We start from the raw sequence: 41328 nt of genomic DNA on the forward strand, positions 1-41328 counted from the left end.
CCCGCGATCACGTGGAACGCTGCCCGCCATCAGCGTGGAATGGTGCCCGCGATGGCGTGGAATACGCACCTGTTGACGCACGATACGGGCTTCCGCGGGTACTGGGTTGCTGAGGGCAAGCCGCTGCCCATGAGCCCGGGCGGCTTCGATGTTCAGAACCTGGAACGCCGGAAGGTCGGCGCCCTGACCGTCTCATCGAATGAGATTGTGCGTTCTGACCTGCTCGACGTTGAAAAGGCTCTCCTCGCCGATCTGCTCGCCGCATGCCGTGAAGCAGCAGACCGAGCGCTCATCGATCCCGCCAATGGAGGCGAACCCGGCGAACGGCCGGCAAGCCTCACGCATCCGAGTTCCGGCGGCGTCGTGCTCACGTCGAGCGGTGCCACGACGAGCGCAATCGACAACGACCTGAAGGCGGCTGCGCAAGCTCTCATCACCGCCGGCTCCAGCCTGCAGGGCGCGCAGTGGGTCATGCACCCGGCCCTCGCCCTGAAGATGAGCCTGATGCGCGGCAGCGGCGGCCAGTTGATCTACCCGGGCTTGCACCTGGGCGGCGGCGTGTTAGCCGGGCTCCCAGTGCTTACCACTGCTGGTGCTCCTGCAAACATCATCTCGCTCGTAGATCCGGCACAAGCCAGCTACTCGGAAGACCAGCCGCTTTTCGTCGTGTCGCAGGAAGCGATGATTGATGTGAACTCGCTGCCGGGCGAAGAAAAGGCGGTCACGCCGATGAGCTGCTATCAGACCGATTCGACCGTCTTGATGGTGGTGCTGTACCTGAACTTTTTGGCCAGGCGCACGGCCGCCGCCAGCATCACGGGGGTGACGCTGTGAGCCAGTCCGAAAGCGAAGTCCTGGCCGACGCGGTCTTCCAGGCCGTCACGCAGTACATCCGCAATGCGCTGGCATCGCACACCGGCAAGGAACGCGAGGTCGTGGAGCGAATGATCCGCGACAGCCTGGGCGACCTCAAGGACAACCTCCGCAACAAAGAGGATCTGAGAGAACTCCGCGATCTGCAGGCCAAGGGCGAGACCGATCGTCGCATCGCGGACCTCGGCAAGTCGCTGTCGAAGATGCTCGACCGGCGCATCGAGCAGACGAAAGCAGAGGCCGCGAAGGAAGCCGCCCGGCACGCAGCGGTCAAGGCGCGCGAGGTGAAGAAGGAGCTGCTGGCCACGGTGCAGATCCACAGCGACGAAGTCCAGGTCGTGGGCTGGACGCCCGGCCATCAGTGGGACGGCACCAAGATCCGATTCGAGCAGGAACCCGGCGTCTGGGGCCCGTGGGTCGATGTCGAAGGCCCACGCGGCCGCGACGGCATGAACGGCGGCGGCGGTGGCATGCCGCGCAACCTGATCCTGGACGGCGGCGGCGCCTTCGATGAGCACACGACCCTCAACGGCGGCACCGCCAGCACGGTCAACCAATTCGCGGTCGGCGGCGGCAGCGCGAACACCAGGTACGACGCCCGCGTCTTCAACGGTGGCCGGGCGATCTGACATGGACCCGTCCGACCTGTCCACCGTCCGGCCCCTCACGCTCGCTGCGTGGATGGTCATCCGCCAGGCTCACGACCTGCCCATCTTGGAAGCAGTTCGAAAGATGTTGGACGACATCGACGCCGGACACGTCGCCGCAGTGGAAAGGCAATTCGGTGGTCTTTCCCTGCACTGAACCCGCCCGCGTTCGGGCACATGGGGCCGGCAGTCTGCCGGCGGTGGGCAGCCGCGATCGGCACCAGGCCCACAGCTCGCGCGGCACAGCCGGTGGCGAGCACCTTTTCTCTCACGCCATGACCACGACACATCCCGACTTCGAGGACACGCGCCAACTGGCTGAATGGGTCGGCCTGCAGCTGGTCCGCCAGCACGATGCCCGCAACGGCCGATTCCGGCTGCTCAGTGGCCCGCGCATCGTCGCGCACAGCGACAGCTTGCACGAGCTGCAGCTGTTTGCACTTGCCTGGAGGTATGTCCGATGAACCGCGCTTTCTCCATCGTCGCCCTGAAGTCGCTGAGCAACCAGTCGGATGCCGTGACCATCGAGGGCATCGCGTCCACTCCCACGCCCGACAAGGTTGGCGACATCGTGGTGCCCACGGGTGCCAAGTTCTCGCTGCCGCTGCCCTTGCTGCTGCACCACCGCCATGACAAGCCGGTGGGCCACGTGACGTACGCAGCACCCACGGCGCGCGGCATCCCCTTTACCGCTCGCATCCCTCGCATCAAGTCGCCTGGTGTGCTCAAGGACCGTGTGGACGAGGCGATCCACAGCCTGGAGCAAGGCCTCATCGCCGCGGTATCCGTCGGGTTCAGCCCGCTGCCCGGCAAGGTCAAGAGCCTGGCCGGAGGTGGTGCCCAGTTTCTCGAGTGGTCCTGGCATGAGTTGAGCCTCTGCACGATCCCGATGAACAGCGAGGCGTTGATCCATACCGTGAAGGGCATGGGCCCTGCCGGCCTGGCTGACCCGCTGTCGCCCGAGCTGATCCACCGCATCAAGGTAGCCAACTTCCGCATGCTGCGCGGTGGTGTGCCGCTGGCCAGCCAGGCACCGCGCAAGGGCGTGAAGCTGCTGGAGGCGCAGCGATGAAGCACGACAACAACGACAGCCGGCTCCGCGGGCGCAAGGGCACTGCCCGTCGTCTGCGCATCTGGGCACTCGATCCCACCTGCGCCGCATGCCAGCGCGTGACCGACTACCCCGACGGCTTCCAGCTGGACCACATCAAGGCACTCGTGAACGGTGGCGCTGATGAAGACCACAACCTGCAGGTGCTGTGCCACGCATGCCATCGCGACAAGACCGCCAAGGACCTGGGCCACACCGTCAAGGTGCAGGTGGGGCTGGATGGCTGGCCTGTCTAGGCGGGGGGAGGTGCAGGCGTGTACCCCTTTGCCCTGGCCACCGCGCTGTCCCCACTCGTTTCCTAAACGTCCAGAAAAAAGGTCACAGCGATGAGCGAGCTGCCGCAGCCTGCAGACGATGGCACCGGGGGGAGCCGATGACCGTGCACCCGATCCACCTGGAAGCCGCACCGTTCACCGCATTTCCAGGCCCGCGAAATATGGAAATCAGCCCGTCACGCGCAGCACACCCGTGGGGGGCGCCCTCAGACGCGCGGGACAGCGAATCTGGACACCCCCAGTACTCGCACGCGCAGAACTTTTCCCCCGTATGAATTTATTCAGCAGCAAATCAAATGAATCAAACGCCCCGCAAACCCGCATGGATGCTGGCTTTCCGGGCTCCGACCGGTGCGTTTGGTTTGCTGATTACCCCCTAGTTCAAGACCGAGAAGGCACCACCCATGGCAAGCACTGACCTTCACTCCAACATCGTCCTCGGCGCGGATGTGTCCGGCGTCGAATCGGGCATGGCCCGTGGCAAGCGAGCCGTCGAAGACCTCGGCAATGTCGCGGAACGCGCGGGCCGGCGGGCCAGCGAGGGCCTGTCCTCTGTCGGCCGCGGCGGTGACAACGCCGCCCGCACCGTCGAGCGTGCCACGCGCAGCCTTGAGCAGCAGATCCAGCGGCAGATCGCGTCCATGCAGGCCGGCTCGCGCGAGAGCCGGCAGTACTGGGAGAGCCTGGCCAACCAACGCGGCATCAGCTCGCAAGCCTTGCGCCCGGTGCTCGACCAACTGGAGGCCGCCCGCGCCAAGACCGCCCAGGCCACCGAAGCCACCACGAACTGGCGGACGGAGATCACCAAGGTGGGCCCGGTGCTGGCCAGCGTGTTCGCAGCGGTGTCGTTCACCGCCTTCGCCGCCAAGCTGATCTCTGTTCAGCGTGAGATCGACGTACTGAACTCCAGCCTGGTGACCGTCACCGGCAGCAGCGCGGCGGCAGAACGCGAGCTGGCATGGCTCAAGGACTTCGCTTCCGAAACCCCGTTCGGCCTGGCCCAGGCAACGGAAGGCTTCATCAAAATGAAGTCGTTGGGCCTGGACCCCACCCGCGCAGCGCTCACGAGCTTCGGCAACACCTCGGCGGCCATGGGCAAGAGCCTGAACCAGATGATCGAGGCCGTCGCGGACGCTTCGACCGGCGAGTTCGAGCGGCTCAAGGAGTTCGGCATCAAGGCCAAGCAGGAAGGTGCGCAGGTGTCGCTGACCTTCCAGGGCGTGACCACCACCATCGGCAACAACGCCAAGGAGATCACGAAGTACCTGCAGGCCATCGGCGACACCCAGTTCGCCGGCGCCATGGAGACCCGGGCCAAGACCTTGGACGGTGCGATCTCCGAGCTGGGCGACACGTGGGACGAGCTGTTCCGCACGATCAACACCAACAACACCGGCAGTCTGATCTATGACTCGGTGCTGCTCGCCTCGGGCGCCGTCAAGGATCTCACCACGATCTTGGCAGCCATGAACAGCGCCACGGACGAGAACACCCGCGCCACCGGCGCCATGAAGACGGTGCAGGAAGGCATCGCGGTGGTGCTGGAGACTGTCGCGGTTGTCGGGGTGACGGTCGCGTCCACCTTGACCGGCGTGGGCCGGGAGATCGGGGCGCTGGCCGCGCAGGTGGTCGCCCTCGCCACGCTGGACATCTCCGGCTTCAAAGCGATCGGCCAGGCGGTCAAGGAAGACGCCATTGCCGCTCGCAAGGAGTGGGAAGCGACCGTCGATCGCATCCTCAACGCCCGCAACGTGGCAGCGAATCGGCCCAAAGCGCAGGAGCCGGACAGGCCAGCCCCGAAGCCGGCGCCACGCACCGACGACACCGACAACAAGGCCGCAGCGAACGCCTATAAGACCTTCATCGAGAGCATCAAGGAAAAGATCGCGCTCGAGCAGGCCGAGCTGGCCAGCGGCGCCAAGCTGACCGAAAGCCAGCGCCTGCGGGTCAAGGTCGAGCAGGAGCTCACCGGCGCGCGCAAGGCCAACGCCCTGCAGCTGGTGGACCAGCTGGCCAACATCGAGCGCATCCAGAAGACCGCGCAGACCGAAGCCGCCGAAGCTGGTGAAGCAGCAAAGGCCTATGCCGACCTGATCGAGGCGCGGCAAAACTCCATCGCTGGCCTGGCCAACCAGATCCAGCGCGAACGCGAGGCGGCGGCCGCCATCGGCCTGTCACGCACCGAGGTGGCCGGCCTGGAGGTTGCCAAGTTGGAGGAGGCAGCAGCCGACAAGGAGCGCCGCGCGTCGATGCTGGAGAGCACCGTCGCCGACAAGGAAGCCGCCAAGCTGTACCGCGAGGAAGCCAAGGCGCTGCGCGACCTGGCAGCCGCCAAGCGCGGCACCGCCGAGAAGGAAGAGGCCGAGGAGACCGCCAAGGCCGCGGGCGAAGCCGCGAAGAAGGCTTCCGAGGAGTGGCAGCGCTACACCGACGACATCAACAAGTCGCTGACCGATGCCCTGCTGCGCGGCTTCGAGGACGGCAAGGGCTTCGCGCAGAACCTGCGCGACACCACAGAGAACATGTTCAAGACGCTGATCTTGCGGCCCACGATCAGCGCCATCATGGAGCCGGTCAGCGGCACGATCTCCAGCGTCCTGGGCACGGGCAGCAGCACCGGCGGCGGCATCCTGGGCATGATCAAGGACGGCAAGTCCCTGTACGACATGGGCACCAAGGCCTACAGCTGGTTCACTGGGGCCAATGCGGCATCGGGTGTCACCAGCAGCCTGGGTGCTGCGTTCTACACCGCGCCCGCCCTTTATGCGGGCTCGGCAGCCCTCGCGGGCACGGCGACGACTGCGCTAGCCGGTGGTGCACTTGGGTCCGGTACTGCATTGGGCACTGGGGCCCTGCTTGGTAGTTCCGGTGGCGTTCTAGGGACCGGAACCGCCCTGCTCGGAACTGGGGGGACGGGCGTAGCCATCGGAAGCGCCGGCACCGCTTCCGCTCTGACCAGCGTAGGCAGCGCAGCAGCAAGCAGCGCTCCCGCTACGAGCGCACTCGCCGGGATGGGCCCCTACGGCTGGATCGCGGCCGCCGCCATCCTGGCTGTCATGGCATTCGCCGGGAAGGGCGAGAAGCGCTACGGCGGGCAGTACGGCGTCAACTTCGAGGGTGACGAGGTCATCAACGGCCGGCGCGGAACCACCGTCAGCGCAGAGCGCGGAACCATTGCCTTCCTGGAGGGCCCCAGCGGCGGCGACTATGCGGGCGAGACCGCGCGCAAGCTCATCACCGGCACCACGCAGGGTATCAACACCTTGCTCAAGGATCTTGGCTCGGGCATGGCTCTCACAGGCTTCCAGGCGGGCCTGGAAACCTCCACCAAGGGACGCGGCGGCGTGTACTCGGGCGGAACGCTGACGGGCGGCATCACCTTCGGCGAGTCGGGCACCGGAGACAACTATCGGGGCACGCTGTTCGAGAAGACCAGCACGCGCAGCCCGAATGCCGAAGAGGCGGTGAAGAACTTCGCGACCGACATGCTGCAGGTGACCATCCAGGCCCTGCAAGCGGCGACCGATCTTCCCAAGGCCATCAAAGCCCAGCTGACCGGCATCGATGCCGAGAAACTGACCGACGAAGCGGCAACTGAGCTGCTGAACAGCATCCAGGCGCAGATCGACTACGTGAAGTCCCTCCGCGATACGCTCAACCAGCTGCCCTTCGCCAACCTCAAGGACGTGGCATTCGACACCGCGGCCGGGCTGACCGCCGCCGCCGGTGGCATCGAGGCGCTGAACCAGAACATCACGGGGTACTTCTCCAACTACTTCACGGAGCAGGAGCAGCGCACCGCGGCGATCGCCCGGGTGTCGTCGGCCTTCACTGCGCTGGGCCTGGTGATGCCCGATGTGGCCGGCGATGCAGAAGCGGCGCGCGCATCCTTCCGCGCCATGGCCGAAGGGATCAACGTCAGCACCGAGGCCGGCCAGAAGCAGTACGCCGGCATCCTGGCCCTGCAGGGGGCCTTCGCCGAGCTGACCCCGGTCATTGACAAGACCGCAGAGGCTGCCCGGCAAGCCGAGTCGGTGCTGCAGCAACGCCAGCAACTGGAGATGCAGCTGCTTCAACTGCAGGGCAACACGGCCGAGATCCGCAGCCGCGAGCTGGCGGCGTTGCTCACCGACGAGAACCGGGCGATCCAGCAGGCCATCTATGCACTGCAGGACAAGCAGACCGCAGACGCGGCAGCAAAGGCAGCGCAGGACGCCGCGGACCGCGTAAAAGCGGCCTGGCAGTCAGTGGGGGACACCCTGGTCGATGAGATCAAGCGCATTCGCGGCGAGGCGGCCACCTCTGGCACCGAGGGACTGGCCTACGCTCAGAGCGCCTTCGCGGTGGCCACCGCCCAGGCCCGGGCCGGCGATCAGGAGGCGGCATCCTCGCTGCCCGAACTCAGCCGCACGGTGCTGGAGCTGGCCGAGAAGACCGCCAGCAGCGCGGTGGACCTGAAGATCTTCCAGGCCCAGATCGCGGCCAGCCTCATGGAGACCACCAAGGCCATCGCGGCATCGCAAGGCACCACGGTCCCGGCCTTCGCTGCCGGTGGCGCGCACAGCGGCGGATGGGCGATGGTCGGCGAGCAAGGCCCCGAGCTGGCCTACATGCCGCCCGCGCGCATCTACACCGCCAGCCAGTCGGCGGGCATGCTGGGCGACGTGCAGGGGCTGCAGGACGAGATGCGGCGCATGCGAGAAGACCTGCGACATCTGGGCGACAGCCTGGCCACCCTCCAGCTTCGCAACGCACGCGCCGCGGAGGCCTCGCAGCGACTGCTGGAGGATGTCACTGAAGGCGGCGCCGCGATGCGCACCACGGAGGTGACGCCGTGAAGATCGATGAGGAGATCGCCCTGGAGCTGGCCCTGGCCCTCCACGCGGCCGAGGGCGGGCCGCCTGGCCCAGCGCTGTCGGCCTTCAGCGCCGGCATGGCGCTGGGCGTGCTGGCCAAGCACATCGCCGACCTGCACAAGCGCATTGAGCAGATGGAGGCGGAGCAACCGGGGGGCCGGCCGTGCTAGTGCGGCCGAGCGTTCTCGATAAGCCGAGTCATCGGCATCGCCCTCGTGAGCGACGTCAGGATCGCGATCTCGTGATTTGCCTTATCCGGCTCTGCTCGATCGTCCACGATGATCAGTGGAAAAAGGTCAAGACCGGCAGGACCATTCTGAACATCACCAGCCTTGCGCAATGACGCCCCGGTGCGCGCAGGCTTCGGTGGGATCACATCGATCAAGTCACTTCCGTGTTGGAACGCGAACTCATGCATCGAGTTGGAGGCGCCCAGCACCGATCTCCTCCGAATGAGGATAGCTCCTGGATCGCGTGCCAAGATGAAAGGCTCGGCCTCCGCTGCCAAGTCGTGCGGCTCCGGTCGCTCATTCAAAGTGGCGCTTGCCCACGATGACACAGCAAGTAGGCCGCTTACCGCTTGTGCAAAGTGGTAAGGCGCCTCGCTCTGCGATGCGAGCGCCGAAAAATCGCCGCGAGTCGTCAGCGTCAGGCCAAAGGGTTTGACAAGGTCGCGAAGCTTGTTGAACCGGTTGCCGTGAGACAAATCAACGCCGCAGCCAGCAAGGTGTGACAGCATGTCCCCGTTGTCCGAGATCAACACTTTATCGGGTTGCTGTTCCGCGAGGTACAGAACGATCGGTGAGTCGCCGAGCGTGGTGAAAGGCGTCCCGATTTGAAGCGCAGCGCTACCGTGCAGATCCCTGACGGGGCTGCATTCATATTGTGAAAGGCGACTAGCCCAACTGCAATCGATCATGGCTGCGGAACGGTATAAGGACCATTGTTGCTCACCTTCGTTCGCATCAGGAACCAAGTCAGAGCGAAATCCCAGTTGGAACAGTCCATTCCTAGGCCGGCCATTCCTGCCAGCGAGGCCGTCTCGTCGCCAACATGTTCATGCGGTCCATATAAGAAGCCCTCAGGACCACGATGACTAGGCTTGTTCACAGGGCACACTTCCAGTTGGTACAGGCGCGGCTCGTGGGGCGTGCCGCGTTGCATGAGGGAAAAAAGGAAGAGGCATGAATCAACGACTGCAGGGGCCCGCACCTCCAACAGCATCGACAAGCCCGGAATCGTAATCCCCTCTTCATCGACGAACTGAGCAACGAGAATTTTGCTCCCAGCATGGTTTTGGCGCACTGTCCAACTAGGCGCACCTAGAAGGTTTTTGGGGCGCTCCATGACCAGCATCGCCGCGTCCTTCGTAAATTTCGACATCGCCTTTTTGAGCTGAGCACGTCGGCACATCCGCGCGCCAATTGTGTGGACGGCATCGTAGCTTTTTGTTGCAGGCCCTCCTTCACAGACTCCATCAAGTTTGTGGACCGAAGCCGCCACTGGACCCGAGCCGAGCAGCAGCACCCGACGCATGCAAGCCCTTGATCTGGAAGCAGAACGCGGAATCGCGCTGTGCGAAATAGCCCTTCCGGGCAGCACCTGGGCCTAGGCAGCTGGCCAGTCTTCCGCATCAGTCGGCTGGTGGTTCGCCCAGCAGCCGGCTACGTAGTGCGGCCTCTGCCGAAGCGAGCTCGTCGAGAAGATCTCTAGGAACGTCCTTGCCGGCGATCAACAAGGCGTGTGCCTTCGCGGTCAACTCGCTTGCGTGCCGTGCGGCCTCCTCCCATTGCTTGATCAGCTCGTCCATGCTGGCCAGTGTGCGAAGGGCGCCGTGCGTGGTTTGTCAGCCTGGGCGCCGCCCCCGTGTCCCCGAGACTGGAGGTTTGTTCGCTTTGTTTGCGGCCTCGCTTAGCCACGGTAGCCAGGTTAGCCGGATTAGCCGGGTAGCCACCTATGCGCTAGGACTGCGCGTCTAGCAGCCTTTCGCCGTCGGGCACCGATCGCCTCGCACGGAGCGCTTCAGCGTCAAGCGCCTCCGATTCGTAGAGCATTGCCTTGAGGCAGTACTGCTCGCGCCGCCGAGCCTCTCTCACGCGCGCGATAGTGTCTGCCTTGGCAACGCCGGCAAGGCCTGCGGTCTCCTTGGCCAGGACTGCTTCAGCGTTTTGACGTGCAGCGACGCTGGCATTGAACGCTTGGAAGATGGATGAGAACTCGGCCATGAGGTCCCCCGGGTGGCGAAGAGGTGCACTCAGGCGACAGGGGCGACCAAGGCACAAAGAAGGTCGCGGACGCAGTGTAGGACCGTTCGCACGAAGCGCAACACTGTCAGTTTTGGCAGTGCCTACCCAGAGCCTTTCTGAAAAACACAAGGCACAGCATCACGGTCGTCATCCAAGCTTCCACAATCTTGAGAATGGATGTACCATATCAACATGGAAGCAAAGAAACCTCACGGCGGCTCACGCACAGGCAGCGGGCGGAAGCCGCTCGACGCTGATGCACCTACCGTCTCGTTCCCTGTGAAGATGAGCACCGCTCAGCGGGACAAGCTCAAGCGCCTGGGTGGCGCGCCCTGGGTGCGCCAGAAGATCGACAAGGAGCCCGAACCGAAGGAATGACCGCCGCGCCTCAGGGCGGCCGAAGCCGGCATCACGGCATCGGGATCTGAGGCAAAAAAGGCGAGCCCGCGAAGGACGGCAATCCAACGCGGGCTCTCACCACAACGTGCACCGTCTTGGAGGACCGCACATCATGGCTACCCGCATTGTCGCCCCGGGAGGGGCACCCACGCATCCGCAAGGCGCAGGAAAGGCGCCGCGCGCCGTCTACAGCCCCGAGCAGACCCGCCAGGCCCTGCGGTACATCACCGCCAAGGCCGACACGCTGAGCCACCTGCTGATGCAGATGACTCAAGAGGTCGAGAACATCCAGCACGAGTACCGGCTCCATGCCTGCGAGGCGCTGGCCGAGATGATCGCTGCGGCCGCGGACACCGCCCTTAATGGCGAGTGCAAGGGCGGTTTCGAAGACTGGATCTACGGCGCCGACTTCGGCAAGGCAGGTGCAGCATGAAGGCCGCTCAACACGTGCCGTTCGCGAAGATCCTGCGCGATGCACCCGGGGCGGTTGTCTTTGACACCCGGGACCAGCTGGAGAAGTACGTGCTCGAGCGCACGTCGATGCTGGCCAGCCTCGCGGCCATCATGCCCCACCTGATCGACACCGGTCCGAGCGGGCCGGAGTTTGGCTACGTCGAGGACTTCGCTTTGCTGATTCAGGACCACGCCTATCAGCTGGAGCAGGCCACCGCCCTGCTGTTCCGTGGGCCGAAGCAGGCCGGAAAAGAGGGTTTCGCAACTGGTGGGTGCAATGGTGGGTAGAAATGAAAAACGGGCCCGAAGGCCCGTCTTTGCTTGCTGTTTGGCGGAAACGGAGGGATTCGAACCCTCGATGAGGCTCTACACCCCATACTCCCTTAGCAGGGGAGCACCTTCGGCCACTCGGTCACGTTTCCTGGAAAACCCGCGCATTATGGCACGGATTTGAGGCGAATCAGGCCGCAGCCGGCTGATCCAGATCGAAAACACGGTGCAGTGCGCGCACCGCGAGTTCCATGTACTTCTCGTCCAGCACGACCGAGGTCTTGATCTCGCTGGTGGAGATCATCTGGATGTTGATGCCCTCTTCCGACAGGCAGCGGAACATCTTGCTGGCCACGCCCACATGGCTGCGCATGCCGATGCCGACGATGCTGACCTTGCAGATCTTGGCGTCGCCCACGACCTCCTGCGCACCCAGGCCGGGCAGGACCTTTTCTTTGAGCAGATCGATCGTCTTGGCGTAATCGTTGCGGTGGACGGTGAAGCTGAAATCGGTCCGGCCGTCCTTGCTGACGTTCTGGATGATGACGTCGACCTCGATGTTGGCGTCGGCCACGGCACCCAGGATCTGGTAGGCGATGCCCGGCTTGTCCGGCACACCCAGGATGGAGATCTTGGCTTCGTCGCGGTTGAACGCGATGCCCGACACGATGGCTTGTTCCATTTGCTCGTCTTCCTCGAAAGTGATCAGCGTGCCCGACTTGGCTTCCTCGTCCAGGTCGATGTCCCAGGGCGTGAAGCTGGACAGCACGCGCAGCGGCACCTTGTACTTGCCGGCGAATTCCACGGAGCGGATCTGCAGCACCTTGGAGCCCATGGAGGCCATCTCCAGCATCTCCTCGAAGCTGACGGTCTGCAGGCGGCGGGCTTCCGGCACGACGCGCGGGTCGGTGGTGTAGACACCGTCCACGTCGGTGTAGATCAGGCACTCGGACGCCTTCAGCGCTGCGGCCACGGCCACCGCCGAGGTGTCGCTGCCGCCGCGGCCCAGCGTGGTGATGTTGTCGTCCTCGTCCACGCCCTGGAAGCCCGTCACGATGACGACCTTGCCGGCCTTGAGGTCGGCGCGCACGCGCTCGTCCTCGATGGATTCGATGCGGGCCTTGGTGTAGGCGCTGTTGGTACGGATCGGCACCTGCCAGCCAGCGTAGCTGACCGACTCCATGCCCTCGGCCTGCAGCGCGATCGCCAGCAGCGCCGATGAGGCCTGCTCGCCCGTGGCGGCCAGCATGTCGAGTTCGCGGTTGTAGGCGGCGCTGGTCTTGGACGGGGCCAGCTCCTTGGCCAGGCCCAGCAGGCGGTTGGTCTCCCCGCTCATGGCGCTGGGGACCACCACCATCTGGTGACCGGCGCGGGCCCACTTGGCCACGCGCTTGGCAACGTTGCGGATGCGCTCGGTCGAGCCCATCGACGTGCCGCCGTATTTATGAACGATGAGTGCCATGGATAGTGGCAGGTAGCGGCTTGCCCGGGCTCGGCTGTCGGCCGGCGACGCTCCTGCGGTGTGTCAACTCGAAAGCGCGGGATTGTACCAACCGAGCAACGCGCCGCTGCGCCGCACGAAACCGGCTCCTACCTTGAGGTGCAGGCGGTGGCCGCGCGTGCGGCAGGCATCGATCTGGTCCAGCAGTTCGGCCAGCTGCACGGCACTGGGCGCCGTGCCGTGGGCTTCTGCCAGCCAGTGGCGCAGTGCATTGGCCTGGCGGGCGCGCGGCAGGGCCTGCAAGGCCGCAATGGCGGGCGGGATGCCGGTCGCCTGCAGGTCCTGATCGGCCAGGCCACGCAGCAGTTGCTGGGCTTCGGCCGCGTGGGCGGCGCTGCGCGCGAAGGTGCTGCGAAAGGCCGGAAACAGCCGCTCCAGCACGGGCAGCAACTCGGCGCGGATGCGGTTGCGCAGGTAAGCCGTGTCGGCATTGCTCGGGTCTTCGATCCAGGCCGCGCCCTGCGCGGCCAGCCAGGCCCGCAGGGCCGCGCCCGGCACCTGCAGCAGCGGCCGGTGAAAGCGCAGGCCGCCCTGCTCCCACTGCGCCGGCATGGCCGCCAGGCCTGGCAGGCCGGCGCCGCGCGACAGCGCCAGCACGATGGTCTCGACCTGGTCGTCGGCATGCTGGGCCAGCGCCACATCGCGCGGGCCGCCGTCGCCCCATTCGCGCAGCGCGACCTCGGCGATGGCCGCGTAGCGCGCACGGCGGGCCGCGTCTTCGGGACTCTGCCCGCGTGCGTGGCGCGCCTGCACGTGGGCGACCACCAGCGGCACGCCGAGCGCAGCGCAGGTGCTGCGGCAATGGGCTTCGAAACCGTCGGCCGCGGCCTGCAGACCATGGTGCACATGCACGGCATGCACCTGGCCGGGCCAGCGCGCCGCGCAGGCGCGCAACAGGGCCGAGGAATCGGCGCCGCCGCTGTAGGCCACGGCCAGCGGCAGACGCGGCGCGAAGGCGGCGATCGCCTCGGTGAACAAGTTCAGATGAGCTTGACGCCGGTCTTGGCCTGCAGCGACTCGCGCGTGACCCCAGGCGCCATCTCCACGACCTTCAGGCCCTCGGGCGTCACGTCCATGACGGCCAGGTCGGTGATGATGCGGTCGACCACGCCCACGCCGGTCAGCGGCAAGGTGCACTTGGGCAGGATCTTGAGGTCCTCGGTGCCGTCCTTCTTCTTCGCGACATGCTCCATCAGGACGATCACGCGCTTGACGCCGGCCACCAGGTCCATGGCGCCGCCCATGCCCTTGACCATCTTGCCCGGGATCATCCAGTTGGCCAGGTCACCGCGTTCGCTGACCTGCATCGCACCCAGGATGGACAGGTTGATCTTGCCGCCGCGGATCATCGCGAAGCTCTCGTGGCTGCCGAAGATCGAGGTGCCCGGCAGCGTGGTCACGGTCTGCTTGCCGGCGTTGATCAGGTCGGCGTCGACCTCGTCCTCGGTCGGGAACGGGCCGATGCCCATCATGCCGTTCTCGCTCTGCAGCCAGACTTCCTTGTCGGCCGGCACGAAGTTGGCCACCAGGGTCGGGATGCCGATGCCCAGGTTCACGTAGAAGCCGTCTTCCAGCTCCTGCGCCGCGCGCGCGGCCATCTGGTCTTGGGTCCACGGCATGTCAGGCTCCTTTGCTTTCGTTCTTGACAGGTGCATCGCTGGCAGCGGCCTGGGCGATCACGGCCTGGGCCTCGACCTTGGCGGCGGCCACGTCGACGGGTGCGGCGGCGCGCACGGTGCGCTTCTCGATGCGCTTTTCGGGCGTGGCGTTCAGCACGATGCGGTGCACGTAGATGCCGGGCAAGTGCACGGCGTCCGGGTCCATCTCACCGGTCTCGACGATCTTCTCGACCTCGACCACGCAGATCTTGCCGGCCATCGCGGCGGCGGGGTTGAAGTTGCGCGCCGTGCGGCGGAACTGCAGGTTGCCCGACTTGTCGGCCGCATAGGCCTTGACCAGCGCGACCTCGGGCACCAGCGCGCGTTCCATCACATAGGTCTCGCCGTCGAACTCGCGCAGCTCCTTGCCCTCGGCCACTTGGGTGCCGACACCGGTCTTGGTGAAGAAGGCCGGGATGCCGGCGCCGCCAGCGCGCAGCTTCTCGGCCAGCGTGCCCTGCGGCGTGAACTCCAGCTCCAGCTCGCCCGCCAGGTACTGGCGCTCGAACTCCTTGTTCTCGCCCACGTAGCTGGCGATCATCTTCTTGATCTGGCGCGTCTCCAGCAGCTTGCCCAGGCCGAAGCCGTCGACACCGGCGTTGTTGGAGATCACGGTCAGGTTCTTCACGCCGGAGTCCTTGAGCGCATCGATCAGCGCCTCGGGGATGCCGCACAGGCCGAAACCGCCCACGGCCAGCAGCTGGCCGTCCTTCACGATGCCCTTCAGCGCCGCGTCGGCGGAAGGATAGATTTTGTTCACGGGAGCCTCCTTGGGATTCGGATGGGCAGACGATACTACGTAGCCAGATACGTAGTTTTTCCTACAGGGAATCCCGATGGACATCGACTACCGGTTGGCCTTCGATCTGGCCCCCATCGGGCTCGTGGTGTCGCGCGAGCGCCAGATTGTGGACTGCAACCGCCACCTGTGCGAGATGTTCGGCGCTGCGCGCGAGCAGCTCGTGGGCCAGTCCTTCCGCGTGCTCTATCCCAGCGCCGACGAGTACGAGCGCACCGGTGAGCGCATCACGCCCATCATGAACGCCAAGGGCTTGTACGCCGACGACCGCATCATGCGGCGCGTGGACGGCCGCTTCAAGGGCGAGCCCTTCTGGTGCCATGTGACGGGCCGCGCCTTCGACCGCACGGCGCCGCACGCGGCCGGCATCTGGAGCTTCGAGGACTTGAGCGCGCGCCGCAGCGTGCATGCCAGCCTGACACCGCGCGAGCGCGAGATCGCGGCCCAGGTCATGCAGGGCCTCACGGCCAAGGAGATCGGCCGCGTGCTGGGCATCAGCCACCGCACGGTGGAGATCTACCGCGCACGCGTGATGCGCAAGTACGGCGCCGGCTCTACGGCCGAACTGGTGCATCGGCTCGTCACGCGCTGAGCGGCGCGGCCTGGCGCGACAGCCGCAGCGTCTGCGAGGGCAGCTCGCCGAACAGCTCCTTGTAGGCCTGCGCGAAGCGGCCCATGTGGAAGAAGCCCCATTGCGCCGCCACGTCCTGCACATGCAGTTGCTCGGCGCACGTGCCGCGCAGCCGGCGCCGGCAGGCATTGAGCCGCACCGAGCGCAGGAACTCCGCCGGCGGGACGCCCACGCTGCCGAGGAAGTGGTTGTGCAGCGTGCGCGGCGTCAGGTGCAGCCGCGCGCACAGGTCCTCCACCGACAGCAGGTGGTTGAACGGGTCGGCCGCCATGTCGCGCGCGGCCATGACCTGGGCCAGCCGCCGCTGCGCGCTGGCCGGCGGGCCTTGCAAGGCGGCGTCGTCGCCGCACCGGGCCAGCAGTTGCATCAGTTGCCCGCCCAGGATGTGCATGGCGCGCAGGCCCCAGGGCTGCGCCGCCTCGTCGCTGGCGCCCAGCGCCAGCATGGACTCGATGGTCTGGCACAGCGCCACGTGCCGGTGCGGCGACAGCGTGGCCGCACAGACCTCGGCCCTCCCCTGCAGCAGCGGTTCCAGCCCCAGCGCATCGCTGCGCGCGGCCAGCCAGTCTTCGTCCAGCACCACGCCGTAGATGCCGAAGCGCTGCGGCGTGCGCAGCACGAAGCCGGCATCCGCCCGCGCGGCCATCAGGGTGCGCGGCCGCTCGCCGGGCTGCAGCCGGCCGCAGAAATGCACCAGGCCTTCGCCCAGCCCATCGGGAATGCCGAACCAGACGGAGCCCGGCCAGGGCCGGCAACGCTGGCTGGTCTGCTGGTCCGTGAACTCGTGGAACACCTGCAGGCGCGGCGCATGCAACCAGAGCTCGCGCACCGTTCCGGTGAAGTGACCGCACGACAGCTGGTCGTACTCCTGGCGCCAGGAGGACAGGTGGCCGGCGTGCTCGTCCACGTCGGCGCTGTGGCGGACGCAGTAGGTGGCATCCATGGCGGGTCGGCTTGGCTGCATCCGCGCTTCTCCCAGGCAATCCATGCAGCCTACATGCAAGACGGATGCCACGCCAGCGCCGCGCCGTGGCCGACCGACAGCGGATTTTCCGAAAACGGATAGCCGCGGCGCGGGGGCGCGGTTGCAATCGGCGCATTGCCTTCACTGCTCCGCGCGAGCCCCATTGCGATGAGTGCCCTTCCCTCCTCCGCCGTATCCGCCCCCGCCACGGGCCATCTCAAAAAGGTCCTGGGACCGCTGCAGCTCTGGGGCATCGCCGTCGGCCTGGTCATCTCCGGCGAGTACTTCGGCTGGAGCTACGGCTGGAACACGGCCGGCACGCTGGGCTTCCTGGTCGCCACCGTGCTGGTGGCAGCCATGTACACCACCTTCATCTTCAGCTTCACCGAACTGTCCACGGCCATCCCGCATGCCGGTGGGCCCTTTGCCTATGCGCGGCGCGCGTTCGGCCCCACCGGTGGCTTCATCGCGGGCTTCGCCACGCTGGTGGAGTTCGTGTTCGCGCCGCCGGCCATCGCGCTGGCCATCGGCGCCTACCTCAACGTGCAGTTTCCGGGCGTCGACCCCAAGATGATCGCGCTGGGTGCCTACGTGGTCTTCATCGCGCTGAACTGGGTGGGCGTCAGCATCGCCGCCACCTTCGAGCTGTTCGTGACCCTGCTGGCCATCTTCGAGCTGCTGGTGTTCATGGGCGTGGTCGCACCGGGCTGGTCCATGGCCAACTTCGTCGCCAACGGCTGGGCCGGCGGCAGCGTGCTGGGCGGCAAGGCCGTCGCGGGCATCTTCGCCTCGATCCCGTTCGCGATCTGGTTCTTCCTGGCCATCGAGGGCGCGGCCATGGCGGCCGAGGAGGCGCGCGACCCGCACCGCACCATTCCCCTGGCCTACACCACGGGCATCGTCACGCTGGTGGTGCTGGCCTTCGGCGTGATGGTGTTCGCGGGCGGCGTGGGCGACTGGCGCCAGTTGGCCAACATCAACGACCCGCTGCCGCAGGCCATGAAGGCCGTGGTCGGCGCCTCCAGCGGCTGGCTGCACATGATGGTGTGGATCGGGCTGTTCGGGCTGATCGCCTCCTTCCACGGCATCATCATGGGCTACTCGCGCCAGATCTTCGCGCTGGCCCGCGCGGGCTACCTGCCGCGCTACTTCGCCGCGCTGAGCCCGCGCTTCGACACGCCGCACCGCGCGCTGCTGGCCGGAGGCGTGGTCGGGGTGGCCGCCATCTTCAGCGACGAGTGGATCAGCTTCGGCGGCCAGACGCTGACGGCCAACATCGTCACCATGGCTGTGCTGGGCGCCATCGTCATGTACCTCGTGTCCATGGCCGCACTGTTCAAGCTGCGCGCCAGCGAGCCGAACCTGCACCGGCCCTACCGCGCGCCGTTCTACCCGGTGTTCCCGGCCATCGCCCTCGTGCTGGGGCTGGTCTGCCTGGGCGCCATGGTCTGGTTCAACACCTTGCTCACGGTGCTGTTCGCCGTGCTGATGGTGTTGGCCTACGCCTACTTCCGGCTGACGGCCGACCAGCGCGCCAAGGCGGGGCACGATACGCTGCTGTCCGGGAACACCTGACGATGCGCTACCGCACCACCCTCGCCGACCAGGTCTTCGCCTTCGACGACCTGCGCCAGGTGCTGGCCTGCGCCAGCCCCGCGCGCTCGGGCGACTACCTGGCCGGCATCGGCGCGGCCACGGCCCAGCAGCGCATGGCCGCGCGCCACGTGCTGGCCGACACGCCGCTCACGCAGTTCCTGAACGAGGCGCTGGTGCCCTATGAGGACGACAACATCACGCGTCTGATCCTCGACACCCACGACGCCGCCGCATTCGCCCCGGTCGCCGCGCTGACGGTGGGGGAACTGCGCAACTGGCTGCTGTCCGACGCCGCCGACGGCGCGACCCTGGCCGCGCTGGCCCCCGGCCTCACGCCCGAGATGGTGGCCGCGGTCTCCAAGCTCATGCGCAACCAGGACCTGATCGCCGTGGCGCGCAAGTGCCACGTCGTCACGCGCTTTCGCGACACCATCGGCCTGCCGGGCCGGCTGGCCGTGCGGCTGCAACCCAACCACCCCACGGACGACCTGCGCGGCGTCGCGGCGTCCACGCTGGACGGCCTGCTCTACGGCGCCGGCGACGCCGTGATCGGCCTGAACCCGGCCTCCGACAGCCTGCCGGTGCTGGGCCGCCTGCTGCACCTGCTGGACGAGGTCATCGCGCGCTTCCAGATCCCCACGCAGAGCTGCGTGCTCACGCACGTGACCAACACGTTGCGGCTCATGGAGGCCGGCGCGCCGGTCGATCTCGTGTTCCAGTCCATCGCCGGCACCGAGAAGGCCAACCTGTCTTTCGGCGTCACGCCCGAACTGCTGGACGAGGCCTGCGCCGCCGCGCGCGCGCTGGGCCGCGGCACGCTAGGGGACAACGTCATGTACTTCGAGACCGGCCAGGGCAGCGCGCTGTCGGCCGGCGCCCACCATGGCGTGGACCAGCAGACCTGCGAGGCGCGCGCCTACGCGCTCGCGCGCCGCTACCGGCCGCTGCTGGTCAACACCGTGGTCGGCTTCATCGGTCCGGAGTACCTGTACGACGGCAAGCAGATCATCCGCGCCGGCCTGGAAGACCACTTCTGCGGCAAGCTGCTGGGCCTGCCGCTGGGCGTGGACGTCTGCTACACCAACCATGCCGAGGCCGACCAGGACGACATGGACACGCTGCTCGTGCTGCTGGCCGCCGCCGGCGTGAACTTCGTGATCGGTGTGCCGGGCGCGGACGACGTCATGCTGAACTACCAGAGCACCTCGTTCCACGATGCGCTGTTCGTGCGCGAGACCATGGGCCTGAAGCGCGCGCCCGAGTTCGAGGCCTGGCTCGCGCGCATGCAGCTGGCCGATGGCGACGGGCGGCTCCTGCCCGGCGCCGCCGAGCGCCTGCTGCAGGGCATGGGCGGCCTTGCGGCGCTGGAGGCGCAGGCATGAATGCACCCATCGGCGTGACCGACGACCCCTGGCGCAACTGGCGCGCCGCCACGCCCGCACGCCTGGCGCTGGGCCGCGCCGGCCAGGGCATGCCCACGGACGAAACCTTGCGCTTCGGCTGGGCCCATGCCATGGCGCGCGACGCCATCCACGCGGCGCTCGACACCGCAGCCCTGTCCGGCGCCTTGCAGGCCGAGGGCTGGGAGACCCGCAGCGTGCGCAGCAGCGCCAGCGACCGCGCCACCTACCTGCGCCGGCCCGACCTGGGCCGCCAGCTGGCTGCGGACGATGCGCAGCGCCTGCGCGCCGAAGCCGGCGCCGGCTGCGACCTGTGCCTCGTGGTCGGCGACGGCCTGTCCTCGCTGGCCGTGGCGCGCCATGCCGTGCCCTTGCTCGGCGCCCTGCGCCCACTGCTGCCGGCCGGGCTGCGGCTGGCGCCCGTGGTCATCGCCACGCAGGCACGCGTCGCGCTCGCCGACGAGATCGGCGAGGCCTGCGGGGCACGCCTGGCCGCCATCCTGATCGGCGAGCGGCCGGGCCTGTCCTCACCCGACAGCCTGGGCATCTATCTCACGCATGGCCCGCGCCGTGGGCGCCACGACGCCCAGCGCAACTGCATCTCCAACGTGCGGCCCCAGGGGCTGTCCTATGGCGCAGCGGCCTTCAGGCTGGCCTGGCTGTTGCGCGAGTCGTTGCGCCGCGGGCTCAGCGGCGTGGAGCTCAAGGACGAGAGCGACCTGGCCGTGCTCGACAGCGGTGCGGCGCCAGCGCCGCCGTTGCCGGGCTGAAGCGCTCCGCGGGTGGTACAACCGGGCTCGATTCCAACGACGCCCCAGGAGACCCGCCATGCCCCCGCGCTACCCGCTGCCCGACCTGAACACCCTGCCCGACGACCTGCGCGCCAAGATCCTCGCAGTGCAGGAGAAGGCCGGTTTCATCCCCAACGTGTTCCTCGCGCTGGCGCGCCGGCCGGCCGAGTGGCGCGCCTTCTTCGCCTACCACGACGCCTTGATGGACCCCGAGAGCGTGGGCCGCAGCAGCCCCTTGACCAAGGGCGACCGCGAGATGATCGTCACCGCCACCAGCGCGGCCAACCGGTGCCTGTACTGCGTGGTCGCGCACGGCGCGCTGCTGCGCATCTACGAGAAAAAGCCGCTGGTGGCCGACCAGGTGGCCGTGAACTGGCGCAAGGCCGACATCCCACCGCGCCAACGCGCCATGCTCGACTTCGCGATGAAGGTCTGCGAGCGTTCGCACGAGATCGACGACGCCGATTTCGCCGCGCTGGCCGCGCATGGCTTCAGCGACGAGGACGCCTGGGACATCGCCGCCATCACGGCCTTCTTCGGCCTGTCCAACCGCATGGCCAGCTTCTCCGGCATGCTGCCGAACGACGAGTTCTACCTGATGGGCCGCGTGCCCAAGGCCAAGAACTAGCTCACGCGGCGACGAGCGCGCGCATCCAGTCCGGCAGCGCCGTCGCCCTGCCCACCTCGTAGTCCACCCACATGGTGGTGCCACCGCCTTCGGCGCAGACCACCTCGGGCGCGTCGCCCCGCGCCAGCGTCGCCCAGCTCTCGAAGGTGGTACGGCCCGGGTCGCTGGCATAGAGCTTGACGAGCACCTCGCCCGGGTACTGCAGCTGCGCGTAGAAGTTGCAAAAGGCGTTGACGATCAGGGGCCCCGCGCCGCGGCCATTGGCCATGCAGCCCAGCGACTGGAACCAGTCCACGCGCGCGGTCTCGATGTAGCGGAAGTAGTTGGCGTTGTTGAGGTGGCCCATGGCGTCCATGTCGCCCCAGCGCATCGCGATGCGCGTCTCGTAGACCAGCTTCTTGCGTTCGGGGATGGCGATCTTCATGCGGCGAATCCGTCGTCGGCCGCGATCACGGCACCGTTCACGAAATGGCTCTGGTCGCTGGCCAGCAGCACGATCAGCGCGTCCAGGTCCTCGGGCTTGCCCACGCGCTTGCGCGGCAGCGCCTGCACCAGCTTTCTGCCCTGCTCGGTCTGCCAGTGCGCGTGGTTGAGCTCGGTGTCGATGTAGCCCGGGCACAGCGCGTTCACGTTGATGCCGAAGCGGCCCCACTCCTGCGCCATGGCCCGCGTCATGTGCACCACGGCTGCCTTGGTCATGCTGTACACGCCGATCTGCGGCATGGCCTTGATGCCCGCCATGGAGGCCACGTTGACGATGCGCCCGCCCGTGAAGCTGCCCGGCGCCGCGCCGCGCGCCCTGGCCAGCATGCGCTTGCCGACCTCCTGCGCCACGAAGAAGGCGCCCTTGACGTTGGTGTCGAACATCTCGTCGTAGTCCTCCTCCTGCACGTCCTGCAGCCGCTGCATGGTGCTGACGCCGGAGTTGTTGACCAGGATGTCGATGGAGCCGACCTCGGTTTCGGCGTGCGCCACGGCCGCCCGGATGGAATGCAGGTCGGTCACGTCCAGTGCGACCACGTGCGCATCGCCGCCCTCGCCCTCGATGCGCGCACGCAGCTGCTTGAGCCGCTCCAGGCGCCGGCTGGCCAGCACCACGGCCGCGCCGGCGCGGGCCAGCACCTGCGCGAACTGCATGCCGAGCCCGCTCGACGCCCCGGTGACCAGGGCCACGCGGCCCGACAGATCGATGCTGTATGCCATGGATGCCTCTTGTGATGCACTGCTGGGATGCCCTGCATTGTGACTGTCGCGCAGGTGAGCGGGCACGCAGTCACCAATGCATAGAATCCCCGGGTTATCCCGCGCGCGCCCGGCCCGCCTGCCTGCGCGCACCGGGCTCCCCCCATCCACGAACGAGACAGTCCCACATGACGAACGAAGAGATCCTGGCCCAGTACGGTCCGCGCGAGGCCATGGAGTACGACGTGGTCGTCGTCGGCGGCGGCCCCGGCGGCCTGGCCACGGCGATCCGCCTGAAGCAGCTGGCCGCGGAAAAGGGCAACGACATTTCCGTCGTCGTGCTCGAGAAGGGTTCCGAGCCCGGTGCCCATATCCTGTCGGGCGCCATCATGGATCCCAAGGCGCTGACCGAGCTGATCCCCGACTGGAAGGAAAAAGGTGCGCCGCTGACCCAGCCCGTCACCGACGACGCCTTCATGTTCCTGTCCGAGCGGGGCGGCGTGCGCACGCCCAACTTCCTGCTGCCCGAGTGCTTCCAGAACCACGGCAACTACATCGTGCGCCTGGGCTTCGTGGTCAAGTGGCTGGGCGAGCAGGCCGAGGCCCTGGGCGTGGAGATCTTCCCGGGCTTCGCCGCGGCCGAAGTGCTCTACAACGACGATGGCTCCGTCAAGGGCGTGGCCACCGGCAACCTGGGCGTGGGCAAGGACGGCCAGCCCACCGACGAGTTCCAGCTCGGCATGGAGTTGCACGCCAAGTACACGGTGTTCGCCGAAGGCGCGCGCGGCCACCTGGGCCGCCAGCTCATCGCGCGCTACAAGCTCGACGAAGGCCGCGACCCGCCGAGCTTCGGCCTGGGCGTCAAGGAACTCTGGGAGATCGACCCGGCCCGCCACCAGCCCGGCCTGGTGCTGCACAGCGCCGGCTGGCCGCTGGACAACAACACCTATGGCGGCGCCTTCCTCTACCACCTGGACAACAACCAGGTCGCGCTGGGCTTCATCACGGGCCTGGGCTACAGCAACCCCTACCTGAGCCCGTTCGAGGAGATGCAGCGCTGGAAGACGCACCCGAACATCCGCTGGTACCTGGAGGGCGACGAGTCCAAGGGCATCAAGCACGGCAAGCGCCTGGCCTACGGCGCGCGCGCCATCAACGCCAGCGGCCTGCTGTCCCTGCCCAAGACCGTGTTCCCGGGCGGCGCGCTGATCGGCTGCGAGGCCGGCTACCTCAACGTGGGCCGCATCAAGGGCAGCCACGCCGCGATCAAGACCGGCATGCTGGCGGCCGAGGCCGCCTACGATGCCGTGCAGGCCGGCCGCCAGCACGACGAACTGACGGCCTACCCCGAGGCCTTCGAGAAGAGCTGGCTCTACACCGAGCTCAACAAGGACCGCAACTTCAAGAACTGGTTCAAGAAGGGCCTCACCGTGGCCACGGTCATGAACGGCTTCGAGCAGTTCGTGCTCAAGGGCAAGATGCCCTGGACACTGCACCGCACCCAGCCCGACCACGCCATGCTCAAGCCGGCGGCCGAATGCAAGCCCATCGTCTACCCCAAGCCCGATGGCAAGCTGACCTTCGACCGGCTGTCCAGCGTGTTCATCAGCAACACCAACCACAACGAGCACCAGCCGGCCCACCTCACGCTCAAGGACGCCAGCGTGCCGGTCAACGTGAACCTGGCCAAGTACGCCGGGCCCGAGGCGCGCTACTGCCCGGCCGGGGTCTACGAGTTCGTGAAGGACGAGGGCACGCAGAAGGACCGGTTGCAGATCAACGCGCAGAACTGCGTGCACTGCAAGACCTGCGACATCAAGGACCCGACGCAGAACATCGTCTGGGTCACGCCCGAAGGCGGCGGCGGGCCGAACTACGCGGGCATGTGAGCCCGGCCTGCGCGGTGCACAGCATCGCGCAGCACACCAAACCGGTGCAAACGCGTATACCGTTCTGGCACTTGAATTGCTAAGGTCCAGGCCTCCGCAATCAAAACTGCATGTCATGACAGAAATCGTCAGCACCTTGAACGGCTACGTCTGGAGCAAGGCACTCATCTACCTGTGCCTGGGCGTTGGCTTGTACTTCTCGATCCGCACACGCTTCATGCAAGTGCGCGGCTTCAAGGAAATGATCCGGCTCATGTTCAAGGGCGAGAAGTCGCCGGCCGGCGTCTCTTCTTTCCAGGCCTTGGCCATGTCGCTGTCAGGCCGCGTGGGCACTGGCAACATCGCCGGCGTGGCCACCGCCATCACCTTCGGCGGCCCTGGCGCGGTGTTCTGGATGTGGATGGTCGCCTTCCTCGGCGCCTCCACAGCCTATGTCGAATCGACGCTGGGACAGATCTACAAGGAGAAGGACGAATCCGGCCAGTACCGTGGCGGCCCGGCCTACTACATCGAGAAGGCCATGGGCCAGAAGTGGTACGCCTGGATCTTCGCCGTCGCCACGGTGATCGCCACAGGCCTGCTGCTGCCGGGCGTGCAGGCCAACAGCATCGCCTCGAGCGTGGACAACGCGTGGGGCGTGGCACCGGCCGTCACGGCTGGGGTGCTGGCCATCGCGCTGGGCTTCATCATCTTCGGCGGCGTCAAGCGCATCGCGGCATTCGCCGAGGTGGTCGTGCCCTTCATGGCGCTGGGCTACATCCTGATCGCGCTGGTCATCGTGACCATCAATGCCGACCAGATCCCTTCGATGGTCGCGCTGATCTTCAAGAGCGCCTTCGGCCTGGAAGCCGGCTTCGGCGCCGTGCTGGGCCTGGCGGTGGAATGGGGCGTCAAGCGCGGCGTGTACTCCAACGAGGCCGGCCAGGGCACGGGCCCCCACCCCGCGGCAGCCGCCGAAGTCTCGCACCCGGCCAAGCAGGGCTATGTGCAGGCGTTCTCCGTCTACATCGACACGCTGTTCGTCTGCTCGGCCACGGCCTTCATGGTGCTGTCCACTGGCATGTACAACGTCAAGGCCCCTGACGGCGCCATGCTCGTCGACAAACTTCCCGGCATGGCCGCCGGCCCGGGCTATACGCAGGCCGCCGTCGAGTCGGTGATGCCCGGCTTCGGTGCGAGTTTCGTCGCACTGGCGCTGATGTTCTTCGCCTTCACGACCATCATCGCTTACTACTACATGGCCGAGACCAACCTCAGCTACATCAACCGGCAGGCGCACAAGCCCTGGATGAGCTTCGTGCTCAAAATCGTGCTGATCGTCGCCGTGGTCTACGGTGCCATCCGAAGCGCCGGCGTCGCCTGGGACCTCGGCGACCTGGGCGTGGGCATCATGGCCTGGCTCAACATCGTGGCCATCCTGATCCTGCAGAAGCCGGCCCTGGCCTGTCTGCGTGACTACGAGGCGCAGAAGAAGGCCGGCAAGGACCCGATCTTCGACCCCGATGCCCTGGGCATCAAGAACGCCGACCTGTGGCGCGAGATCCGCCAGCGCCAGATCACGGCCGCAGGCAAGTCCAAGTCGTAGTACAAATCCCGAGGCGCGGCAGCGCGCTTCTGAGGCATATTCCCTCCCGTTCGTGAACGCGGCGCCATCGGGGCGCCGCTTTTTTTGCACATCAGGGAGATACAAGAGCATGCAACTGACCCGCATCGCTGCCGGCCTCGTGCTGGGAATGGGCCTGGCCTGCGCCGCCTTCGCGCAGACCACCATGAAGATCAGCATCTCGACCGCGCAGAACTCGCACCAGGGCATCGCCATCGACACCTTCGCCAAGGAAGTCGAGAAGCGCACCAATGGCCGCTACAAGGTGCAGACCTTCTACAACGGCGCGCTGGGCGGCGAGCGCGAGTCCATCGAGGCCGTGCAGCTCGGCACGCAGGAACTGGCCTTCTCCTCGAGCGGCCCGGTGCCCAATTTCGTGCCCGAGACCAAGATCCTGGACGTGCCCTTCCTGTTCCGCGACAAGGCCCACGCGCGCGCCGTGCTCGATGGCCCCATCGGCCAGGAGCTGCTGGCCAAGTTCGACGCCAAGGGTTTCAAGGCCCTGGCCTGGGCCGAGAACGGCTTTCGCCACATGACCAACTCCAAGCGCGACATCAAGGGCCCCGAAGACCTCAAGGGCCTGAAGATGCGCACCATGGAGAACCCGGTCCACATCGCGGCCTACAAGAGCTTCGGCATCATCACCACGCCCATGGCCTTCCCCGAGGTCTTCACGGCCCTGCAGCAGGGCACGGTGGACGGCCAGGAGAACCCGCTGTCGGTCATCATCTCGGCCAAGTTCGAGCAGGTGCAAAAGCACCTCTCGCTGACCGGCCATGTCTACTCGCCGGCCATCTTCGTGATGAATAAGGCCGCCTTCGACAAGCTCAGCGCGGCCGACAAGCAGGCCTTCATCGACGCCGCCAAGGAAGGCACCAAGGCCAACCGCGCACGCGTGGACGAGGACGACGCCAAGGGCGTGGCCGACCTGCGCGCCAAGGGCATGACCGTCATCGACAACCTGGACAAGGCCAAGTTCGTGAACGCGCTGGCCACGGCCAATGCGCAGTTCGAGAAGGACTTCGGCAAGGCCAACCTGGACAAGATCCGCGCCGTCCAGTAACGGCCGGCCCTCCACGTCCACGCCCGCAGCCGCGGGCTTTTTTTGTTTTGTCGGGACCGCCATGCGACAACTGTTCCTGCGCGTCGAGCGCACCACCACCTTCATCGCCCTGGCCGGCGCCTGCGCCATGCTGGCCATCGCCGCCGCACTGGGCGTGTTCCAGATCCTCACGCGCTTCGTGCTCGAGCAGCCGGCCGAGTGGACCGAAGTCCTGATCCGCTTCGCGCTGATCTGGATGGTGTTCCTGGGCATCCCGCTGGCCTTCCGCCAGGGCGCCATGGTCAGCGTGGACGTGCTGTACCGCTGGAGCCCGCCGCGGGTGCGGCGCTGGCTCGACGCCGTCGTGGCACTGGCCGCCCTGGCGCTGGTCGGCGTGATCGTCTGGTGGGGCTGGGACTACGCGCAGCGCGGCAGCGTGCAGACCATGGCAGGGCTGGAGAGCCTGTCCATGTTCTGGGCCTACCTGGCCATGCCGGTCGGCGGGCTGTTCTGCGCGCTGGGCATCATCGGCAACTGGCTCGATCCGCAGCGCAACGAGCTCGAGACGGCGCAGTAAGCACCACGACAGGAACAAAGAACAAGGACCGCCATGACCCCCGTCATGATCTCCACCATGGTGCTGTGCTTCGCGCTCACCATCTCGGTGGCCGTCTCCATCGGCCTGGCCTCGGTGCTTGGCATCCAGGTCGCCAACATCAACATGCTGATCTCCGTGAAGGAGATGTTCGGCGCCATCAACAAGTTCCCGCTCGCGGCCATCCCCTTCTTCATCCTGGCGGGCAACCTCATGGAAACCGGCGGCATCTCGCGCCGCCTGGTCGAGTTCGCCAAGAGCCTGGTCGGCGGCGTGCAGGGCGGCCTGCCCATGACTTGCGTGCTGACCTGCATGATCTTCGCGGCCGTGTCGGGCTCCTCGGTGGCGACCACCTTCGCCATCGGCGCCATCCTGATCCCGGCGCTGATCAAGCACGGCTACCCGACCAGCTACGCGGCCGCGCTGCAGGCCACGAGCGCGGAGCTGGGCGTGGTCATCCCGCCCTCCATCCCGCTGATCCTGTACGGCGTCAGCGCCGAGGTGTCGATCGGCGAACTGTTCGTCGCCGGCTTCGGTCCCGGCATCCTGATCAGCGGCGCGCTGATGCTGTTCGTCTGGCTCTACTGCAAGTGGAAGGGCTGGGGCAAGCAGGACGGCGAAGGCCGGCTCGGCGTGGTGGCCGCCACCTGGCAGGCGGGCTGGGCGCTGCTGATGCCCGTCATCATCCTGGGCGGCATCTACGGCGGCGTGTTCACGCCCACCGAGGCCTCGGCCGTCGCGGTGCTCTACGCGCTGGTCGTGGGCATGCTGATCTACCGCGAGATCGGCCTGCGCGACCTGTTCCCCATCCTGCGCAAGTCGGTGGTGTCCTCGGCCGTGATCATGTTCATCATCGCCAACGCCGGGCTGTTCGCCTTCCTGATCACGCGGGCCGGGGTGCCGGACGCCATCGGCCGCTGGCTGGAAGCCGTGCTGCAGTCGCCCGCGCTGTTCCTGCTGGGCGTGAACGCGGCGCTGTTCGTGATCGGCATGTTCATCGAGACCAGCGCGGCCATCATCGTGCTGGCGCCCATCCTCGCGCCCGTGGCCGTGCACTTCGGTGTCGACCCGGTGCACTTCGGGCTCATCATGGTGGTCAACCTGGCACTGGGCATGATCACGCCGCCCTTCGGCGTGAACCTGTTCGCGGCCTGCACGGTGGCGCGCATCCCGCTGGACCGCATCATCGGGCACCTGATCCCCTTCGTGCTCGTGATCCTGGCCTGCCTGCTGGTGATCACCTACGTGCCGAGCGTTTCGCTGGCCTTGCGCGACCTGGCCTTCGCGAAATAGCCCTGGCCCGTGGTTAGAATCCCCGCCGTCAGGAGAGAGCCCTTCTCGCAAGGGCCGCCGACGGCGCAGGCTCACCCCCGAACGCTCAGGCAAAAAGACTGACCCAGGTCTTGTGAAGACCTTCCTCACTGGAGAGAGGCCCGCCCCGAGCGGGCCCACCGAAGGGGCAAACCGCGCAAGCGGCGAATCTCTCAGGTAAAGCGGACAGCGAGGCAGCCCATGGCGCTTGTCGTGCCATGCCGTGTATCTGCCTCCGGGAAGCCCGCCATGTCCTCCGACGCCTTGCTGCACACCCCCCTGCACGCCCTGCACCTCGAACTGGGCGCGCGCATGGTTCCTTTCGCCGGCTACAGCATGCCGGTGCAATACCCCAAGGGCCTGATGGCCGAGCACCTACACGTGCGGGCCGCGGCCGGCCTGTTCGACGTCTCGCACATGGGGCAGCTGAGGCTGGAGGGACCCGATGCAGCCGCCGCGTTCGAAACACTCGTTCCGGTCGACGTGCTGGGCCTCGGGCTCGACAAGCAGCGCTATGGCCTGCTGCTGCTTGAGAACGGCGGCATCCTCGACGACTTGATGTTCGTGAACCGCGGCGAGCACCTGTTCGTGATCGTCAACGGTGCCTGCAAGGTGGCGGACACCGCGCACATCCAGGCCCGCATCGGCCAGCGCTGCGCCGTGGTTCCGATCCCCGAGCACGGCCTGCTCGCGCTGCAGGGCCCCAAGGCTGTCGATGCCCTGGCCCGCGTGGTGCCGGGCGTCGACAAGCTGGTCTTCATGACCGGCGCCGCATTCGACTGGAACGGCGCCGCGCTCTACATCACGCGCAGCGGCTACACGGGCGAAGACGGCTTCGAGATCTCCGTGCCCGGCCCCTGGGCCGAATCCCTGGCCCGCGCGCTCTTGGCCCAGCCCGAGGTGCTGCCCATCGGCCTGGGCGCACGCAACTCGCTGCGCCTGGAAGCCGGCCTGTGCCTGTACGGCAACGACATCGACACCACCACCACGCCGGTCGAGGCCGGTCTGAACTGGGCCCTGCAGAAGGTGCGCCGCACGGGCGGCGCTCGCGCGGGTGGCTTCGCCGGTGCCGACAAGGTGCTGGCGCAACTCGATGGCGGCGCGCCCGTGCAGCGCAAGCGCGTGGGCCTGGTTGCGCTGGAGCGCGTGCCCGTGCGCGAGCACACGGCGTTGCAGTCCACGGACGGCCAGGCCATCGGCGAAGTCACGAGCGGTCTGCTCGCCCCCAGCGTCGACAAGCCCATCGCCATGGCCTACGTGCGCACGGAATTTGCTGCACCGGGCACCAGGCTCAACGCCATCGTGCGCGGCAAGCCCGTGCCCATGGAAGTCGTGACCATGCCCTTCACCCCGCCGCGCTACCACCGCGGCTGAACGATTCCCCCAACCCGAGGACAACCCATGATCAAGTACACCGAAGACCACGAATGGCTCGAGGTCGATGGCGACACCGCCACCGTCGGCATCACCGTGCACGCGCAGGACGCGCTGGGCGATGTGGTGTTCGTCGACCTGCCGGCCGTCGGCGCCACGCTGGCGCAAAAGGACGTGGCCGGCGTCGTCGAATCGGTCAAGGCCGCGGCCGACGTCTACATGCCGGTCGACGGCGAGATCGTGGAGGTCAACGAAGCCTTGCGCGCCGACCCGGCGCTGGCCAACAGCGACCCGCTGGGCGCCGGCTGGTTCTTCAAGGTCAAGCTGTCGAACGCCGCGCAACTGGACGCGCTGCTCGACGAGACCGCCTACAACGCCTTCGCTGCAAATAGCTAACTGATACCGGATCCTGCGCGCCATGGCCGAGACCACGCCTTCCCTCGCCGAACTAGAGAACCCCTCGGAGTTCATCGCCCGCCACATCGGCATCACGCCAGCCGACGAAGCCCGCATGCTGGCCGTGGTCGAGGCCTCCTCGCGCCAGGAACTCGTGGCCGGCATCGTGCCGGCCAGCATCGCGCGCGCCGCACCCATGCAGCTGCCGCCCGCCGCGAGCGAAGCCGCGGCGCTGGCCGAGCTGCGCGCCATCGCGGCGCAGAACCGCGTGTTCAAGAGCTACATCGGCCAGGGCTACCACGGCACGCTGACGCCGGGCGTGATCCTGCGCAACATCCTGGAGAATCCGGCCTGGTACACGGCCTACACGCCCTACCAGGCCGAGATCAGCCAGGGCCGCATGGAGGCGCTGGTCAACTTCCAGACCATGGTCACGGACCTGACCGGCATGGACATCGCCAACGCCTCCATGCTGGACGAGGCCACGGCCGCTGCCGAGGCGATGACGCTGGCCAGGCGCAGCGTCAAGAGCAAGAGCAATGTGTTCCTGGTGGCCAGCGACTGCCATCCGCAGACCATCGAGGTGGTGCGCACGCGCGCCGAGCCGCTGGGCATCGAGGTCGTGGTCGCGCCGCTGGCCGAACTGCGCACGCAGGCCGGCTTCGGCCTGCTGCTGCAGTACCCGGGCACCGACGGCGCGCTGCCCGAGGTGCAAGGCCTGGCCGACGCGCTGCACGCGCAGGACGCCGCGCTGTGCGTGGCGGCCGACCTGCTGGCCCTGGTGCTGCTGGCACCGCCCGGCAGCTGGGGCGCCGACATCGTGGTCGGCACCACGCAGCGCTTCGGCATGCCCATGGGCAACGGCGGCCCGCACGCGGCGTTCATGGCCTGCCGCGACGCCTACAAGCGCTCGCTGCCGGGCCGCCTGGTGGGCGTCAGCGTGGACGTGGAAGGCCGGCCGGCCTACCGGCTCGCGCTGCAGACGCGCGAGCAGCACATCCGCCGCGAGAAGGCCACCTCCAACATCTGCACGGCCCAGGTGCTGCCGGCCGTGGTCGCCAGCATGTACGCGGTCTACCACGGCCCGCAGGGCCTGACCCGCATCGCCCAGCGCACGGCGCGCCTCGCAGCGATCCTCGCCCGCGGGTTGGAGCAGATGGGCTTCGCACTCGTGCACGGCGCCGGCTTCGACACGCTGGCCGTGCGCACGGGTGGCGAGACCTCCGCCATCCTCGACCGCGCCCAGCGCGGCCAGGCCAACCTGCGGCTGCTGGCCGAGGACTGCCTGGGCGTGGCGCTGGACGAGACCACCACGCGCGAGGACATCGTCTCGCTGTGGACCTGGTTCGCCGACGACGCGTCCAAGGTGCCGGCCTTCGCCGCCTTGGAGGCCGGCGCGCCCGACCGCATCCCGGCCGCACTGCGCCGCAGCACGCCCTTTCTCGCGCACCCGGTGTTCAACACCCACCACAGCGAGACCGGCATGCTGCGCTACATCCGCGCGCTGTCGGACAAGGACCTCGCGCTGGACCGCAGCATGATCCCGCTGGGCAGCTGCACCATGAAGCTCAACGCGACCAGCGAGATGATCCCCATCACCTGGCCGGGCTTCGCCGAGATCCACCCCTTCGCGCCCGCCGACCAGCTGCAGGGCTACGCCACGCTGAACCGCCAGCTCTGCGACTGGCTCAGCCAGGCCACGGGATACGCCGGCATCAGCCTGCAGCCCAACGCCGGCTCGCAAGGCGAGTACGCAGGCCTCCTGGCCATCCGCGCCTGGCACAAGGCACGCGGCCAGGGCCAGCGCGACATCTGCCTGATCCCCTCCTCCGCCCACGGCACCAACCCCGCGAGCGCGCAGATGGTCGGCCTCACGGTGGTGGTGACGGCCTGCGACGCCCAGGGCAACGTGGACCTGGCCGACCTCGCCGCCAAGTGCGAGAAGCACGCCGACCGGCTGGCCTGCGTGATGATCACCTACCCCAGCACGCACGGCGTGTTCGAGACGCAGGTCAAGGAGCTTTGCGCGCTGGTCCACCGGCATGGCGGCCGCGTCTACGTGGACGGCGCCAACATGAACGCGCTGGTCGGCGTGGCCGCGCCGGGCGAGTTCGGCGGCGACGTGAGCCACCTGAACCTGCACAAGACCTTCTGCATCCCGCACGGCGGCGGCGGCCCCGGCGTCGGCCCGGTCTGTGTGGTCGAGGACCTTGTGCCCTACCTGCCCGGCCACGACGCGGCCGGCCTGGACCATGGCGGCGTGGGCGCGGTCTCGGCCGCTCCCTTGGGCAATGCGGCCGTGCTGCCGATCAGCTGGATGTACATCCGCATGATGGGCGCAGCCGGCCTCACGCAGGCCACCGAGACCGCCATCCTGTCGGCCAACTACGTGAGCGCGCGGCTCAAGGACCACTTCCCCACGCTGTACGCCTCGGCCAACGGCCACGTGGCGCACGAGTGCATCCTGGACCTGCGCGCCATCACCAAGGCCAGCGGCGTGACGGCCGAGGACGTGGCCAAGCGCCTCATCGACTACGGCTTCCACGCGCCCACGCTTTCCTTCCCGGTGGCCGGCACGCTGATGGTCGAGCCGACCGAGAGCGAGACGCTGTTCGAACTGGACCGTTTCATCGATGCGATGATCGCGATCCGCGCCGAGATCCGGCAGGTCGAAAACGGAACATGGCCCACTGGCGACAACCCGCTCAAGAACGCTCCCCACACCGCCGCCACGCTGCTGCAGGCCGAGTGGTCGCGCCCCTATGCGCGCGAACTCGGCGCCGTGGCCAAGCCGGGCCAGGCCCTGGCCAAGTACTGGCCGCCGGTGGCGCGGGTGGACAACGTCTACGGCGACCGCAACCTGTTCTGCAGCTGCGTGCCCGTCGAGGCCTACGCCTGATGGCGACCGCGGGCGGCGCGCGATGAACACGCCCGCCCGCCCGCCACTGGACGTGCCGGCCGATGCGCCGGCCATCGAGAGCTACCAGCTGCCGCAGCTGATCCGCGACCTGCGCACCTACCAGGCCGAGCTGGAGAGCCAGAACAAGGTCCTGCGCTACAGCCAGTCCATGGCCGAGGCGGCATCCGAGCGCTTCGAGACCCTGTTCTCGAGCGTGCCGCTGGCGCTGATGGTCGTCGACGAGCACGACCTCGTGGTGCAGAGCAATTCGATGGCGCAGCGCTCGTTCCAGCCGACCGAGCGCGACCGGCCGCTCAACTTCCTGATGCCCTTCGTGAGCGCGGGCAGCGCCCAGGCCGTGCAGGCGGCCTTCGCCCAGGCCCGCACGGAGGGCCATGCCGAAGCCAAGGAGGTGCTGTTCCAGATCGGCGACGACGGCGCCATCACGGGCGACCTGCACATCGCGCGGCTGGACAACGCGCACGAACCCGTCGTGCACTTCATTTGCGCCGTGATCGACCAGGGCCCGCTGCTGGCCGAGCGCCGCGCACTGCTGCAGAGCGGTGCCGAGCTGCAGCAGCGCAACGAGCAGCTGCGCCTGAGCGAGGCACGGCTGGCCGACATCATCAATTCCTCGCTGGACGCGATCGTCTGCGTGGACCGTGAGCGCCGCATCACCGTGTTCAACCCCACGGCCGCCGCGCTGTTCCAGTGCCCGCCGGCCGATGCGCTGGGCAGCCCGCTGGAGCGCTTCTTCCCCGATGCGGCCGAGGTGCTGGCCATGCACCAGATCTCCACCGAACTGCCGGCCACCGAGATGCAGGCCCTGACCGCGCTGGGCGGCGCCGTGCCGGTGGAGGTCAGCATGGCCTTCGGCGACACCACCACCGTGTTCGCACGCGACCTGACCGCGCGCAAGCGCGAGGAGGCGCAGCGCAATGCGCTGGAGGCGCAGCTGCGCGAGTCGCAGAAGATGCAGGCCGTGGGCACCATGGCCGGCGGCATCGCGCACGATTTCAACAACATCCTGCACGCCATCCTGGGCAACGTGGAGCTGGCCAAGGAAGACAGTGCGCTCAACAGCACGGCGCAGGAAAGCCTGCGCGAGATCGAGAAGGCCGGCCGGCGCGCGCGCGACCTGGTGCGCCAGATCCTGACCTTCAGCCGCAACGAGGCACCACGCCGCGTGCCGACCGACCTGGCCGAGGTTGCCAGCGAGACCGAGCGGCTGCTGCGCGTGACGCTGCCGCCGCAGGTGGAACTGCTGCTGCGCGTGCACCCCGGCGTGCCCGCGGTGCTGGCCGACCCCACCCAGGTCGAGCAGGCCGTGCTGAACCTGTGCACGAACGCGATCCAGGCGATCCAGGCCACGCCCGAGGCGCGCGGCACGGTCTGGATCGAACTGCAGAGCGAGGCGCCCTCCTCCGCCCGCTGCGCGCGGCTGGGCCTCGCGCCAGGCCACTACGCGCGGCTCAGCGTGCGCGACAACGGGCCGGGCATGGACCCGGCCACGCGCGAGCGCATCTTCGAGCCCTTCTTCACGACCAAGGAGGTCGGCCAGGGCACGGGCCTGGGCCTGGCGGTGGTGCACGGCGTCATGCGCAGCAACGGCGGCGCGGTGGACGTGCACAGCGAGCCCGGCCGCGGCAGCCACTTCATGCTGTACTTCCCGGCCACCAGCGAAGCGGCCGAGGCCGCCACCGGCGCGCCGCCACCGCCCGACAGCGTGCAGGGCGCCGGCCAGCACGTGATGTACGTGGACGACGACCAGGCCCTGGTGTTCCTCGTCGAGCGGCTGCTGCGCCGGCGCGGCTTTCGCGTCAGCGGCTTCACGGACCCTTACGAGGCCACCGAGGCCCTGCGCGCCGAACCGCAGGGCTACGACCTGGTCGTGACCGACTACAACATGCCCGGCTACTGCGGCGTGGACCTGGTGCGCGAGGCGCGCGGCATCCGCGCCGACCTGCCCGTCGCGCTGGCCTCGGGCTACGTCACGGCCGAGATCGAGCGCGAGGCCATGGCCGAAGGTGCACGCGCGCTGATCCACAAGCCCAACGACGTGCAGGAGCTGTGCGCCACGGTGCAGCGGCTGCTGCAGGAGAACGCCTGAACGTGGACTTGCAGGTCGTCCACGCCGACGACGCATTGCTGGTGTTCGACAAGCCCGCCGGCCTGCTGTGCGTGCCGGGCCGCGGCCCCGACAAACACGATTGCCTGGCCACACGCGCCCAGGCCCTCTACCCGGACGCGCTGGTCGTGCACCGGCTCGACATGGCGACCTCGGGCCTGGTGCTCATGGGCCGGGGACCGGCGGCGCAGCGTGCGCTTTCGATGGCCTTCGAGCAGCGCCGCATCGGCAAGCGCTACGAGGCCGTGGTCGATGGCGCCTGGGGCCTGCCCGCCGATGCCGACGGCTGGGGCCTGATCGACCTGCCGATCCGCCTGGACTGGGCACGCCGGCCGCTGTCCATCGTCGACCCAGCGGCCGGCAAGCCCAGCCGCACGCGCTGGCAGTTGCTGGCGCGCGACGCGCAGAGCAGCCGGCTCGCGCTGGAACCGGTGACCGGGCGTTCGCACCAGCTGCGGCTGCACCTGGCCGCGCAAGGCCATGCCATCCTGGGTGATCCGCTGTACGCCAGCGCGGCCGTGCAGGCGCGCGCGCCGCGGCTGCTGCTGCATGCCTGCTGGCTCCAGCTGCAGCACCCGGCCGACGGGCGCGCGCTGGAGTTCGCCAGCCCCGCCCCGTTCTGAAGCCCAGACGCGCAGGCGACAGCCCTGGCTGCTGGAACACGGCCGCAGGACTATGCTCGGCCGCTCCCCACGAGCAAGAAGAGACAAGCGATGTCCCGCTGGACCGCCCTGCGCCCCGTTCTCCCCATCCTCCTTGGCGCCTCGCTGCTGTTGAGCCTGGCCATGGGCCTGCGCCAGAGCCTGGGCCTGTTCATGCCGCCGCTCACGCGCGACATCGGCATCTCGGTGTCGGACTTCACGATCGCGATCTCGGTGCAGAACCTGGCCTGGGGCATCTTCCAGCCCTTCGCCGGCGCGCTGGCCGTGCGCGTGGGCTACCGGCCGTTGCTGGCAGGCGGCGCCGTGCTGTACCTGCTCGGCCTGGTGCTGCTGGCCACGGCCCACGGCTTCCTGGGCGTGCTGCTGGGCGCCGGCGTCCTGATCGGCGCGGCCATGGCCTGCACCGGCAGCGCGCTCGCCATGGCCGTGGCCGCACGCGCCGTGCCGCCCGTGCTGCGCAGCAGCGTGCTGGGCATGGTCTCGGCCGCCGGCTCGCTGGGCGCCTTGATCGCCGCGCCGCTGGGCCAGGCCATCAGCCAGCACGCAGGCTGGCGCATGGGTGTCGTGGCCTTCGCGGTGCTCGCGCTGGCCATGCTGCCGGCGGCCTGGTGGGCCGGCCGCGTGGACCGCCTGCCAGCGCCTGCGCTGCCCGTTGGCGGTGCGCAGCAAGGCGCAGGCAGCGCGCTGCGCCTGGCGCTCGCGCACCGGCCTTTCGTCGTGATGGCGCTGGCCTACTTCGTCTGCGGCATGCAGCTGGTGTTCCTGACCACCCACCTGCCGGCCTACCTGGACCTGTGCGGCATGGACCCCATGCTCAGCGCCCAGGCCCTGGGGCTCATCGGCGGCTTCAACGTGCTGGGCAGCCTGTTCTTCGGCTGGGCCGGCGGGCGCTGGCCCAAGCAGGTGCTGCTGGGCATGATCTACGTGCTGCGCTCGGTCGTCGTGGTCTGGTACTTCCACACCCTGCCGACGGTCGAAAGCACCCTGGTGTTCGCCTCCGTCATGGGCTTCCTGTGGCTGGGGGTGGCGCCGCTGGTCTCGGGCTGGATCGCCGACACCTTCGGCCTGCGCTGGCAGGCCATGCTGGCCGGCGTCGCCTTCTGCAGCCACCAGTTGGGCAGCTTCCTGGGCGCGTTCGGCGGCGGCCTGGTCTACGACCTGCTCGGCAACTACCAGCTGGCCTGGCAGGTCGCGGCCGCGATGGGCTTGGCGGCCGGCATCACGCAGATCGCCTTCGCGTTTGCCGCCAAGGGCCCGCCCGGCCCGCAGCCCGCACCCGGTTGATCAGGAATGCAGCCGGCCCAGCGCCGGCAGCCACTGCGTGAGCCAGGGCTCGAGCTGGCGCGCCAGCAGCAGGCCCGCCAGTCCGGCAGCCGCCACGCCCAGCATGGCCGCGCCCAGGCGCAGGATCAGCCCGCGCTCGCGCGTGCGCAGCACGAAGGACAGGCTGAAGGCCATGCTCGTGAACGAGGCCAGCACCGCACCCGTGCCGGCCACGCCGGGCGCAAGACTCCCCTGCGCGGCCAGCGTGGCGGCGGCCGCCACCGCGCTCGCGCTGGACATCAGCCCGCCGACCACGCTCACGAAGTAAAAGCCCGCATCGCCGAACTGGCGCTGCGTGAGCGCGCCCACCACGTGCAGCAGCAGGAACACCACGCCGTACTTGAGCGCCTGCGGCAGCGAGAACGGCAGGTCCAGCGTGATGGCCGGCGCCTGCACCGGCGGCAGGCCGCGGCGCCCGCGCAGGCTGGCCAGCACGAGCACCACACAGCGCAACAGCATCAGGCCGAAGGCGCCCAGCGAGCCCAGCAGCGCCAGCGGCGCCAGGATGGCCAGCAGCGCGGCATTGCGCAGCAGCATGGCGGCCGTGGCCAGCAGGATGCCGCGAAAGGCCGTGCCCTGCAGCGCGCCGGCCGACTGGCGCACGCGCGAGGCCATCTCGATCACCGTGAAGTTGCTGTTGACCAAGCCGCCCAGGAAGCCCGACAGCTCGGCGCCGCGCGTGCCATACATCTTCCACAGGATGTAGTTCACGAAGCCGATGCCCGCGATCAGGATCACCGTGACCCAGGCCGCGCGCGGCTCCACCAGGCCCAGCGGCCCGATGGGGCCGGCCGGCAGCGCCGGGTAGATCACGATGGCCAGGATGGCCAGCAGCAGCGCCGAGCGCAGCTCGCCTTCCGACAGGCCCATGGAGAAGCCGGCCAGCCGCTCCTTCCAGGCCAGCAGCGCGGTGGCGATGACCATCACCGCTGCCGGCGAGATGGTGTGGCCCAGGCCGCACAGGATGCCGGCCATGCAGGTCACCAGCATCGCGGCCGAGGTGGTGAGTTCGGCGCCCTGGTTCGCGCGCAGCGTCTGCACGTTGAGCACCACGGTCAGCATGCCGGTCAATGCCATCGTGGCAAGCGCAAAGGGCGTGCCCAGCGAGCCACCCAGCGCGCCCAGCAGGGCCACGAAGCCGAAGGTGCGCAGGCCGGCCTCCTTGCCGCGGCGCTCGCGCTCCAGGCCGATCAACAGGCCCAGCGCAAGGGCCAGCGCCAGCCGCACGAGAATTTGCACATAGGGCCAGCTCTCGGCCGGCAGGGGGGAAGACGGTTCGGGCATCGCGGCCCAGTGTAAGACCCTGTTTCCGGGGCCGCAGTCCTTGGCTTGCTGGCCTACAGTGGGGCCGGCCACGCACTGCTAGCATGGCCCGCAGCCGCCCGTGCCGTCCCGGCGCGCGCCCGACCCGGGAGATGACCCTGAGCGCTGTTCCCCTACCGCATGCCGGCGCCGCCGCGCAGGCCGGCATCGATGCCCTGTGGCCCATCTGCCTGGCGCTCGCGCAACAGCGGCGCGAAGGCCGCCCCCCGCTCGCCGACGGCGTGCCGTTGCGCTGGACCGAGGCCGGCGGCTATGCCTTGCGCCCGGGCTGGGACACCCAGGCCGAGCAGCTGTTCGCGCTGCTCAAGCCGCTGCTGGACCGCCAGGGCGCCGGGGCCGACTGGACCATCGCCCAGCTCGGCCAGAGCCTGGACGGCTGCATCGCCACGCACTGCGGCGACGCCTTCTACGTGAACGGGCCCGAGGGCCTCACCCACCTGCACCGGCTGCGCGCGCTCAGCGACGCCGTGGTCGTGGGCGCCAGCACCGCGAGCCTGGACGACCCGCAGCTGACCGTGCGCCACGTGGCCGGCCCCCATCCCGTGCGCGTGGTGCTGGACCCGCGGCTGCGCGTGCGCGCCGACGCGCGCGTGTTCCGCGATGGCGCAGCGCCCACGCTGCTGGTCTGCGAGGCCGCCCACCGCGCGCAGGCGCAGGCGCGGCTCGGTGCCGACCAGGTCATCGCGCTTGCGCCCGACGCCGATGGCCGGCTGCCGCTGCCGGCCCTGCGCCAGGCGTTGGCCGAGCGCGGCCTGCGCACGCTGTTCGTCGAGGGCGGTGGCGTCACGGTGTCGCAGTTCGCGCAGCAGGGCTGCCTAGACCGGCTGCACCTGATCGTCGCGCCCGTGGTCATCGGCGCGGGCCGGCCCGGCCTGCAGGTGCGGCGCGCCGACGCCATGGCCCAGGCGCTGCGCCCGCCCACGCGCACCTTCGCCATGGGCGGCGACGTGTTGTGGGACATGGACCTGCGCGGCTGAATCAGCCCGCAAGGCGCATGCGCCAGATCAGCTGCACCTCGTCCGGCAGCTCGGGATAGGCGCCCGGGCGGGCCGCGGTCAGCCGCAAGCCGGCACGCGCGTAGAGCCGGCAGGCGGCCGGGTTGTTGTTCTGCGTCTCGATCTTGAGTTCGCGACAGCCCGCGCGGCGGGCCCAGGCCTGGGTCGCGCCGACCAAGGCCATGGCCAGCCCACGCCTGCGCCAGCCGGGCGCGACGCGCAGGTCCCACAGCACCGCGAGGTCGTCGCGGCCTTCCAGCAGGTCGACGCCGGGCGTGGCGACGGCCACGAGCGCGCCGCCCACGCGCACCGGGCCGTCGTAGGCCGCGAGCAAGGCCCAGGCACGCGTGTCGAAGTCATGCGGCCAACGCAGCGGGTCCTCCAAGGCGTCGTAGTCCTTGGTGAAGGCGGCGACGGGCTGCTCCTGCAGCGTCCAGCCCGCGGGCGCCGCATGCACGCTGCAGACGGTGCGCGCGGTGAACACGCTGGGAATGCTGGCGTGGCCGTCGAGCGCGAGGGCACTCTCCTCGCGCAGCCGCAGTGGGGGTGGCATGGTGTTCATGGCGTCGGCCAGGCCAGCAGGTCGGCGTGGCCCACGCGCAGATGGCTGCCGGGCGGCGGCGCGGCGCGGCGTGCCCGCCAGGCCTGCACGGTGGCTGCCGCCTGCGGCGCCTGCTCGGTGGCGGCCCGGGCCATGCCCTCCAGCAGGGCCTGCAGCATGGCGTCGTCGCGCGCACTGCGGCCGGCCTCGACCAGCCAGTCGCTGGCCAGCACCTGCGTGCGGTAGCCGGCCGCCTGCAACAAGGCAGTGGCGCGTGCCGTGGCCGTGGGCCCCAGCGCGGGGCCGAAGCCCTTGTCGCGGCGCTGGTGGGCGCCGAACCAGGCCTGGACCTGCGCGTCGCCGGCATCCTGCGCAGACCACGCGATCCGGCCGTCCACATCGAGCGCCCAGCACACCGCCGCGCGCGCGGCCCGGCAGTGGCCGACCAGCGCGGCCAGCCAGGGGTCGGACACGAGGTCGAGCAGGGCCGATGCCGTCACGAGCGCGCTGCCCGCGAACGGCAGCCCGTCCAGTTGCGTCGCGAGGTCGGCCTGCGTGCGCACGATGTCCACGCGCAGCTGCGGGCCTTCGAGCTGCAGCAGCCCGGGCGCGGTGTGCAGGCGCAGCCCCTCCTGCGCGGCCCAGTCCGCCAGCAGCGCGGGCAGCGCGTCCAGCAGCGCGCGGTCGTGGTCGACCAGGTGCCAGTGCTGCACCCCGCCCAGGCGCGGCGCCAGCGCGCGCAGGCTGGCCCCCGTGCCGCAACCCAGGTCCAGCACACGCAGCGGGCCGGCAGGCCGCCAGGCCGCCAGCGCGGCGTCGCTGGCGGCACGCGCGGCCCGGTCGAAGGGCTCGCGCAGGGCCAGCCAGTCGCGGCTGAAGCCGCTCATGCGACGCGCTCCAGCACGGCCGCGAAGCGCGCGGCGGACTGCTCCCAGCGCGGCAGCTGCAGGCCGGCCGCGCGGGCGGC

41 protein-coding genes, 1 tRNA gene and 2 riboswitches are annotated in these 41328 nt (G+C 68.6%); of the genes, 27 read left to right on the top strand and 15 right to left on the bottom strand.

The genetic code is table 11. The features are described 5' to 3' along the window. The 8 genes from IE209_RS30695 to IE209_RS30730 form a co-directional block, all read left to right on the top strand. The coding region (locus IE209_RS30695; protein WP_229883145.1) for a phage major capsid protein at window positions 1-834 on the top strand (834 nt) is incomplete at its 5' end. Beyond that, window positions 831-1502 carry a hypothetical protein gene (locus IE209_RS30700; protein WP_189690661.1) on the top strand — a complete coding sequence of 224 codons (672 nt, stop codon included), beginning with the start codon at window positions 831-833 and terminating at the stop codon, window positions 1500-1502. The genes IE209_RS30695 and IE209_RS30700, both read left to right, overlap by 4 nt. Before the next feature lies 1 nt (window position 1503). After that, on the top strand, window positions 1504-1677 hold the full coding sequence (locus IE209_RS30705) for a hypothetical protein (protein WP_189690662.1): 174 nt from the start codon (window positions 1504-1506) through the stop codon (window positions 1675-1677). A gap of 118 nt (window positions 1678-1795) precedes the next feature. Continuing rightward, entirely contained in the window at window positions 1796-1984 is a 189-nt protein-coding gene (locus tag IE209_RS30710; RefSeq protein WP_189690663.1) for a hypothetical protein, read from the top strand. Next, window positions 1981-2592, top strand: coding sequence for an HK97 family phage prohead protease (locus IE209_RS30715; RefSeq protein WP_189690664.1), 612 nt, complete (start codon window positions 1981-1983; stop codon window positions 2590-2592). The genes IE209_RS30710 and IE209_RS30715 overlap by 4 nt, the downstream gene beginning before the upstream one ends. Continuing rightward, a complete protein-coding gene (locus IE209_RS30720; RefSeq protein ID WP_189690665.1) occupies window positions 2589-2867 on the top strand; it encodes an HNH endonuclease in 279 nt (92 codons plus the stop codon). Before IE209_RS30715 ends, IE209_RS30720 begins: the two co-directional genes overlap by 4 nt. Window positions 2868-3310: 443 nt before the next feature. Continuing rightward, window positions 3311-7744 (top strand): tape measure protein, encoded by a 4434-nt coding sequence (locus IE209_RS30725; RefSeq protein ID WP_189690666.1) that lies wholly within the window; start codon window positions 3311-3313, stop codon window positions 7742-7744. Then, on the top strand, window positions 7741-7932 hold the full coding sequence (locus tag IE209_RS30730) for a hypothetical protein (RefSeq protein WP_189690667.1): 192 nt from the start codon (window positions 7741-7743) through the stop codon (window positions 7930-7932). The genes IE209_RS30725 and IE209_RS30730 overlap by 4 nt, the downstream gene beginning before the upstream one ends. Here the strand turns inward: IE209_RS30730 and IE209_RS30735 are convergent. The 4 genes from IE209_RS30735 to IE209_RS30750 all read right to left on the bottom strand — a co-directional run bounded on the left by IE209_RS30735 (window position 7929) and on the right by IE209_RS30750 (window position 9987). Continuing rightward, window positions 7929-8681, bottom strand: coding sequence for a DUF1828 domain-containing protein (locus IE209_RS30735; protein ID WP_189690668.1), 753 nt, complete (start codon window positions 8679-8681; stop codon window positions 7929-7931). The two genes, IE209_RS30730 and IE209_RS30735, sit on opposite strands and share 4 nt — an antisense overlap. Next, complete coding sequence (locus IE209_RS30740; RefSeq protein WP_189690669.1) at window positions 8678-9298, bottom strand: hypothetical protein; 621 nt, start codon at window positions 9296-9298, stop codon at window positions 8678-8680. Before IE209_RS30740 ends, IE209_RS30735 begins: the two co-directional genes overlap by 4 nt. 97 nt (window positions 9299-9395) lie before the next feature. Beyond that, on the bottom strand, window positions 9396-9572 hold the full coding sequence (locus tag IE209_RS30745) for a hypothetical protein (RefSeq protein ID WP_189690670.1): 177 nt from the start codon (window positions 9570-9572) through the stop codon (window positions 9396-9398). A 151-nt stretch (window positions 9573-9723) separates the two neighbouring features. After that, complete coding sequence (locus IE209_RS30750) at window positions 9724-9987, bottom strand: hypothetical protein (RefSeq protein ID WP_189690671.1); 264 nt, start codon at window positions 9985-9987, stop codon at window positions 9724-9726. 532 nt (window positions 9988-10519) lie between these two features. Between IE209_RS30750 and IE209_RS30755 the strand changes: the two genes are divergently transcribed. Then, entirely contained in the window at window positions 10520-10840 is a 321-nt protein-coding gene (locus IE209_RS30755) for a hypothetical protein (protein WP_189690672.1), read from the top strand. Next, entirely contained in the window at window positions 10837-11148 is a 312-nt protein-coding gene (locus IE209_RS30760; RefSeq protein WP_189690673.1) for a hypothetical protein, read from the top strand. Before IE209_RS30755 ends, IE209_RS30760 begins: the two co-directional genes overlap by 4 nt. Window positions 11149-11189: 41 nt before the next feature. Here the strand turns inward: IE209_RS30760 and IE209_RS30765 are convergent. From IE209_RS30765 to IE209_RS30785, 5 genes are all read right to left on the bottom strand, one after another. After that, window positions 11190-11282: transfer RNA gene (locus tag IE209_RS30765), tRNA-Ser, on the bottom strand. A gap of 38 nt (window positions 11283-11320) precedes the next feature. Beyond that, on the bottom strand, window positions 11321-12592 hold the full coding sequence (locus tag IE209_RS30770; protein WP_145545758.1) for an aspartate kinase: 1272 nt from the start codon (window positions 12590-12592) through the stop codon (window positions 11321-11323). Window positions 12593-12655: 63 nt separating this feature from the next. Then, window positions 12656-13609, bottom strand: coding sequence for a tRNA lysidine(34) synthetase TilS (gene tilS, locus IE209_RS30775; RefSeq protein WP_229883146.1), 954 nt, complete (start codon window positions 13607-13609; stop codon window positions 12656-12658). A 2-nt stretch (window positions 13610-13611) separates the two neighbouring features. Further along, the gene (locus IE209_RS30780; protein ID WP_189690674.1) at window positions 13612-14250 is read right to left on the bottom strand and encodes a CoA transferase subunit B; all 639 of its coding nucleotides are present in this window, start codon (window positions 14248-14250) and stop codon (window positions 13612-13614) included. A gap of 1 nt (window position 14251) precedes the next feature. Next, window positions 14252-15049, bottom strand: a complete 798-nt coding sequence (locus IE209_RS30785; RefSeq protein WP_189690675.1) for a CoA transferase subunit A — start codon at window positions 15047-15049, stop codon at window positions 14252-14254. A gap of 76 nt (window positions 15050-15125) precedes the next feature. On the opposite strand from IE209_RS30785, the gene IE209_RS30790 reads away from it, so the two are divergent. Further along, complete coding sequence (locus tag IE209_RS30790) at window positions 15126-15680, top strand: PAS and helix-turn-helix domain-containing protein (RefSeq protein WP_189690676.1); 555 nt, start codon at window positions 15126-15128, stop codon at window positions 15678-15680. Here IE209_RS30790 and IE209_RS34400 read toward each other — a convergent pair. Further along, window positions 15670-16662, bottom strand: coding sequence for a helix-turn-helix domain-containing protein (locus IE209_RS34400; RefSeq protein ID WP_189690677.1), 993 nt, complete (start codon window positions 16660-16662; stop codon window positions 15670-15672). The genes IE209_RS30790 and IE209_RS34400 overlap by 11 nt on opposite strands. Before the next feature lie 189 nt (window positions 16663-16851). Here IE209_RS34400 and eat point away from each other — a divergent pair, with 189 nt between their 5' ends. From eat to IE209_RS30815, 4 genes are read left to right on the top strand one after another with little or no spacing between them, the layout of a single operon-like run. Continuing rightward, window positions 16852-18258 carry an ethanolamine permease gene (gene eat / locus IE209_RS30800; RefSeq protein WP_189690678.1) on the top strand — a complete coding sequence of 469 codons (1407 nt, stop codon included), beginning with the start codon at window positions 16852-16854 and terminating at the stop codon, window positions 18256-18258. 2 nt (window positions 18259-18260) lie between these two features. Then, entirely contained in the window at window positions 18261-19661 is a 1401-nt protein-coding gene (locus IE209_RS30805) for an ethanolamine ammonia-lyase subunit EutB (RefSeq protein WP_189690679.1), read from the top strand. After that, complete coding sequence (eutC, locus tag IE209_RS30810; protein WP_189690680.1) at window positions 19658-20449, top strand: ethanolamine ammonia-lyase subunit EutC; 792 nt, start codon at window positions 19658-19660, stop codon at window positions 20447-20449. Before IE209_RS30805 ends, eutC begins: the two co-directional genes overlap by 4 nt. A gap of 58 nt (window positions 20450-20507) precedes the next feature. Next, the gene (locus IE209_RS30815) at window positions 20508-21098 is read left to right on the top strand and encodes a peroxidase-related enzyme (protein ID WP_189690681.1); all 591 of its coding nucleotides are present in this window, start codon (window positions 20508-20510) and stop codon (window positions 21096-21098) included. 1 nt (window position 21099) lies between these two features. Here IE209_RS30815 and IE209_RS30820 read toward each other — a convergent pair whose 3' ends face one another. Both IE209_RS30820 and IE209_RS30825 read right to left on the bottom strand, forming a co-directional pair. Next, a complete protein-coding gene (locus IE209_RS30820; protein WP_189690682.1) occupies window positions 21100-21522 on the bottom strand; it encodes an acyl-CoA thioesterase in 423 nt (140 codons plus the stop codon). Then, window positions 21519-22301 (bottom strand): SDR family oxidoreductase, encoded by a 783-nt coding sequence (locus tag IE209_RS30825; protein ID WP_189690683.1) that lies wholly within the window; start codon window positions 22299-22301, stop codon window positions 21519-21521. Before IE209_RS30825 ends, IE209_RS30820 begins: the two co-directional genes overlap by 4 nt. Window positions 22302-22468: 167 nt before the next feature. Here IE209_RS30825 and IE209_RS30830 point away from each other — a divergent pair, with 167 nt between their 5' ends. The 11 genes from IE209_RS30830 (at window position 22469) to IE209_RS30880 (ending at window position 37463) form a co-directional block, all read left to right on the top strand. Beyond that, window positions 22469-24169 carry an electron transfer flavoprotein-ubiquinone oxidoreductase gene (locus tag IE209_RS30830; protein ID WP_189690684.1) on the top strand — a complete coding sequence of 567 codons (1701 nt, stop codon included), beginning with the start codon at window positions 22469-22471 and terminating at the stop codon, window positions 24167-24169. Between the two features lie 115 nt (window positions 24170-24284). Further along, window positions 24285-25754: an alanine/glycine:cation symporter family protein gene (locus IE209_RS30835; protein ID WP_189690685.1), complete on the top strand. Its 1470-nt coding sequence runs from the start codon at window positions 24285-24287 to the stop codon at window positions 25752-25754. Window positions 25755-25863: 109 nt separating this feature from the next. Then, the gene (locus tag IE209_RS30840; RefSeq protein ID WP_189690686.1) at window positions 25864-26835 is read left to right on the top strand and encodes a TRAP transporter substrate-binding protein; all 972 of its coding nucleotides are present in this window, start codon (window positions 25864-25866) and stop codon (window positions 26833-26835) included. A 61-nt stretch (window positions 26836-26896) separates the two neighbouring features. Then, the gene (locus IE209_RS30845) at window positions 26897-27391 is read left to right on the top strand and encodes a TRAP transporter small permease (RefSeq protein ID WP_189690687.1); all 495 of its coding nucleotides are present in this window, start codon (window positions 26897-26899) and stop codon (window positions 27389-27391) included. 33 nt (window positions 27392-27424) lie between these two features. Then, window positions 27425-28702 carry a TRAP transporter large permease gene (locus IE209_RS30850; protein ID WP_189690688.1) on the top strand — a complete coding sequence of 426 codons (1278 nt, stop codon included), beginning with the start codon at window positions 27425-27427 and terminating at the stop codon, window positions 28700-28702. A gap of 19 nt (window positions 28703-28721) precedes the next feature. Then, a riboswitch (glycine riboswitch) is annotated at window positions 28722-28813 on the top strand. A 7-nt stretch (window positions 28814-28820) separates the two neighbouring features. Continuing rightward, window positions 28821-28920, top strand: a riboswitch (glycine riboswitch). A gap of 49 nt (window positions 28921-28969) precedes the next feature. Next, window positions 28970-30094 (top strand): glycine cleavage system aminomethyltransferase GcvT, encoded by a 1125-nt coding sequence (gcvT, locus tag IE209_RS30855; RefSeq protein ID WP_189690689.1) that lies wholly within the window; start codon window positions 28970-28972, stop codon window positions 30092-30094. 27 nt (window positions 30095-30121) lie between these two features. Beyond that, complete coding sequence (gene gcvH / locus IE209_RS30860; RefSeq protein ID WP_189690690.1) at window positions 30122-30490, top strand: glycine cleavage system protein GcvH; 369 nt, start codon at window positions 30122-30124, stop codon at window positions 30488-30490. Between the two features lie 22 nt (window positions 30491-30512). Then, the gene (gcvP, locus tag IE209_RS30865) at window positions 30513-33389 is read left to right on the top strand and encodes an aminomethyl-transferring glycine dehydrogenase (protein ID WP_189690691.1); all 2877 of its coding nucleotides are present in this window, start codon (window positions 30513-30515) and stop codon (window positions 33387-33389) included. Window positions 33390-33411: 22 nt separating this feature from the next. Then, on the top strand, window positions 33412-35499 hold the full coding sequence (locus tag IE209_RS30870; RefSeq protein WP_189690692.1) for a PAS domain-containing hybrid sensor histidine kinase/response regulator: 2088 nt from the start codon (window positions 33412-33414) through the stop codon (window positions 35497-35499). A 2-nt stretch (window positions 35500-35501) separates the two neighbouring features. Beyond that, window positions 35502-36140: an RluA family pseudouridine synthase gene (locus IE209_RS30875; protein ID WP_373305464.1), complete on the top strand. Its 639-nt coding sequence runs from the start codon at window positions 35502-35504 to the stop codon at window positions 36138-36140. 90 nt (window positions 36141-36230) lie between these two features. After that, window positions 36231-37463 carry an MFS transporter gene (locus tag IE209_RS30880; protein ID WP_189690693.1) on the top strand — a complete coding sequence of 411 codons (1233 nt, stop codon included), beginning with the start codon at window positions 36231-36233 and terminating at the stop codon, window positions 37461-37463. Here the strand turns inward: IE209_RS30880 and IE209_RS30885 are convergent, their stop codons facing one another. After that, entirely contained in the window at window positions 37464-38786 is a 1323-nt protein-coding gene (locus IE209_RS30885; protein WP_189690694.1) for an MgtC/SapB family protein, read from the bottom strand. It lies immediately after the preceding gene. A gap of 131 nt (window positions 38787-38917) precedes the next feature. On the opposite strand from IE209_RS30885, the gene IE209_RS30890 reads away from it, so the two are divergent. Continuing rightward, window positions 38918-39802, top strand: coding sequence for a RibD family protein (locus tag IE209_RS30890; RefSeq protein WP_189690695.1), 885 nt, complete (start codon window positions 38918-38920; stop codon window positions 39800-39802). A 1-nt stretch (window position 39803) separates the two neighbouring features. Here the strand turns inward: IE209_RS30890 and IE209_RS30895 are convergent, their stop codons facing one another. After that, window positions 39804-40373 carry a GNAT family N-acetyltransferase gene (locus IE209_RS30895; RefSeq protein ID WP_189690696.1) on the bottom strand — a complete coding sequence of 190 codons (570 nt, stop codon included), beginning with the start codon at window positions 40371-40373 and terminating at the stop codon, window positions 39804-39806. A gap of 5 nt (window positions 40374-40378) precedes the next feature. Next, window positions 40379-41248: a class I SAM-dependent methyltransferase gene (locus IE209_RS30900; protein ID WP_189690697.1), complete on the bottom strand. Its 870-nt coding sequence runs from the start codon at window positions 41246-41248 to the stop codon at window positions 40379-40381. Window positions 41249-41328: the final 80 nt, after the last annotated feature.

Origin of the sequence: Pseudorhodoferax aquiterrae (genome assembly GCF_014652235.1) — a bacterium.
Lineage (GTDB): Bacteria > Pseudomonadota > Gammaproteobacteria > Burkholderiales > Burkholderiaceae_C > Pseudorhodoferax > Pseudorhodoferax aquiterrae.

Bases quoted from the DNA above. Each gene is read 5' to 3' on its own strand.
- IE209_RS30705 (WP_189690662.1), top strand. From the start codon at position 1,504: ATGGACCCGTCCGACCTGTCCACCGTCCGGCCCCTCACGCTCGCTGCG.
- IE209_RS30710 (WP_189690663.1), top strand. From the start codon at position 1,796: ATGACCACGACACATCCCGACTTCGAGGACACGCGCCAACTGGCTGAA.
- IE209_RS30715 (WP_189690664.1), top strand. From the start codon at position 1,981: ATGAACCGCGCTTTCTCCATCGTCGCCCTGAAGTCGCTGAGCAACCAG.
- IE209_RS30720 (WP_189690665.1), top strand. From the start codon at position 2,589: ATGAAGCACGACAACAACGACAGCCGGCTCCGCGGGCGCAAGGGCACT.
- IE209_RS30725 (WP_189690666.1), top strand. From the start codon at position 3,311: ATGGCAAGCACTGACCTTCACTCCAACATCGTCCTCGGCGCGGATGTG.
- IE209_RS30735 (WP_189690668.1), bottom strand. From the start codon at position 8,681: ATGATCGATTGCAGTTGGGCTAGTCGCCTTTCACAATATGAATGCAGC.
- IE209_RS30740 (WP_189690669.1), bottom strand. From the start codon at position 9,298: ATGCGTCGGGTGCTGCTGCTCGGCTCGGGTCCAGTGGCGGCTTCGGTC.
- IE209_RS30745 (WP_189690670.1), bottom strand. From the start codon at position 9,572: ATGGACGAGCTGATCAAGCAATGGGAGGAGGCCGCACGGCACGCAAGC.
- IE209_RS30750 (WP_189690671.1), bottom strand. From the start codon at position 9,987: ATGGCCGAGTTCTCATCCATCTTCCAAGCGTTCAATGCCAGCGTCGCT.
- IE209_RS30755 (WP_189690672.1), top strand. From the start codon at position 10,520: ATGGCTACCCGCATTGTCGCCCCGGGAGGGGCACCCACGCATCCGCAA.
- IE209_RS30760 (WP_189690673.1), top strand. From the start codon at position 10,837: ATGAAGGCCGCTCAACACGTGCCGTTCGCGAAGATCCTGCGCGATGCA.
- IE209_RS30770 (WP_145545758.1), bottom strand. From the start codon at position 12,592: ATGGCACTCATCGTTCATAAATACGGCGGCACGTCGATGGGCTCGACC.
- IE209_RS30780 (WP_189690674.1), bottom strand. From the start codon at position 14,250: ATGCCGTGGACCCAAGACCAGATGGCCGCGCGCGCGGCGCAGGAGCTG.
- IE209_RS30790 (WP_189690676.1), top strand. From the start codon at position 15,126: ATGGACATCGACTACCGGTTGGCCTTCGATCTGGCCCCCATCGGGCTC.
- IE209_RS34400 (WP_189690677.1), bottom strand. From the start codon at position 16,662: ATGGATGCCACCTACTGCGTCCGCCACAGCGCCGACGTGGACGAGCAC.
- eat (WP_189690678.1), top strand. From the start codon at position 16,852: ATGAGTGCCCTTCCCTCCTCCGCCGTATCCGCCCCCGCCACGGGCCAT.
- IE209_RS30805 (WP_189690679.1), top strand. From the start codon at position 18,261: ATGCGCTACCGCACCACCCTCGCCGACCAGGTCTTCGCCTTCGACGAC.
- eutC (WP_189690680.1), top strand. From the start codon at position 19,658: ATGAATGCACCCATCGGCGTGACCGACGACCCCTGGCGCAACTGGCGC.
- IE209_RS30815 (WP_189690681.1), top strand. From the start codon at position 20,508: ATGCCCCCGCGCTACCCGCTGCCCGACCTGAACACCCTGCCCGACGAC.
- IE209_RS30820 (WP_189690682.1), bottom strand. From the start codon at position 21,522: ATGAAGATCGCCATCCCCGAACGCAAGAAGCTGGTCTACGAGACGCGC.
- IE209_RS30825 (WP_189690683.1), bottom strand. From the start codon at position 22,301: ATGGCATACAGCATCGATCTGTCGGGCCGCGTGGCCCTGGTCACCGGG.
- IE209_RS30830 (WP_189690684.1), top strand. From the start codon at position 22,469: ATGACGAACGAAGAGATCCTGGCCCAGTACGGTCCGCGCGAGGCCATG.
- IE209_RS30835 (WP_189690685.1), top strand. From the start codon at position 24,285: ATGACAGAAATCGTCAGCACCTTGAACGGCTACGTCTGGAGCAAGGCA.
- IE209_RS30840 (WP_189690686.1), top strand. From the start codon at position 25,864: ATGCAACTGACCCGCATCGCTGCCGGCCTCGTGCTGGGAATGGGCCTG.
- IE209_RS30845 (WP_189690687.1), top strand. From the start codon at position 26,897: ATGCGACAACTGTTCCTGCGCGTCGAGCGCACCACCACCTTCATCGCC.
- IE209_RS30850 (WP_189690688.1), top strand. From the start codon at position 27,425: ATGACCCCCGTCATGATCTCCACCATGGTGCTGTGCTTCGCGCTCACC.
- gcvT (WP_189690689.1), top strand. From the start codon at position 28,970: ATGTCCTCCGACGCCTTGCTGCACACCCCCCTGCACGCCCTGCACCTC.
- gcvH (WP_189690690.1), top strand. From the start codon at position 30,122: ATGATCAAGTACACCGAAGACCACGAATGGCTCGAGGTCGATGGCGAC.
- gcvP (WP_189690691.1), top strand. From the start codon at position 30,513: ATGGCCGAGACCACGCCTTCCCTCGCCGAACTAGAGAACCCCTCGGAG.
- IE209_RS30870 (WP_189690692.1), top strand. From the start codon at position 33,412: ATGAACACGCCCGCCCGCCCGCCACTGGACGTGCCGGCCGATGCGCCG.
- IE209_RS30880 (WP_189690693.1), top strand. From the start codon at position 36,231: ATGTCCCGCTGGACCGCCCTGCGCCCCGTTCTCCCCATCCTCCTTGGC.
- IE209_RS30885 (WP_189690694.1), bottom strand. From the start codon at position 38,786: ATGCCCGAACCGTCTTCCCCCCTGCCGGCCGAGAGCTGGCCCTATGTG.
- IE209_RS30890 (WP_189690695.1), top strand. From the start codon at position 38,918: ATGACCCTGAGCGCTGTTCCCCTACCGCATGCCGGCGCCGCCGCGCAG.
- IE209_RS30895 (WP_189690696.1), bottom strand. From the start codon at position 40,373: ATGCCACCCCCACTGCGGCTGCGCGAGGAGAGTGCCCTCGCGCTCGAC.
- IE209_RS30900 (WP_189690697.1), bottom strand. From the start codon at position 41,248: ATGAGCGGCTTCAGCCGCGACTGGCTGGCCCTGCGCGAGCCCTTCGAC.